The sequence below is a fragment of the Nonomuraea sp. NPDC003754 genome (genome assembly GCF_053605785.1).
In genome coordinates this window covers 164,998-219,347 of sequence record NZ_JBSGJX010000004.1, presented here as the reverse complement: position 1 = coordinate 219,347, position 54,350 = coordinate 164,998, and the positions used below count along the sequence as shown (strand labels likewise).

Here is a 54,350-nt window from a genome sequence, read left to right as displayed (position 1 = left end):
GCCTGACCGTGGGCGAGCGCGTGGTGGTCAAGGGCGCCGACGCGGTACGGCAGGGCCAGCCGCTGTCATGACCCCCGCACTGGAGGCCGTCGACCTCACACGCTCCTACCAGCTCGAAGGCGTCTCCGTGGACGCCCTTCGCGGGGTGAGCCTGCGGATCGACCAGGGCGAGTTCGTGGCGATCGTCGGGCCGTCCGGGTCGGGCAAGTCGACGCTGATGCACCTGCTCGGCTGCCTCGACCGGCCCACGTCGGGCGCGCTGCGGGTGAACGGCACCGAGATGTCCACCCTGTCCGACACCGCGCTCGCCGAGCTGCGCAACAGGACGATCGGGTTCGTCTTCCAGTCGTTCCACCTGCTCGGCCGGACGTCGGCCGTGGACAACGTGGCGCTGCCGCTGGTGTACCGCGGGGTGGGGAAGGCCGAACGGCGGACGCGGGCGCGGCGGGCGCTGGAGGCGGTGGGGCTGGGGCACCGGCTCGACCACCGGCCCTCGCAGATGTCGGGCGGTGAACAGCAGCGGGTGGCGATCGCGCGGGCACTGGTCGGCGAGCCGTCGGTGCTGCTGGCCGACGAGCCGACCGGGAACCTGGACACCCGCAACGGGGACGAGGTGATGGCGATCCTCGACCGGCTGAACGCCGACAGCGGGGTGGCCATCGTGCTCGTCACCCACGAGCCGGACATCGCGGCCCACGCGCGCCGCCAGATCCACGTGCGCGACGGCCGGGTGGAGCTGGACACCGCGCACCGGCCCGCCGCGACCGGCGAGGAGGCAGACACGTGAGGGGCGCGGAGGCGTTCTTCATGGCGCTGGAGGCCCTCAGGGTCAACCGGCTGCGCAGCACGCTCACCATGCTCGGCGTCATCATCGGCGTCCTCGCCGTCGTCGTCCTCGTCGCCATCGGCTCCGGCGCCAAGAACGCCATCGAGCGCGAGATCTCCGGCCTGGGCAGCAACATCATCCTTGTCGTCCCCGGCCAGCTCAGCGTCGGCGCCGTCCCGACCCAGAGCAGGATGAACCTGTCCGACGCCGCCTACGTCCGCCGCGTCGTCGGCGACCCCGGCAAGGTGACCGTCTCCGTCCAGTCCGGCGAGACCGTACGCGTCGGCAGGAAGGATGCCTTCGTCACGATCGTCGGCACGGACGAGAACCTGCCCAACATCTTCCAGCGTCCCCTCGACCGCGGCCGCTACCTGACCGAGACCGACGTCGACACCCGGCGCAGGGTCGCGGTGCTGGGCGCGGAGGTGGCCGACGAGATGTTCGGCGACGTCGACCCCGTGGGCCGCCAGATCACCGTCTCGGGCGCCCGCTTCCGCGTGGTCGGCGTCTACACGACGGTCGGCGCGACCTTCGGGGTGGCCCGCGACAAGGAGGTGCACGTCCCCGTCACCACCGCGCAGCGGCTGATCGGCGCCAGCAGGATCAACGGGATCGCGGTCGGCGCCTCGGGCCCCGACGAGATCGAGCCGCTCCAGCGGAAGGTCGTGGCCGCCCTGGGCGAGCGGTATCCGGGCGAGCGCTTCTCCGCCGTCACCCAGACCCAGCTGCTCGGCACCATCGGCAGCGTCCTCGGCATGCTCACCGGCGTGCTCGCCGCCATCGCGGGCATCTCGCTGCTGGTGGGCGGGGTCGGCGTGTCCAACATCATGCTCGTCAGCGTCCGCGAACGCACCCGGGAGATCGGCCTGCGCAAGGCGCTCGGGGCGCGCCAGCGCGACATCCTCGCCCAGTTCCTCATCGAGGCCGTGCTGCTGACCACCATCGGCGGCCTGGTCGGCATCCTGCTGGGTGTGGGCGGCGCGCTGGCCATCCAGGCGCTCACGCCCGTGCCCGCCGCCATCACCTGGTGGTCGATCGCGCTGGCGTTCGGGGTGTCGGCCGCGGTGGGCGTCTTCTTCGGGGTCGCCCCGGCACGCCGGGCGGGCCGCCTCGACCCGGTCATCGCCCTGCGCGCCGAGTGACCCGCGCGAGGCCCGGTCATCGCCCTGCGCGCCGAGTGACCCGCGCGAGGCCCGGTCATCGCCCTGCGCGCCGAGTCACCCGGGCGAGGCCCGGTCATCGCCCTGCCGCCGAGTGACCCGGGCGAGATCCGAGAGTCGATGGCCGGTCAGGCGTCGCGCTGCTTCAGCCCCCGGGGGTGACCAGCCCGCGCTCGTAGGCGACGATCACCGCCTGCGCCCTGTTGCTGACGTCGATCTTGGCGAACACCGCGGTCACGTGGTTCTTCACGGTGCTCGGCGAGACGGCGAGCCGTTCGGCGATCTCGGCGTTGGACAGGCCTTTCGCGATGAGCACGAGCACCTCCTGCTCCCGCGCGGTGAGCCCGTCGATCTCCGCGCGCGGCCGGCCGCCGCGGACGTAGGTGCGGATCAGCCCGGTCAGCAGGCGCGGCGCGACGGCCGCCGCGCCGCCGTGGACCACCCTGACGGCCTCGACCAGTTCCTCGGGCGAGACGTCCTTCGGCAGGAAGCCGTCGGCTCCGGCCCTGAGCGCCGTCACGACGTTCTCGTCCAGGTCGAAGGTGCTCAGCATGAGGATCTTGGTCTGCGCGAACTCGGCGACGATGGCCGACGTCGCCTCGATGCCGTCCACGCCGGGCATGTGCAGGTCCATGATGACCACGTCGGGGCGCAGCTCGCGGCAGCGCGCCACGGCGGCGGCGCCGTCGCCCGCCTCGCCGACCACGGAGATGTCGGGCTGGGCGTTCAGCATGAGCCGGTATCCGGTCCTGACGAGGGCGTGGTCGTCCACGAGCAGCACGGTGATCACAGCGGAAGCCTCGCACGGACCGCGAAGCCGCCGACCTCGCGGGGCCCGGTGAACAGCTGCCCGCCGCAGAGCGCCACCCGCTCGGCCATGCCCGCCAGCCCGAAGCCGCCGGGGGAGGACGAGGGCCCGGCCGTACCGTCGTCCAGCACCTCGACCTCGACCGCCCGCTCCTCGTAGCTGATCCGTACGGTGGCCCGCGCCCCGCGCGTGTGCTTGCGGGTGTTGGTGAGCGCCTCCTGCACGATCCGGTAGACGGCCAGGTCGATCGCCGCGGGCAGCGGCACGGGCGTGCCGTCCACCGCCAGGCTCGCCGGCAGCCCCGCCGCGCCGGCCTGCTCGACCAGCGCGGGCAGCCCGGCCGCGCCCGCCCCGGTCGCCTCGCCGCCGCCGGGGCCGTCGGCCCGCAGCACGTCGAGCAGGTGCCGCATCTCCGTCAGCGCCTGCCTGGCGGTCTGCTCGGCCGACAGCAGCGCCTCGCGGGCCTCCGGCGGATCCGGGGGCATGACCGCGCGCGCCCCGCCGACCAGCGCGTTGATCACGCTGAGGTGGTGGGCGACGACGTCGTGCAGCTCGCGGGCGATACGGCGGCGCTCCGCGCGGACCGCCTCGTCGGCGCGCTCCCTGGCCGAACGCTCGCGCAGCTCGACACGTGCCCTGACGAGCTGCCCCACGCCCACGGCCACCAGGTAGGAGGCGATGGCCAGGCTCTCCGTGGGAGTCCTCACCGCGAGGGCGATGCCGTAGGCGGTGGCGAGCGCGACAGCGGTGACCAGCGTCCTCCTGCCCTCGGTGTAGCGGCCGAGGCTGTAGAGGGCGATCAGCGCGGTGGTGGCCACCGAGTTGGTGCCGGTGAGGGTGCCGACGACGTCGAGCGCGGCGACGGCGACGGCGACGGGGATCGGGTGGCGGCGCCGGGCGAGAAGAGGGAGAGCGGAGGCCAGGAGCATGGCCCCGCCGGGGACGAGGGGCGGATCGCCGACGAGTCCGGCGACGAGGCCGACCACGGCGATGGTGCCGAGCACGATGACCAGCGTCGCGTCGAACACCTCGGGACGGCCGAAGAACCGCCATATCGCCCGCCCTACGCGCATGGCCTGAACCCTAACCAGTCGCCGCGGTCGCCGCGGGTCTCCGGGCGGCGGGGCCGGAGAGTGGATCATGTGGTGCGGGTTTCGCCCGGGTCACCGGCACTGCGGTAACGTCGGCGCATGAGCGAGTCGGTGCGAGTCGTCTGGGACGACGCCCTCACTGCCTATGATTTCGGCCCGGGTCACCCCCTCGCTCCCATCAGGGTCGAGCTGACCATGGCGCTGGCCCGCGAGCTCGGCGTTCTCGACCGGACCGAGGTCGTCGGCTGCGTACCGGCCACCGACGACGAGCTGGCCCTCGTCCACAAGCGTGACTACATCGAGGCGGTCAAGCGCGTCTCGGCGGACGGCCGTCCTGACCTGGCCGCGGGCCTCGGCACGCCGGACAACCCGTCCTTCGCGGGCGTCCACGAGGCCTCCGCGCTCATCGCGGGCGCCTCGCTGGCCGCCGCCCGCACGGTCTGGGAGGGTACGGCCGAGCACGCCGTCAACATCGCCGGCGGCCTGCACCACGCCATGGCCAACGTGGCCAGCGGCTTCTGCGTCTACAACGACCCCGCCGTGGCGATCGCCTGGCTGCTGGCGCAGGGCGCCTCGAAGGTCGCCTACGTCGACGTCGACGTCCACCACGGCGACGGCGTCCAAGCGCTCTTCTACGACGACCCCCGCGTGCTGACCGTCAGCCTGCACGAGAGCCCCCGCACGCTCTTCCCCGGCACGGGATGGCCGCAGGAGACCGGCGCGGAGGGCACCGCGGTCAACGTGGCGCTGCCCGCGGGGTGCGGCGACGAGGGCTGGTTGCGCGCCTTCCACGCGGTCGTACCGCCGCTGCTGAGGGAGTTCGCGCCCGAGATCCTGGTGACCCAGCACGGCTGCGACAGCCACGCGCTCGACCCGCTGGCCCACCTGATGCTGAGCGTCGACGGCCAGCGCGCCGCCTATGCCGCGCTGCACCGCCTAGCCCACGAGACGGCCGGCGGGCGCTGGATCGTCACCGGAGGCGGCGGTTACGAGCTGGTCCAGGTGGTGCCGCGGGCGTGGACGCACCTCATCGCCGAGGTGTCGGGCCATCCCGTCGACCCCTCGACGAGGACGGGCGCGGCCTGGCAGGCCCTGGTGCGCGAGCGGACGAGGGAGACGCCGCCGCTCACCATGACCGACGGGCGCACCCCGGCGTTCAAGGACCTGTCGGGCGGCTACGACCCGGCCGACGCCGTCGACCGCGCGATCATGGCGACGCGGCAGGCCGTCTTCCCCTACCACGGCCTCGATCCGATGCCCTGACGCCGCGGGCCCAGCACGTTCGTGGGCGTGCCTACGACGCGCCCGGGCGTCCGACGTGGGCGTGTCCGTGAGGCGTCCGGGCGTCCGACGTGAGCGTGCCTACGACGCGCCCGGGTGCCCGAGTCGTCGGAATTTCGCGGCCTGTGCGGTGGTTCAGACCATTCGTGGGCCGTTAGGCTCCGACAGGTGGGAAGGAGAGTCCATTGCTGACCCGCGACGAACTCCGCGAGCACCTGATCAGGACGCGCATCGCCGGAGATGTGGCCACCAGCAGGGAGAACAATCTCGACCACTACCGGTCCGTCGCGAACCGAGACCCTTACTTCCTCTTCGGCCTGACCAGTCTCGAGAACTGGTCCTACCGCGACGTCCTCGCCCAGATGGCCAAGTCGGCGGGTGTCGTCGCCGATCCCGGGCACCGCGAGGGCCAGGACACCATCGATCCCGAGCGCACGATCGACGCGCTCGACCTCATGGCCGACCGCATCGTCGGCGTGCTGGCCAGGCCGGCGCCGCGCGTGCTGTTCGCCACGGGGCATCCGACCGGTCTGCTCGCCATCCACCTGCCGCTGGCCGCGGCCGTGGCGGCCAGGGGCGCGACGCTGCTGAGCCCCGCCGAGGGCTGGACCTACTGGGGCGCCGGCTTCGGCAGGAAGCGCAAGATCCGCTACCTGGGCGACGTGGCGATGCTCGACGACCGGGGCGGCTTCGTGCACACGCACGACTCGGCGCCCATGGAGGCGATGCTGGCCGAGCTCGGCGACGCGCGTCCCGATCTGGTGATCGCCGATCACGGCTGGGCGGGAGCGGCCGGAGAGGCGGGCATCCCGACCGTCGGGTTCGCCGACAGCAACGACCCCGCGCTCTTCCTGGGCGAGGCCGAGGGCAAGATCGACGTGGTCGTCCCACTCGATGACAATGTGCTACCGCGCTATTACGCGCCGTTGACCGATCGGCTCGTCACACGAGTCTCACGAGCCCTTTGAGTCGAATTCGGCCCTCCCTATACCGTCTTTTCGCGCCTGCATTCCAAGAGGCTCGTCGTCCCTTTGCCAACTTTTGAGGGGCGCCGGGCGACTCTTATGTGTACGAACATAGACAGGTAGCACGTCCAGGCGAGGGGCACGGCCCGGCTGCTGGCCAGCAATTTCGCTGGTTTCGCTGACAGGCGGCTCCGATGACTGAGAAAGTAGGGGGTTTGCGCACTCGGAGTCCCGACTTACGCTGACGGCAGTACACGTGCGTGAGCAATGGCACCAGTGGGGATAACCCGGAAACACGTGCGGAAGAGGCGTCCGATGGGTGCAGGCGAAAGACCTCTCAGCGAGGTGAAGTTCCTGACCGTTGCCGAGGTGGCCACGGTCATGCGGGTGTCCAAGATGACGGTGTACCGGTTGGTGCACTCTGGCGAGCTGCCGGCCATCAGGGTCGGGCGCTCGTTCCGAGTTCCCGAGCAGGCGGTCCACGACTACCTCAGGGAGGCGTACATCGAGGCTGGGTAAGCCCGAGAGGTAGCGGTGTGATCGGTGGTCACATCGCGAGTGTTGCCACACGGTCACCCCCAGGGGGCGATCTACCGTGGATCGCCGGTAGTCTGTTGACCGGTGTGCGCTCGCACACCGATTCAGCCTTGCTATCAGTTACCTGGGGGTCCCGTGGGCTCTGTGATCAAAAAGCGCCGCAAGCGGATGGCCAAGAAGAAGCACCGCAAGCTGCTGAAGAAGACGCGCATCCAGCGTCGTAACAAGAAGTAGCCGCAGTCTGTGAGGCGCCGATGACCCACACCGTGCTTGTCACCGGGGTCTCGCGCCACGTCGGCGCCCGAGTGGCGAGCGTTCTCGCGGCGGACCCGGGCATCAGTCGCGTCATCGGAGTGGACACCGTGCCGCCGCCCTCGCTCACCCGAGATGGCGGCATCTCCCTCGGCCGGACGGAGTTCGTCCGGGTGGATCTTCGCAGCCCCGACATCGCTCAGGTGATCGCGGCGGCGGACATCGACATCGTTGTGCACATGAGCCTGGTCAGCGCTCCCTCGGGCAGCGCGGGCCGAGCCTCCATGAAAGAGCACAACGTGATCGGCACCATGCAGTTGCTCGGTGCCTGTCAGCGGTCGTCGACCGTGCGCCGCGTGGTGGTGCGTTCCACCACCGCGGTCTACGGCTCGTCGCCCAAGGATCCGGCGGTGTTCACCGAGGACGTCGTACCTCACGACAGCCCGTCTCATGGCTATGCCAAGGACGCGGCCGAGGTCGAAGGCTATGTCCGGGGCTTCGCGCGCCGCCGTCCCGATGTGACGGTGTCGACGCTGCGTTTCGCGAACTTCATGGGTCCCGGCGTCGACTCGCCGCTGACGCGTTATTTCAGCCAGTCCGTCCTGCCGTCCGTGTTCGGTTTCGACCCCCGGCTGCAGTTCGTCCACGAAGACGACGCGGTCGAGGTGTTGCGGCGGATGGCGCTGGACGACCACCCCGGCACGTACAACGTGACCGGGGAAGGCGTGCTTCTGCTGTCGCAGTGCGCGCGCCGGGCGGGCGCCATCACCCTCCCGCTCCTCTCGCCCGCCTTCCGCCTGCTGGGCGAGGCCGCTCGCGGCGCGGGCCTGGTCGACTTCTCGCCGGAGCAACTGCGGCTGCTGTGTCACGGCAGGGTCGTCGACGGCGCCAAGCTCGCGGCCGAGCTCGGCTGGAAGCCCAAGTTCACCACCGCGGCGGCTTTCGACGACTTCCTGCGGTCGAGGAGAGGTGTCCGGAGTTGAGCGCTTCGCCCGAAGAACGTCGGGTGATTCCCATCACCGATGCGCCCTCCTACGCGGGAGAGGACCACGACGACGCGATCGCCCGCCTGCTGGCCTTCCTGCGCCGCCGGATCGCCGGCGAGTACGAAGTGGACGAGTTCGGCTACGACTCCGAGCTCACCGACAAGGTCCTGCTGGAGCTGATCAGGCCGCTCTACCACCGGTGGTTCCGGGTCGAGACCGTCGGCCTGGACAACATCCCGGCCGACAGCGGCGCGCTGATGGTCGCCAACCACTCGGGCACGCTCCCCGTCGACGCCCTGATGATGCAGGTGGCCGTGCACGACGAGGGCGGGCGGGCGCTGCGACTGCTCGGCGCCGACCTGGTCTACCAGCTTCCGGTGCTCGGCCACCTGTCCCGCAAGACCGGCCACACCCTGGCCTGCCCCGAGGACGCCGACCGCCTGCTGCGCAAGGGTGAGCTCGTCGGCGTGTTCCCCGAGGGCTTCAAGGGCGTCGGCAAGCCGTTCTCCGAGCGATACCAGCTGCAGCGCTTCGGCAGGGGCGGCTTCGTCGCGTCCGCCATCCGCGCCGGCGTGCCGATCGTGCCCACGGCGATCGTCGGGGCGGAGGAGATCTATCCCAAGATCGGCGACCTGCGTTTCCTCGCGCGCCTGCTCGGCCTGCCGTACCTGCCGATCACGCCGCTGTTCCCGTGGTTCGGCCTGTTCGGCCTGATCCCGCTGCCGTCGAAGTGGATGATCGAGTTCGGCGAGCCGATCAGGACCGACACCTTCGAGCCGGCCGCCGCCGACGACCCCATGCTGGTCTTCGAGCTCACCGACCACGTCCGCGAGGTCGTCCAGCAGCTGCTCACGGCCCTGCGCCTGCGCCGCGGTCACGCCTTCTTCTGAGCCCCCCGGTACGGCACGCCGCACCCCTCGCGGGGGGCGCGTGAACCCGGATCGCCCCTGAGGGAGAGATACCGGGGACCGCGTCGATTCCACGAAGGGGGCCGGCCTGTTGACCGCGCCAACTCCTGTCGGGTTCAGGGACGACGAGCTGATCCGTGGCTCCCTGGCCGACCCTGAACAGTTCGCCGAGCTGTTCGACCGCTATGCGGGAATGCTGTACCGCTACGTCTCCCGGCGCCTGGGGCCCGAACCGGCCGATGACCTGGTCGGCGAAACCTTCCTGATCGCCTTCGCCAAGCGCAAGAAATACGACATGTCCTACACGGACGCGCGGCCGTGGCTGTTCGGCATCGTCACCAAGCTGCTCGCGCGCCACCACCGCAAGGAGGCCACCAGGTATCGGGCGCTGCTGCGGGTGCCGGCGGACGAGGTGGTGGAGTCGCCCGTGGAGCGGGTGCTGACGGGCGTGACGGCGCAGGCGGCGCGGCCGCTGCTGGCCGGCGCGCTCGCCGCGCTGCCCGCGAGGGACAGGGACGTCCTGCTGCTGATCGCCTGGGGCGATCTGGCCTACGAGGAGGTGGCGCAGGCGCTGTCCATCCCGGTCGGCACCGTGCGCTCCCGCCTCAACCGAGCGCGCAGGAAGGTCCGCGCCGCGCTCGGCGACACCAACCCGATGCTGGAGGAGGCGTGACCATGGACGACCTGAGGATGCTCCGCGACCTCGGCGACGAGTTGGAGCACGAGCCGCCCGCCACGCTGGCCGGCCGGCGCCGGAGCTTCATGGAGCGCCGCCCCCGCCGAGGGTTCAGGCTGGGCGGCTGGCCGATGCTGGGCCTGGCCGCCGTCGCGACCGCGGCGGCCGTCGCCGTCCCGATGGTGGTGCTCAAGGGCGGCGACCAGCTCACAGCCGGTACGGTGGCCCCGCCCGCGGGCGCGCGCCCGGCCAAGTCCGGCCAAGCGATCAACGTGCTGCTCGTCGGCTCCGACACCCGCGAGGGCGAGGCCAACGCGAAGTACGGCCCGATCCAGTCCAGGACCGGGGTGGGCGCCCGAGCGGACACGATCATCCTGCTGCACCTGTCGGCCGACGGGAGGAGCGCGGACGCGGTCAACCTGCCCCGCGACTCGATGGCGGAGCTGCCCTCCTGCGCGGGCGCGCCGGGCGGGCAGCGGATGCTCAACGCCGCGCTTGACGCCGGTGGCCTGCGGTGCGTGTGGGAGAGCGTCGAGAAGCTGACGAAGGTCAGGATCGACCACGCGGTGGAGGTGGACTTCGCCGGTTTCAAGACGATGGTCGACGCCGTCGGGACGGTGCGCGTGAAGGTGGACACCCCGATCGACGACAGGAAGTCGAAGCTGAAACTGCCCGCGGGGGAGCACGAGCTCAACGCGGAGCAGGCGCTGGGCTACGTCAGGCTCCGCGACTACGCCGACGGCAGCGATCTGTCGCGCATCAAGCGCCAGCACGGTTTCCTGGCCGCGATGGCGGCGGAGGTGCGGAGCGACCCGGCCAAGCTCGTCGCGCTCATCCGGGCCGCGAGCGAGGTGGTGACGACCGACGACGGGCTCGGTGTGAGCCAGATGGCCGACATCGCGAGGGGCGTGTCGGGCGCGAAACTGCACTTCTCCACCGTCCCGGTCGAACCACATCCGCAGGACCGCCACCGACTGCAGTGGAAGCAGCCCGAGGCTGGCCGGCTGTTCCAGGCCATCGCCGACGACCAGACTATTGGACTATCAGTCCAGTAAAAGTTATCGTCTGCGCATGAGAGCGTGGACGATCGCGGCGGGGGTGCTGGCGGGTGTGGCCATCGGGGCGGTCGCGGCCCGCGGGCGGCGCGCCCCTCACCCGGTGACGGCGCGAGGACGGGCCCTCACCGTCACCACCCCTGACGGCGTACGGCTGGCCGTGGAGGTCGACGAGCCCGACGCTCCGGCGTACGCCGTCGTGTTCGCCCACGGCTGGGTGCTCACCAGGCACTCGTGGCACTTCCAGCGGGAGGCGCTGGCCGGACGCGCGATGCTCGTCGGCTACGACCAGCGGGGGCACGGCGACTCCGGCGAGGGACCCGCCGACCGCCGCACGATCGAGCAGCTCGGCGAGGACCTGCACGCCGTCATCGAGGCCGTCGTGCCCCCGGAACTGCCCGTGGTGGTGGTCGGCCACTCGATGGGCGGGATGACGGTGATGGGCCTGGCCGCTTCCCGTCCCGCGCTGTTCGGCTCCCGCATCGTCGGCGCGGCGCTGGTCAGCACGTCGTCCGGCCGGCTCGGCGAGAGCACGTTCGGCCTGCGCGGCCCGCTGGGCAGGCTGGTGCCGCGGGTGACCCCCCTCGTCATGAACGGGCTGCGGGACTCCGTGATCAACCCGATGACGACGCTGCCTGTCACCCGCTTTCTCGCCTTCGGCCCGCGCAGGGAGCACCTGCGCTTCGTCAACCGCATGATCGCCGGTACGCCGGCTTCGGTGATGGCGGGCTTCTTCCACGGCATGCTCGCCCACGACAAGCTGGCGGCGCTGCAGGCGCTGGCCTCGGTGGAGACGCTGGTGCTGGTCGGCGCGCTCGACCGGCTCACACCGCCGGAGCACAGCCGCAGGATCGCCGCGGCGCTGCCGTCGGCCAGGCTGGTGGTGGTGCCGGGAGCGGGGCACATGGTCGGGCTGGAGAACCCCACGGCGGTCAGCCTGGAGCTGGCCGCCCTGCTGGAACGCTGCGCCGCGCGACCGCCGGTTCCCGGGCCGCCCGAAGGCGCGGGTGCCGCCGCCCTGTGAGCCTCCCGCGTGGGGGCGGCGGGTCAGCCGGAGCGGTGCTGGCGGCGCAGCGCGATGCCCGCGGCGATGCCGCCCGCGACCGCGCCCACCCCGGCCGCGATCGGCAGGGCGGTCAGCGTGGCCTTGCGTCCCGTGCGGAAGTCGCGGATCGGCCAGTTGTGCTTCTTGGCGTGCTCGCGCAGCTCCGAGTCGGGGTTGATGGCCACGGCCCGGCCGACCAGCGACAGCATCGGCAGGTCGTTGGCCGAGTCGCTGTAGGCGGTGCAGCGGGTCAGGTCGAGGCCCTCGCGGCGGGCCAGCGCCCGCACCGCCTCGGCCTTGGCGGGGCCGTGCAGCAGGTCGCCGACCAGGCGGCCGGTGTAGACGCCGTCCTGCGACTCGGCCACCGTGCCGAGGGCGCCGGTCAGGCCCAGCCGCTGGGCGATGACCCTGGCCAGCTCGACAGGGGTGGCGGTGACCAGCCAGACGCGCTGCCCGGCGTCGAGGTGCGACTGGGCCAGCGCCCGGGTGCCCGCCCAGATCCGGTCCGACATCGTCTCGTCGTAGATCTCCTCGCCGAGCCGTACGACGTCGTCGACCTTGCTGCCCGCGACGAAGGCCAGCGCGGTCTCGCGAGCCACCGCGATGTGCTCGGGGTTCTCGTTGCCGCGCAGCCGGAAGACCGCCTGGCCGACCGCGAACTTCAGCAGGTCGGACGTGGTGAACATGCCGCGCGTGGCGAGGCCGCGGGCGAAGTGGTAGATCGAGGCTCCGCGCATCATCGTGTTGTCGACGTCGAAGAAGGCCGCGGCCTGCATGTCGGGCTCGGGGGGAACGGTGGCCACCGCGGCGGCTGCCGCCACCTCGCCGGCAATCTCCGCCTCAGCCGCCCGATGCCGTCGTAGTAGCCGCCTCATAGCCCCTCAGCTTAACCGGGAAGTATTGACTAGCCGTTAGGCAGCCGCAGCCCGTCGATGTAGTCGAGGTAATCGTTGGCCTGCTGCTGGTCGACGTCGTTGAGCTGCTCCAGCATCGGGTCGACCTTCTCGTGCTGCTCGGCCACGAAGTCGTCGATCTTCGACTGGTCGCGGGGCACCGCCCGGTCCATCCGCTCGATCGCCGAGCGGGTGCTCTCCTCCATCTCCTGGAGCGTGGCGCCGACGTGCGGGCCGCCGCCGCCCGCGTCGAGCAGCGCCGCCAACTCCTCGGCCCGCTCGCTCGCGGCGTCGAGGGCGCCGCCCGCCTTGTCGGGGTTCAGCTCCATCACCGCGCCCTCCGCGGCCCGTTTGAGCGGGTAGAGCATGTCGCCCGGCACCGCGCGGTAGGTCACGATTGTCGACAGCGTCATCGCCGTCGCGAGGCCGGCCGCCAGCACAGGGGAGAGCCAGCGCAGCGATCCACGACGGCGCGCGGGCGGCGCCGCGGTGGCCGGTCCAGGCGCCAGGGTCTCGGACAGCAGCGTCTCGCGCAGCCTGGCTCTGAACGCGGGGTCGGGCCCGCCTCCCAGGGGGAGGTTCGCGCCGAGGTCGGTCAGCTGTCCGAGGAGGGCATCAGCGTCATGATCGGACAGCCGGCGATGGAATGGCGACCTACCCATGAACGCTCCCTGCCGCCCCCGCATGTCGATCCACTGGTGATACCTGCCTAACGACCTGCCGCGGGGTGAGGTTACGCCAGATCCGGCTTGAGAGCCCTGGCCAGCGATCGGATCGCTCGGAACTGCAGCGCTTTGATCGCTCCACTCTTCTTCCCCATGATCAGTGCGGTCTCCGCCAGTGACAGGCCGTGCAGGAACCTCAGGACCACGCACTCCTGCTGCTCGGGATTGAGCTCCCGTACGGCGCGCAGCACGCGGTCGTTGATGATCGCCGTGACGACGGCGTTCTCAGGGATGTGCTCGCCGTCGACGGGGACGTCGAGCACCTCCGCCGTGGTGACCTCGAGGCGGTAGCGACCGGACTTGAAATGATCGGTGACCAGGTTCCGGGCGATGGTCACGAGCCAGGCGCCGAAGTCACGACCCTGCCAGGTGAAGTCGGTGATTCGGCGAAGCGCGCGCAGGAAGGTCTCGCTGGTGAGATCCTCGGCGAGGGGATGGGAGCCGACTCTGAAGTAGATGTACCGGTAGACGAGGTCGAGATAGCGGTCGTAGAGCGTTCCGAAAGCGTCGTTGTCGCCGGCTTTGGCCCGTAAGACCAGTGCGCGCAGCTCATTGTGATCGGTGTCCGGCACGTCTTCACGTACAGCAAGCTCGCCCGTCCGGGCTCCTCCGAGTGCGGAGGAGGGAAGTAGCCCGGCGAACGACCACGAGTCAGGCATCCGGTATCCCTAGGGGTAAGGGGTGCGGCGTGCTCGAACACTCTAGAAATCAACTGGAAATTCCACAATCCGCACAGGGTGCGTCATGGCTACCAGTAACCGGCGGATACCGTGTGGACCGACCCGCTTCCCTCTTCGGCTACCGGTTGGGAGGTAATGTCCGGCAGCATTGGGGGCACCATGGAACTCCTCGTCGCAGTGATCGCGTTCGCCGGTGCCCTCCTCGCCGGGATCGCCGCGTTCGCCCTGGTACGCCGTTTTCAGGAAGACCGTGACGGCTGGCTGATCGCCTGGACCGTGGCCGCGATCGCCTTGTGCCTCTCGCTCGCCGCCGTCGGGCTCGGCACGCTGCAGACCTTCGGGCCGCTCACCTTCCGGCTCTACCAGCTGTTCGGGGCGCTGCTGGCGCCGCTGTGGCTGGCCATCGGCCTCGTCCAGCTGCTGGCGGAGAAGGGCAGGGCCAGCTTCGCCACCTGGCTGCTGGGCATCGCCGTCACCATCGTCTCCGGCTACATCCTGATCCTCGACCCCGTGATCGAGGAGGCCAAGCTCAAGAACACGGTCCTGCCGTCCGGCAGCCTGCACTGGGGTCTGGTCGCCGGATCGGTCCTGACGGGCGTCCACGCGCTCGTCGTCCTGGTGATGCTCGGCTGCCTGGTGATGGCGGGACTGCGCTGGCGCAAGGGCGACGAGTACGACACCGACAACCTGCACGCCAGCCTGGTCGTCGGGCCCAGCGCCATCGCGCTGGTCGGCGCCGTGCGGTTCAGCGTGCCGGCGGTCTTCACCGTCGCGCTGCTCGTCGTGGCCGCGGCCGGTGTCTGGTACTCCGTGCTGCGCCCGCTGGCGCCGTACGAGGACGAGGAGGAGGGCGAGATCGCCGAGGAGCAGTGGGAGTCCCGTCCCGCCGGCCGCAGGGCCGCGAGGGAGCCCGCCGTGCCGCCGCCGGCCGTCCAGCAACCGGCGGTCCAGCAGCCGGCCGTCCAGCAACCGGCGCAGCCCCGCAGGTCGGGTCTCGGCGATCTGGTCGCCGAGTACCGCGCCGGCGAGCAGGAGGTCGACTACGCCGCCCGCATGGATCCCTTCGCCTCGGGTCCTGCCACCGGCACGTTCATGTCCAACGGCGCCGACGGCCGCTACGGCCAGCTCCCGCCCAGCGGCCCCCAGGGCGGTCACCACGCGGCCACCCCGGCCGGCTCCCACGCGAGCCCGCACACCGGCCCGCACTCCTTGCCGGGCGGCCACGCGAGCCCGCACACCGGCCCGCACTCCATGCCGGGCGGCCATCCGCCGGAGACCGGCATGTTCGGCGTGCCCGAGGGCCTGGCGGCGGCATCACCCGGCTACGGCGGGCACGCCCGCGAGCCCGAGTACAGCATGCCCGCCACCGGCGCCGTCTACCCCGGCGCCGAGATCCCCGGCTTCTCGACCGGCTCCACCACGGTTCCCGCCGGCGGCGGTTCGCGGCCCTCGCCCAGCATCTACGGCCTGCTGACCGTGTTCACGATCATGGACGGCTCCGGCGAGGCCTTCGACCGGCTGGCCGAGCAGACCGTGGAGGCCGTCCGGCGCAGCGAGCCCGACACGCTGGTCTACGCCTGCCACGCGGTCAAGTCGGCCCCGCTGCAGCGCATCGTCTACGAGCTGTACCGCGACGAGGTCGCCTACGCCGACCACCAGCGCCAGCCCCACATGGAGCGCTTCCTGACCGATCGCCAGTCGATGGTGCTGGCCACCAACGTCATCGAGCTCAGTGTCAACGCGGCCAAGGTCGTGCCGCTGCCGACCGCCTTCCAGGTCTGAGGCGGGCCGTCCGCACAGGTCGGCCGCGCAGGTCAGCCGGACAGGTCAGCCGGACAGGGCCGCGCGCAGGCGCTCCTCGGAGACCCGCCAGAAGTCGTGCTGCACCCCGTCGACGAGAGTGACGGGAATCATCTCCCAGTACTTCTCGGTCAGTTCGGGCGAGGAGTTGATGTCGACCTCCTCCCACGGGACGCCCGTGTCCGCCGCCACCCTGGCGATGATCGCGCGGGCGTCGTCGCACAGGTGGCAGCCTGGCTTGCCCAGCAATGTGATGCGGTGCATCCCCTCAGCCTAGCCACGACTTTGTGCGTCGGTTCACAAAGGGATTAATCTGAAAGGCGGCCCGATTACTGATACCGCAGCCCAAGGAGCCTCGGCACGTGATGCGTCAGTCCCAACCGCGTGACCGCGGCATCCCCGAGGCGACGGTGGCCAGACTCCCCCTGTACCTGCGCGCCCTCAACGGGATGGCCGAGCGCGGCATCGCGACGGTGAGCTCGGAGGACCTGGCGGCCGCGGCGGGCGTCAACTCGGCCAAGCTGCGCAAGGACCTGTCACACCTCGGCTCCTACGGCACCCGCGGCGTAGGCTACGACGTGGAGTATCTCGTCTACCAGATCTCGAGGGAGCTCGGTCTCACCCAGGACTGGGCCGTCGCGATCGTCGGAGTCGGTAACCTCGGCCGGGCGCTCGCCAACTACGGGGGCTTCGTCTCCAGGGGTTTCCGCGTCGCCGCGCTGCTCGACGCCGACCCCGAAATCGTGGGCGACGACATAGCGGGGTTGAATGTTGAGCACATCGACGAGCTGGAAGCCGTCATCAAGAGGCGTGGGGTGTCGATAGTCGTGCTGGCCACCCCGGCGGCCGCGGCGCAGGAGTTGTGCGACCGCGTGGTCGCGGCGGGGGTGACCAGCATCCTGAACTTCGCCCCTGTCGTGCTCTCTGTGCCTGACACTGTCGATGTCCGTAAGGTCGACCTGTCGATCGAGCTGCAGATCCTCGCGTTCCATGAGCAACGCAAAGCGGATCGGATGAGTGGGGGGCCGTTGATGGCCGTGGACAGCCAGTGAGCGTTCTTGCGATCGGACTGAGTCACCGGACCGCTCCGGTGTCGCTGCTCGAGCGCGTGTCGGTGTCCGGCGACGCGCTGGTCAAGCTGATGCAGGACGTTCACAGGGAGGTGAACGTCGCCGAGGTCATGGTGATGTCGACCTGCAACAGGGTCGAGGTCTACACCGCGGTGGACAGGTTCCACGCGGCCGTGACCGCCGTCACCACCCTCCTGTCCACGCACTCCGGCGTCCCCGTCGACGAGCTGACCCCGCACCTCTACGTGCACTACGAGGACCGCGCGGTCGAGCACCTGTTCACCGTCGCCGCCGGCCTCGACTCCATGGTCGTCGGCGAGGGCCAGATCCTCGGCCAGACCCGCCAGGCGCTGCGGCTCGCCCAGGAGCAGGGCACCGTCGGCGCGACCCTGAACGAGCTGGCCCAGCAGGCGCTGCGCGTCGGCAAGCGGGCCCACGCCGAGACGGGCATCGACCGCGCGGGCGCCTCGCTCGTCACCGCGGGCCTGTCCTTCGCGGGTGACCTGACCGGCAGGCGCGCCCTGGTCGTCGGCGCCGGCGCGATGAGCGGCCTGGCCGTCGCCACGCTGGCGCGGGTCGGCATCACCGACGTCGTGGTCGCCAACCGCACCTACGACAAGGCCGTACGGCTGGCCGAGTCGGTCGGCGGCAGGGCCGTGCAGCTGTCGGAGGTCTCCTGCGAGATCGGCGACGCCGACCTCGTCATCTCCTGCACGGGCGCGGGACACCACGTCATCACGTCCGACATGGTCGAGGGCCCGGCCTTCCTGCTGGACCTCGCGATGCCGCACGACATCGACCCCGCCGTCCGCGCCGTCGACGGCGTCACCCTGGTCGACCTGGAGACGATCCAGCGGTCCGGTGTCGGCGCCGGCGAGCGCGACGCGGTCGAGGCGGTCCGGCGGCTGGTCGCCCAGGAACTCGAGGCGTTCCTGTCGGCCGAGCGCGCCGCCCGCGTCACCCCGACGGTGGTGGCGCTGCGCAGCAAGGCGGCCGACGTCGTCGAGGCCGAGCTCGGCAGGCTGATGATGCGCCTGCCCCACCTGGACGGCCGGGCCCGCGACGAGGTGGCGCAGACCGTCAGGCGCGTGGTGGACAAGCTGCTCCACGAGCCGACCGTGCGTGTCAAGCAGCTCGCGGCCTCGCCCGCGGGCGATCATTATGCCGAGGCTCTGCGCGAGCTGTTCGATCTCGATCCCACGGTGCCCGAAGCCGTGAGAGGGGTGGACCTGTGAAGCTCGGCACCCGCCGCAGCCTGATGGCGACGACCCAGTCGCAGATGGTCGCCGACCTCTACACGGAGAAGACCGGCCAGGCCATCGAGCTGGTCGGCATCACGACGTTCGGCGACGTGTCCAAGGCCCAGCTGTCGCAGCTCGGCGGCACCGGCGTGTTCGTCAGCGCCCTGCGTGACAAGCTCGTCACGGGCGAGGTCGACTTCGCCGTCCACTCGCTCAAGGACCTGCCGACCAAGCAGGACCCCCGCTTCGTGGTCGCGGCGCTGCCGGTGCGCCATGACGTCCGCGACGCGCTGGTGGGCCGGACGAAGTTCGCCGACCTGGCGCCCGGCGCCAAGGTCGGCACCGGGTCGCCCCGGCGCATCGCGATGCTGCGCGCCCTGCGCGACGACCTCGACTACGTGCCGATCCGCGGCAACGCCGACACGCGCATCGGCAAGGTCACCTCGGGCGAGCTCGACGCGGTCGTTCTGGCCGCCGCGGGCCTGACCCGCATCGGCAGGGTGTCCGAGATCTCCCAGATCTTCGAGGTCGAGGAGATGCTGCCTGCTCCCGGTCAGGGCGCTTTGGCCGTAGAGTGCCTCTCGACCAGGTCTGACCTGGTCGACTTCCTCAGCGTGCTCGACGACCCGCGGACCAGGTCCGCGGTGACGGCCGAACGCGCGGTGCTGTCCGCTCTCGAGGCGGGATGCTCGGCCCCGGTCGGCGCGTTCGCCCTCGACGACGGGCACACGCTGAATTTGACCGCGACGGTCGTCGCCCTCGACGGCCGGGAAGCGGTGCGCAAGTCCGCCGCCGGTTCTCCTTCGGAGGCCATGGAGCTGGGCCGCGATCTCGCGGCCACCATGATCGCTGAGGGGGCCGACAGATTGATGGGGGAGCAGTCCCATTGAGCCCCGATAGTCCGACCGCTGCTTTCGTCGCCTTCGTGGGCGCGGGTCCAGGCGACGCAGGCCTGCTCACGCTCCGTGGCGCCGAACTCCTGGGCAAGGCCGACGCCGTCGTCCTCGACCAGGAGGCCTTCGGCCCTCTTCTCAAGCACTGCAAGGAAGGCGTCGAGGTCGTCCAGGACGACTTCGTCAAGCGCGCCAAGGCAGGGCAGCTCGTCGTACGGCTGTGCGAGGGCGATCCGATGCTGTTCTCCTCGATCACCGAGGAGGTCGCGGCGTGTGCCGCGGCCGAGGTGGACTTCGAGATCGTGCCCGGTGTCCCGCCCGCCACGGCCGTGCTCGCCTACGCGGGCATCCCGCCCGCCTCCGACGTCCCCGAGTTCAGGATCGTCGACGCCGCGCAGGAGCAGGACTGGGCCGCCCACGCCGCGTGCGCGGGCACGCTGGTCGTCTACAACGGGATCGAGCAGGCCGTCGCGATCGGCAAGGCGCTGATCGCCAACGGCAAGCCCGACTCCACGCCCGTCGCGGTGAGCAGCGCCGGCACCACGACCGAGCAGTTCACCGTCGCCACCACGCTGGGCCGGCTGCAGCCCGACCTCAAGCACGCCGGGTTCGCCGAGCCCGCGCTCATCGTGGTCGGCGAGGCGGTCGGCCTGCGCGACAGGCTGTCGTGGTTCGAGACCAAGCCGCTGTTCGGCTGGCGCGTGCTGGTGCCGCGCACCAAGGAGCAGGCCGCGGGCCTGTCGGAGCAGCTGCGTTCCTACGGCGCGGTGCCGGAGGAGGTGCCGACCATCTCGGTCGAGCCGCCGCGCACCCCGCAGCAGATGGACCGCGCGATCAAGGGCCTGGTCACCGGCCGCTACGAGTGGGTCGCCTTCACCAGCGCCAACGCCGTCAAGGCGGTGCGGGAGAAGTTCGAGGAGTACGGCCTGGACGCCCGCGCCTTCGCCGGGCTCAAGGTCGCCGCCGTGGGCGAGGCCACCTCGCGCGCTCTGGTCGACTTCGGCGTCAAGCCCGACCTGCTGCCCTCGGGCGAGCAGTCCTCCGAGGGTCTGGTCGCCGAGTGGCCGCCGTACGACTCGATGCTCGACCCGATCAACAGGGTCCTGCTCCCGCGCGCCGACATCTCCACCGACACGCTGGTGGCCGGGCTGACGGAGCTGGGCTGGGAGTGCGACGACGTCACGGCCTACCGCACCGTCCGCGCCGCGCCGCCGCCCGCGCCGATCCGCGAGGCGATCAAGGGCGGCGGGTTCGACGCCGTCCTGTTCACCTCGTCCTCGACGGTGCGCAACCTGGTCGGCATCGCCGGCAAGCCGCACAACGTCACGGTGATCGCGGTCATCGGCCCGCAGACCGCCAAGACGGCCGAGGAGTTCGGGCTGCGCGTCGACGTGATGGCCGACAAGCCGTCGGCTTCGGCCCTGGCCGCCGCGCTGGCCGAGTACGGTCGTAAGCAGAGGCAGGCGGCGCTGGAGGCGGGCGACGTCCCGCGCAGGCCGTCGCAGAACCGCAGGGGAGCGCGCAGGCGCGCCAAGTAACCCCGTCCCCGGGGGCACGTGTGAGGAGAGTCATGACCGCCGAGTTCCCCGCCGCCCGACCGCGGCGGCTGCGCCGTACCCCCGCGCTGCGGAGGATGGTGTCCGGCACGCGGCTGCATCCGGCCGATCTGATCCTTCCGCTGTTCGTCAAGGAGGGCATCACCGAGCCGCAGCCCGTCGGCTCGATGCCGGGCGTGGTCCAGCACACCCGCGAGTCGCTGCGCAAGGCCGTCCACGAGGCGGCCGAGGTGGGCCTCGGCGGGGTGATGCTGTTCGGGGTCCCCGCGGTCAAGGACTCCTACGGCACGGCCGCCGACGACCCCGACGGCATCACCCAGCAGGCGCTGCGTGACGTGGTGTCCGAGGTGGGCGACGCGCTGGTGGTCATGGCCGACACCTGCCTCGACGAGGTCACCGACCACGGCCACTGCGGCATCCTGACGCCCGAGGGCGAGGTCGACAACGACGCCACGCTCGACCGCTACGTCTCCATGGCCGTCGCCCAGGCACGCGCCGGCTCCCAGATGATCTCGCCGAGCGGCATGATGGACGGCCAGGTCGGCGCGATCAGGTCCGGGCTCGACGCGGCGGGCTTCGCCCAGGTGCCGATCATGGCCTACTCGGCCAAGTACGCCTCCGCCTTCTACGGCCCCTTCCGCGAGGCCGTCGAGATGCCGAAGAACTTCGGCGACCGCAAGGCCTACCAGCAGGACCCGGCCGGGCCCGTCGGGGAGGGCCTGCGCGAGGTCCGCCTCGACGTCGCCGAGGGCGCCGACATCGTCATGGTCAAGCCCGCCCTCCCCTACCTCGACATCCTGCGCGAGGTGCGCGACACGGTCGAGGTGCCGGTGGCCGCCTACCAGGTCAGCGGCGAGTACGCGATGGTGGAGGCGGCGGCGGCCAACGGCTGGATCGACCGCGACCGCGCGATCACGGAGTCGCTGGTCGCGATCCGACGCGCCGGGGCCGACCTGATCCTCACGTACTGGGCGACGGAAGTGGCGCGACGCATCTGAGCAGAGGGGTTTCCCGTCGGGTCATGGGACCTATGCGTTAGAGTGCGAGGACAAGTGCTGGTGTGTCCCTTGTGAAGCCGTCTCGAGTGCCCGGGGACCTCTCTCAGGCACGGACTCGAACGGGGAGACACCATGGTGGGGGTACCACTCGCTCGGCGTACCAAAAAGCGGACGCGCCCGACCCGGGTCGAATCGGTCCTGCAGTACGCGGCCCTCGGCTGGGCGAGCGTGCCGGGCGCCCATCCGCTGCGCCGGGGGGCCCGCGCCTGTTCGTGCGACCGGATCGGCTGTCCGGATCCCGGTGCCCATCCGCTCTCGCCCGCCTGGTCCTTGCAGGCCACGACGGACACGACGCAGCTGACCCGCTGGTGGCAGCGCGAGCCCGAGGCCAACGTGATCCTGCCCACCGGCCGCGTGTTCGACGTCTTCGACGTACCGCTCACGGCGGGCCTCACCGCGCTGTCCCGCATGGACGCCGCCGACTTCCACTCCGGCCCGGTCGCCTCTCACGGCGACCGGGTGCTCTTTTATGTGGCCACCCGCGGCAATCCCGAGGACGAGGACGAGTGGTGGACGTGCAGCCTCGACGTCGCGCCCACCTCGATCGACGAGACGCCCGGCCTGCGGTGGCACTGCCGCGACAGCTACGTCCTGGCCCCGCCCTCCACCATGGCCGGCGGCCAGCCCGTGTCCTGGCTGCGGCCTCCCGACGGGCGTCCCCTTCCCGACCCGCTCCGCGTGCTCGACTGGCTCGTCTGATCCCGGGCCGCCCGCCCGAAGCCGTCCTCCGGGGGTCTCACACGATGAGGAGGACGAAGATGCCGCAGACGATGATGTTGATCAGCCAGCCGTGGGTGTCCATCCAGCTCCGCACCTTGGGCATGACGGCCGTGGCCCGGTGCCGGAACAGCAGGTAGGCCAGCAGCGGCAGCGCCGCGATCAGGAGCGTCACCAGCAGGAACGGCACCGCCGCGCGCAGCGGGGCGTGGTTCTGCTGCAGGTTCACGCCGACGGTGAGCATCGCCACGATGTCGGTCGGCATCAACAGCACGAGCAGCAGCGCGGTGGTGAACGCCTTGCGCGGACCGGTCTCCAGCAGCTTGTCGAGCCATTTGGGCGGCTTGGAGGTCGCCCGTCCCAGGTAGCTCTTGAGCGCGATGGCGACCAGGAGGGCGACCAGGACGATCTGGATGATCCAGCCCAGCGATCCCTTGTCGTGGGGGTCGCCCAGCGGGATCGCGCCGTCGAGCAGGGCGGCGAGCCAGCGGGTCAGCATCACTCCGACGGTCGCGGCGAGCGCGATGCCGACCAGGTAGGCGAGGGAGACCCGCACCGCGTACCGGTGCATGACCAGGACGATCGCCGTCATGATCTGCGGACCCGCCATCATGGTGACGGCCAGGGGCAGGATTTGCAGGTTCATGGGCGTCTTCCGTCGTAGCGTTGCTGGCCGTCCGGTCGGCATGGCCGGAGAGCCGGCCCCTCCCGGCTCCGGCGCACGCTCATCACCACTCCGTCACTCCCCGTGCGTACCTGAGATACCCCGCCTCCTTTGCGTCTTCCCCCAAATGCCCATAAAGCGGACTTGACTCCGTGTCCGTGCCACCAGGTGAGGGCCACGCAAGGGGGGAGGGTCCCTGACCGTAGGCTGGGACGCGTGAGCCGTACACAGAACTCAGAGGACCTCTTCGAGCGAGCCCGCGCCATCGTGCCCGGGGGCGTCAACTCCCCGGTGAGAGCGTTCGGCGCCGTCGGCGGCACGCCCCGTTTCATGGCCTCAGGCCAGGGCCCCTACATCACCGACGTCGACGGCAACCGCTACGTCGACCTGGTCTGCTCGTGGGGCCCGATGATCCTCGGCCACCGCCACCCCGCCGTCGTCGAGGCCGTCTCCGGCGCGCTCCAGCACGGCCTGTCGTACGGCACCGCCACCCCCGGCGAGGTCGAGCTGGCCGAGGAGATCGTCTCCAGGGTCGCTCCCGTGGAGAAGGTGCGCCTGGTCAGCTCGGGCACCGAGGCGACCATGAGCGCCGTACGGCTGGCCCGCGGCTTCACCGGGCGTTCCAAGGTCGTCAAGTTCGCCGGCTGCTACCACGGCCACGTCGACGCGCTGCTCGCCTCGGCCGGTTCGGGCGTGGTCACCTTCGGCCTGCCCGACACGCCTGGTGTCACGGGCGCGGCGGCGGCCGACACGATCGTCCTGCCGTACAACGACCTGGCGGCGGTCGAGGAGGCCTTCCGCACGGGCGAGATCGCCTGCGTGATCACCGAGGCGTGCCCGGCCAACATGGGCGTGGTGCCGCCGCTGCCCGGTTTCAACCGGCGGCTCAAGGAGCTGTGCGCGGCCAACGGCGCCCTGCTCATCCTCGACGAGGTGCTGACGGGCTTCAGGGTGTCCAGGGCCGGCTGGTACGGTCTCGACCCCGTCGACGCCGATCTCGTGACGTTCGGCAAGGTCATGGGTGGCGGTCTGCCCGCGGCGGCGTTCGGCGGCCGGGCGGACGTCATGGCCAACCTGGCGCCCGAGGGCCCCGTCTACCAGGCGGGCACGCTGTCGGGCAACCCGCTGGCGTGCGCGGCCGGCCTGGCCACGCTGCGCGGCCTCGACGACGACGCCTACGCCAGGGTGGACGCCGCCGCCGCGGCGGTCTCGCTCGCGGCGACGAAGGCGCTGGAGGCGGCGGGCGTCCCGCACCGGCTGCAGAGCGCGGGCAGCCTCTTCTCGATCTTCTTCACCGATCGGGAGGTGACGGACTTCGCCGCGGCCCAGACGCAGAACACCAAGGCGTACACGGCGTTCTTCCACTCGATGCTCGACCAGGGCGTCTACCTGCCGCCGTCGGCGTACGAGGCGTGGTTCCTGTCGGCGGCGCACGACGAGGAGGCGCTGGGGCTGATCGTCGAGGCGCTGCCCGCGGCGGCGCAGGCGGCGGCCCAGGCGGGCTGACCGCCGCCCTCAGGGGCGGCCCGCGGTGACGGGTTCGGGGAGGGACCGGTCCGGCCGGCGCGCCGCGCGCGGCCGGGTGCCCGCGTAGAGCGCGCCGGACACGATGAGCACCCCGGCCGCCAGCTTGAGCCACGAGATGCTCTCCCCCGTCACCAGCGCCGCCGACGACAGCCCGAAGACGGGGACGAGCAGCGTGTACGGCGCGACCGTCGAGGCGTCGTAGCGCCGCAGCAGCCAGCCCCACAGCCCGAACCCGCCGAGGGTCGAGACGAAGGCCACGTAGGCCAGCGACGCCACGCCCTCCCACGCGAAGGTCAGCCGCGGCACGCCCTCCACGGCCAGTGACAGCAGCAGCAGCGGCGGCGCCGACAGCGCGCTGACCCACACCATGAAGCGCAGCGGGTCCGGCGGCGCGGCCTTGCGCTGGATGACGGTGCCCAGGCCCCAGGCGGCCGCGGCTCCCACGCACATCAGGAACGCGCCGACCGGCCCTCCGGAGCCGAAGTCGACGGCCACGACGGCCAGCCCGGCGAAGGCGACGGCGAGACCCGTGATCCGGCGCGCGCCTGGCCGCTCGCCGAGCAGGACCGCCGCGAAGACCACGACGAACAGCGCCTGTGTCTGCAGCACCAGCGAGGACAGTCCCGGTGGCATCCCCGCCCGCATGCCGACGAGCAGCAGGCCGAACTGCCCGATACCGACCGAGGCCGCCACGCCGGCGATCCACCGCCAGCCCACGGTGGGCCGGCCCACCAGCAGCATCGCCGGAAAGGCCGCGAGGGTGAACCGGAGCGCCGCGTAGAGCAGGGGCGGGAAGTGCCGCAGACCGACCTCCATGACGACGAAGTTGAACCCCCACACGGCGGCGAGGCCGACAGCGAGCAATACATGCCGCAAACGCATGCACCCATGCTCACAAGGGACGACTCTTGAGCACAAGCGACATCTTCTACGGTGAAAGGTTTAGAATGGCTACATGCTCGACCTCAACCGGCTGAAGGCGCTGCACGCCGTCCACGTCTACGGGTCGGTGGGCGCCGCCGCCGACGCCCTGATGGTGACGCCGTCCGCCGTCTCGCAGCAGCTGGCCAAGCTGGAGCGGGAGACGGGCGCGACCCTGCTCGAACGCAACGGCAGAGGGGTGAAGCTCACCGACGCCGCGGGCCTGCTGGCCGAGCACGCCGAGCGCATCCTGGCCCTGGTCGAGACCGCCGAGGCCGACTTCGAGGCGCTGCGCGGCGCGGTCGTCGGCAAGCTGGCCGTGAGCGCGTTCCCGACAGCGGCCAGAGGGCTGATGCCGCGCGCGCTGTCCCTGCTCAAGCAGCGCCATCCCGACCTGGCGGTGTACCTGACCGAGCGCGAGCCCGAGCGGCAGATCAGGGAGGTCGCCAGGGGCGAGCTCGACCTCGTGGTCGCGCAGGACTGGATGAACCGGCCGCTGGCCATCCCCGAGGGGCTGTCGCGGGCGACGCTGCTCGACGACATCGCCGACGTCGCCATGCCCGCCGCCCACCCGCTGGCCGCCGGCAAGGAGGTGGAGCTGGCCCAGCTGTGCGGAGAGCGGTGGATCAGCACCGCGCCCGGCACGATCTGCCACGACTGGCTGGTGTTCACGCTGCGCAGCGCCGAGCTGGAGCCGGAGATCACCTGCATGGCCGACGAGTACCCGACCCAGCTCGCGCTGGTCGAGGCGGGCCTCGGCTGCGCGATCGTGCCCCGGCTCGGCAGGGTCCACATCCCCGCGGGAGTGCGGATGGTGCCCATCAGGCCCAGGCAGACCCGCCGCATCTACGCGCTGTGGCGCACCGACGCGGCCCGGCGGCCCGCCATCCGCGCCGCCGTCGACGCGCTCATGCACGCCAGCAGGGAGCTGGAGACCGGCTGGATCAGCTGATCGCGATCGCGACCATCCCGCCGAGGATGACGCCCGCGGCGACCAGCCTGCGGCCGAGGTCCCCCTCGGCCAGCAGCCGCCCGCCCATGACCACCGCGATCAGCACGCTCACCTCCCGCATCGGCGCGACCACGCTGACCGGCGCCAGCTGGAAGGCGAACAACGCCAGCAGGTACGACAGCGGCACCAGCGCGGCCGCCCCCAGCACCTTCGGCCAGTGCTGCCGCCACACCTGCGCGACCAGCCGCCACCGCCCGCCGACGACGACGAGCGGCGTGATCGCCAGCATCCTGAACATCTCGCCGAGATAGATCAGCACCATCGGGACGACCGCGAACTCCTTGACCATCTGGGCGTCCCACACCGTGTAGGCGGCGATGAACGTGCCCGTCATCAGCCCGAACAGCAGCCCCTTGACGTCGCCCGCGCCGCCCCCGCTGAGCAGGAACACCCCCACGCCCACCAGCAGGATGCCCGCGATGCCGAGATGGGTCGGGTGCTCGCCGAGGAACACCACCGCCACGGCGCTTGCCAGCATCGGCCCCGTGCCCCTGGCCACCGGGTAGACCACCGACAGGTCGCCGTGCCGGTAGCCGCGCTGGAGCAGCACGAAGTAGGCCAGGTGCAGCGCCGTGCTGACACAGATCAGCGGCACCACCCGCCACGACGGCACGGCGCCGGAGACCAGGGCGGCGGGCGTCCACAACACGGTCGAGGCGGCGGCGACCAGCCACAGGAAGACCACGGAGTCGGCCTTGGCCGCCTGCTTGCTCAACAGGTTCCATCCGGCGTGGGAGACGGCGGCGACCAGGACAAGGGCGAGTGCGAGGGGGTTCACACCTCCACTGTCGCAGCCGGATCGACGGGAACGGATAGGGTGGGGCCACCATGGCTGAGACGACCGTCGTTCACCTGCTGCGACACGGCGAGGTGCACAACCCCGAAGGCATCCTGTACGGCAGGCTGCCCGGCTACCGCCTCTCGGAGACCGGCCGCCTGATGGCCGAGACGGTCGCCAAGGCCGTGGCCGACCGCGACATCGTCCGCATCTACAGCTCCCCGCTCCAACGGGCGCGCGAGACCGCCGCCCCGCTGGCCGAGAAGCTGGGGATCGAGGTCACCGTCGACGACCGGCTGATCGAGGCCGGCAACGTGCTCGAAGGCCGCAAGATCGCCCGCCTGATGAGAAGCCCCGGCAACTACCGCCACTTCTGGCATCCCGGCCGGCCCTCGTGGGGCGAGCCGTACGTCGAGGTCGTGGCACGGATGCGCGGCATGGTCGAAAGCGCGCGCGCCGAGGCGCGCGGTCACGAGGCGGTGCTGGTCAGCCACCAGCTGCCGATCTGGATGATCAGGACGGCGGCCGAGGGCCGCCGGCTGTGGCACGACCCGCGCCGCCGCCAGTGCGCCCTGGCCAGCCTCACGACCTTCACCTTCGAGGGAGACAGGCTCGTCAGCGTCGGCTACAGCGAGCCCGCCGCCGCGCTCGTCAAGAGCGGCCCCAGCGTCCCGGGCGCCTGACCGCGCCGGTAGAGTGGCAAGCTCTACCGGCTGTAGTACAAGGAGATCACTCTCCCGTGCGCGCGAAACCCCACGCCCTCGCCTTCCTGGCCCTGCTCGCCGTCGCCGGCTGCGCGGGGAGTCCGGGCGGCCAGCCGCAGGCGGGCGACACCAGGTTCGTCGCGGGCGACGGCAAGGTGACCGTGTTCCCCGCGGCCGACCGCAAGCAGGCGCCCGCGGTCGAGGGCACGACCCTCGACGGCGGCAAGGTCTCGCTCGCGGCCTACAAGGGCAAGGTCGTGGTGCTCAACTTCTGGGCATCGTGGTGCGGCCCGTGCCGGGCCGAGGCGCCGGTGCTCAAGGACATCTACGCCAAGACCAAGGCCGGCGGCGTGGAATTCGTCGGCATCGACTTCAAGGACCGCCAGGCCGACGCGCTGGCCTTCGAGCGCACCGAGCAGCCCGGCTACCCCAGCATCTTCGACCAGCCCGGCAAGGTGGCGCTGGCGTTCCAGGGCACCGTGCCGCCCGCCGCGATCCCCTCCACGCTCGTCATCGACGAGCAGGGCCGGGTGGCGGCCAGGGCGCTCGGCGCGGTCAAGTACAACGACCTGCTCAAGGCCGTGACCCAGGTGCGCGATGAGTGACGTCGTCGCCTCGGGCTCGCTGCTGCTCGCCATACCGATCGCGGTGCTGGCCGGGCTGGTGTCGTTCCTGTCGCCGTGCGTGCTTCCGCTGGTGCCGGGCTACCTGTCGTACGTGACGGGCATGAGCGCCGAGCCCAGGCGCGGCCGGCTGGTGCTCGGCACGGCGCTGTTCGTGACCGGCTTCGCGGCGGTGTTCGTCGCGGGCGGCGCGCTGTTCGGCGGCCTCGGCTCGGCCCTGTACGGCAGCGCCGACGTCATCACGCGCGTCGTCGGCGTGCTGACGATCGTGCTCGGCCTGGCCTTCCTCGGCGTCATCCCCGGGCTCATGCGCGACGTGCGCATCCACCGGGTGCCCAGCGCGGGGCTCGCGGGCGCGCCGCTGCTCGGCGTGGTGTTCGGCCTCGGCTGGACGCCGTGCATCGGCCCCACGCTCGCCGTCGTCCTCTCCCTCGGCTACACCGAGGGCAGCGCCGCGCGGGGCGCCTTCCTCGCCGTGGCGTACGCGCTCGGGCTCGGCCTGCCGTTCGTGGTCGCCGCCCTGGCCTACAGCAGGGCGCTGCGCACCTTCAGCGCCATCCGCAAGCACTCGCGCCTCATCACCAGGATCGGCGGCGGCATGCTCGTCACGGTCGGCCTCCTGCTCGTCACCGGGCTGTGGGGGCAGATCATCGCGGGCATGCAGACGTGGATCGGCGGATTCGAGCCGGTGATCTGATGGCGATCGACGAACTGCGGACGCAGGCGCCCCGACCGGCCAAGCTCGGCCCGGTCGGCTGGCTGCGCTGGTTCTGGCGCACGCTCACCTCGATGAAGACCGCGCTGATCCTGCTGTTCCTGTTCGCGCTGGCCTCCATCCCCGGCTCGCTGGTGCCGCAGCGCTCGGTCGAGCCCGACAAGGTCGCGCTGATCTACCAGAACGACCCGGCCCTCGCCGAGTGGTACGACCGCCTCCACTTGTTCGACGTCTTCACCGCCCCCTGGTTCGCGGCCATCTACCTGCTGCTGTTCACCTCGCTGATCGGCTGCGTCATCCCGCGCACCACGACCTACCTGAAGGAGTTGCGCCGCAAGCCGCCGACGGCCCCGAAGAACCTGTCGCGCCTGCCGCACCACGCCGTGGTCGAGGGCCCGCTCGAGGCCGAGGAGGCGGCCCGGAGGCTGCGCAAGCTGCGTTTCAGGGTGGCCACGGGCCCCGGCTGGGTGTCGGCGGAGAAGGGCTACCTGCGCGAGACCGGCAACCTGCTCTTCCACGTGGCCCTGCTCGGGCTGCTGGTCGCCGTGGGCATCGGCTCCCTGTACGGCTACCGCGGCAACGTCCTGGTCGTCGAGGGCGACGGGTTCGCCAACACCGTGGCCGCCTACGACCGCTACATGCCGGGCAACCGCGTCTCGGCCGAGTCGCTGGAGCCGTTCTCCTTCACGCTGAAGGACTTCCAGGCCTCCTACCAGGTCGCCGGCGCCAAGCGCGGGCAGGAGCTCGACTACACCGCCAGGCTGTCGGTGCAGGACTCGCCGGCCGCGCCCGCGCGCGACTACGACCTCAAGGTCAACGAGCCGCTCGACGTCAACGGCACGCTCACCTACCTGATCGGCCACGGCTACGCGCCCGTCTTCAAGGTGACCGACGGCAAGGGGCAGGTGGCCTTCGAGGGGCCGGTGCCGTGCCTCATCGAGCAGAAGGCGACGCTGACCTCCGGCTGCGTGATCAAGGTGCCCGACGCCCAGCCCACCCAGCTCGGCTTCCTGCTCACCTTCCTGCCGACCAGCGTGCAGCTGGGCGACGGCAGCCACGTCTCGGCCTTCCCCGGCGCAGCCAGGCCTGAGGTGAAGATCCTCGGCGCGTTCTCGGGCGACCTGGGCGTGCGCTCGGGCAAGCCGCAGTCGGTGTACGAACTGGCCCCGCCCGAGGTCATGAAGAAGCTGACCCCCCTCGTCATGGGGTCGAAGGCGCCGCCGCCGCTCGCCGTCGGCGCGTCCTTCGACCTGCCGGGCGGCGTGGGGAAGATCGAGTTCACCGGCGTGAAGGAGTGGATGACGCTCCAGATCGCGCACGACCCGGGACGCATGCCCGCGCTGCTGGCCTCCGCGCTCGCGACCGTCGCCCTGGTCCTGTCGCTGATGATCCGCCGCCGCCGCGTCTTCGTCCGGATCAAGGACGGCGCCGCGGACGTGGGCGGGCTGACGCGCACGGAAGGGTCGGCCGCGGGATTCGCCGACGAGTTCGCCGACATCGTCAAGGTCCTATCCGCAGGAGAGAAGGATGTCCGCTGACCAACTGGCAGGACTGAGCGACGACCTGGTCCTCGCCACCGTGCTGCTCTACCTGGCCTCGATGATCGGGTTCGCGCTCGAGCTCGCCTTCGGCAGGGCCCGCACCAACACGGGCGCCACCTCGATCACCCTCACCGAGGACGGCGTCACCGAGGACGCGCCCGCCGTCGCCGCGAAGGCGACGGTCGCGGTGGGGACGGCCGGCGGTGGCGGCGTGGCCGAGGCCGCGGGCGGCGGCGCCGTCGTCGTCAGCCCGCCCGAGCCACCGTCGTGGGCGCCCAAGGCGGGCATGGTCGCGATCGTCCTCGGCTGGCTCGGCTGGGCCGCCAACCTGGGCTCCCTCGTCACCCGCGGCCTGGCCGTCGACCGGTGGCCGTGGGGCAACATGTACGAGTTCGTGGTCGCCATCTGCTTCGCCGCGGTGACCGCCTTCCTCGTGACCCAGCTGCGCGGCAACGTCCGCTTCCTCGGCGCGTTCGTCATGGTGACATCGGCGCTGGGGCTCGGCTTCGCGGTCATCTGGCTGCACGTGCAGGCGGGGCCCGTCGTCCCCGCGCTCGACTCCTACTGGATCGCCATCCACGTCTCCGCCGCGGTCATCGCCAGCGGGCTGTTCATCGTGGCAGGCGTCTCCGGCATCCTCTACCTCATCCGCAAGGACGGCTTCTCCCGCCTGCCCACGCGCGACGACCTGGAGCGGGTCGCCCACCAGGCGATCGTGCTGTCCTTCCCGATCTGGACCTTCGCCGTCATCGCCGGCGCGCTGTGGGCCGACAAGGCGTGGGGCCGCTACTGGGGCTGGGACCCCAAGGAGGTCTGGGCGTTCATCACCTGGATCGCCTACGCGGCATACCTGCACGCCCGCGCGACCGCGGGCTGGCGGGGACGCGCCGTCACGATCGTGCAGCTGGTGGCCTTCGTGTGCCTGCTGTTCAACCTGGTCGGCGTCAACATCTTCCTCGGCGGCCTGCACAGCTACGCCGACGTCGGCAACTGACGCCCTTCCTTGCGGGCAGGCGGTGGTCCACCGTTCCGGGGGTCACCGCCTGCCGTCCGTGCCGTGCACTCCGGCGGGTCCTCGGTGACCCGCCGTCTCCTTCGGAACGGTCAGTCGTCGTCGCGCAGGCGGCGGTCGAGGTCGCGCAGGAAGTCGGGGTCGTCGTCGGGGCCGCGGGGCGCCTCACCCCTGTCCGTGGCGGAACGGCCGGGCAACTGGAACGGGCGTGACCGCGTCGGACGGCCGAGCAGCAACCAGAACACGCTGCCGACCAGCGGGACGAGGACCACGATGAGCACCCACAGGATCTTCGGCAGGTTCCTGGACTCCTCGTCGGGAGTCGTGATGACGTCGAACAACGAGTAGAGCCAGAAGGCCAGCATCGCCAGTCCGATTAGCACGCCAGGCATGCCCGTACTGTAGGCCATGGATCGCGTGATCGTGTCCGCGCGCTCTCCCATATCGGGTGACTCGGGAAGATCCCCGTCGTACCGTGGTACCTGTTTCTCCGGCGGTCTTTCCCGGCAGTCCGACCCAGGAGGCGCCACCGGGCATCGCCCGGCGACTGCACGTCTCGATGTTCCCGCGCGGGGCCGGCGCGGGAGAGTTGGCACCGCGGCGCGCCGCTGCGGAGCGAGGGCACGGAGCCATGGCTCCGACGTCGTGAAGAGGTGCGATGGCCTTGTCTGACGATCGGCGGACCGGCGACAGGGGCCGCCATCGACGGGGCAGCCGGTGGTGGCGGCGGGGTTCGTACCTGTCGTCGCGGCGTTCGGACGGTCCCCGCGAGTCGTTCTGGGGCGGTGACAGGGCGGAGCGCCCCCTGGAGGAGCCCGACAGCCGTCCCGAGCGCCGCCGTCCGTCCTGGTGGCCCGCCGAGCGCGGCACGGGATCCCCTGAGCGTGGCACGGGGCTCTCCGGGCGTGACACGGGGTCCCCTGAGCGTGGCGCGGCGGCCTCGGCGGGTTCTCCCGCGTACGGCAGGCCGGCCGACAGCCCCCGCGCGGGCGACGGGCGGGCAGGAGCGCACCCCTACGCCGGACGGCTGGAGAAGGAACGCGACGACGGCTACCGGGCCGACTTCAGGGGCGAGCGGTACGCCGCCTCCGTGCTCGACCGGCCCCAGTACACCTGGCAGGACTTCGAGCTCGTCGACGACCGCCCCAGGGCCCAGCCCAACCGGCCCGACCTGCCGCCCCAGGGAGACGGGCTGGCCCACTGCGGGCGGCTCGAAGCCATCCTGCACCGCCAGTGGGACGCCAGGCAGGGCCCTCCCTCGGCCGACGCCGTCCGGGCGGTCGAGAGCCTCGCCAGGCTGCCCGAGCGGCTGAAGGACCTGCTCGCCGAGAAGCTGGAGGGCATCTACGTCGGCGCGGGCGGCGTCCCGGACCTCGACGACATGGGATACCTGCGGGGAGCGCCGCTGCCGTCGGGACGGGCGACGTGGGACATCTGCGCCGGCGCGTACGGCGACCGCAAGATCGTCGTGGGGGACCGGCCCTCACCCACACCCGACGTGATGATGCACGAGGTCGGCCACGCGATCGACGACGTCGACGCTCCGTACGACGATTGGGTGTCGGACTCGCCGGAGTTCGTGGCACTCTACGAGCAGGCCGAACCTCTCCTGGCCTCGTCCTTCCACCGGCAGGGCGGCGGGCTCGGACGCAAGGAGTTCTTCGCGGACGCCTTCGCGGCGATCGCCTCGCGTCAGCGTCCGGCCCTGGTCGACATGCTCGGCGGCGACACGCGGACGGCGCTCGACGTCATGTTGTTCTTCAACCGGCGCTACGGAATCTAGGTGATCGACCATGTACGTGATCCGGCTCGCTGACGGAACCCTGCGCGTGCCGGAGAGCCTGACCAGCGAGGACGGCCGTCTCATCGGCAACGCCTACGTCGAGGTGGCGCCCGGCGACCCCGACTACGAACGATGGCTGGCCGAGTCGCTGACCGAGGAGGAACTGGCCGAGCGGCGCCGGCGGTGGGAGGAGGAGAACGACGACCTGGAGCGCGCGTTCCTCGCCTTCAAGTCCGAGCAGGAGGACGTCTGACGGCGGGGGAGCGCATCACGACTCGACCCTTGGACCGTGCGACATGACGGCGGCCGGACGCGCTGGAGCGGCTTGGAGGACCGGTCTCGGCCCGCCGCGCTCGCGGCCCTGCTCGCCGTACGGCTGAGCGCCCTGTCGGGTGACCCTGCGTGTTCCGGGTTGCACGCGCAGGATCACCGTTGACGGACGTCAGACGCGCGGGGACTCGCCTGCGGGCCGGTCGGCCGTAAGGGCGTCCTCGCCACGAAGAAGGGCGTGTACTTCCGACTCGCGGAAGCGACGGTGCCCTCCGGGGGTCCGGATGCTACTGATGCGGCCTGCCGCGGCCCAGCGCGTCACCGTCTTCGGGTCTACCCGGAAGAGGGCGGCGACCTCTCCCGGCGTCAGCAGACGCTCGCTGCTACTCTCCACCAATCTCTCCCCCTCGCATCCCGCTTCCTGCCAGCGGGCGGACAGGTACCCAGTGTGTCGAGCGAAGCCTGATTTATCCGTGCTTTTGACAAAGATCACGGGTTGTTATAGGCCAACTGCCCGATTGTTATATGATAGAGCCTCTTTGGGGCTCTCGTGGGTGTTTCTTTACGAAAGCGCCTAACTGTGAACACTAGCAGCGCTCGCGCCTGGTGCGTAGAGCGACCAGCCGCAGGGGCCGAGTAACCTCGGAGCTGTGCGTCCCGTTCTCGTTTACACCGCGTCGCGGATCGGCCTGTTTGTCGTGACCCTGGGTGTGCTGTACCTGTTGAACGTGCGGAACCCGCTGATGCTGATCGCCGTGGCGTTCGTCATCAGCGGGATTGCCAGCTACGTCCTGCTCTCCAAGCAGCGTGACGCCATGAGCGCACGCATCAGCGACAAGGTCGACCGGCCGAAGCCGGAGGCCGACTAGGGCAGGGGGAACATGCCAATCCGGGCATGGTACTCCCGTCCGAGTCGCGTCGTGTCGCTACCAACGAGTAGTCCGTCCTTGTGCGCCAGAAATGCCTTGACTCCGATCCCGCGCTCCCGGCCAGGATTCCAGCTGAGCGCCTTTCCTGAGACGGGGTGAATGGCCGCGATCCCCTCGCGCGGCACCGCCCCCGGTCCGGCCGAGTCGTGCCCCCGCGGATTGTTCATCCAGCGCTGGTGGCCCCCCACGTAGACGGCGGCGCCCGTCACGGCCACCGAATAGAGCGAATCGCCCCCGGTGTGGTTGACCCAGGTGGGCTTGACCCGGTCGCCCCTGGCGTAGGTCTCGAACCTGGACGCGCTGTCGCAGAGCTTGCGCGCGCCGCCGTAGCCGCCGGTCGTGACGACGACGAAGTAGCTGCCGTCGGGGGCGGCGTCGAGCCCCCTGACGTAGGACGGGAAGACGTCCCTGCAGGCCGGCGCGTAGGCGTCGGTGCGCCAGTCGGCCACCTTCGCCCGCGCCGCGCCGACGTCGATGACGCCCAGCTGGGGCCTGGGCAGGCCGTTCAGAGTGGTGAAGCTGCCGTCGACGATCAGCCGGTCGCGGGTCAGGGCCAGCGCGTGCACCTTGACCTGGGGCGTGCGCGCGGCGCCCGGTGTGATGGCGAACGTGGGGTCGGCCGCGCCCGTCGTGGCGTCGAGCCTGGCCAGGGCCACGCGCGGGCGGGTGAAGTCGCCGCCGGCGTACAGCTTCGAGCCGCTCCTGGCCAGCGTCGTGACCTGGCCGCCCCTCACCTGCGGATCGAAGTCCTCCACGGCCGAGCCGTCGGACACGCTGAGCCTGAGGAGGCCGGAGCCGCCGACGTACACGGTGTCGTCCTCGCCGGGGGCCAGCGCGTAGACGGGGTCGTCCAGCGACGGGGCGAACTCGGGCAGGATCGCGCCCGTGCGCACGTTGTAGGCGAAGAGATTGTCACGTTCCACGACGAAGGTCCGGCTCGAGTCGCTCACCTCGGAGAAGGCGCCGCCGACGATGACCGTGTCGCCGACCAGGGTGATGGCATTGACGATGCCGTCGAGGACGTGAGGCGTGGTGTCGACCGGATTGGTGGCCACCACGCGGGTGTGTGCGACCGGGGTGACGGCGACGAGCGCCGCGAGGGCGGTTCGGACAAGCATTCGCCAAGTCTTAGCACACTCTGGGTAATCGAGGTGCTACTTCCGGTTTATCGTCGCTCAAGCCCTAGGCTTGACCCCATGACCCGCGCTCAGTTGGACAAGCAGCCGCATGAGGTCGCCGCGATGTTCGATCGCACGGCCAGGCGATACGACCTCGTCAACGACGTCATCTCGCTCGGCCAGGTGCGAGCGTGGCGCAAGGCCGTCGCCCAGGCCGTCGACGCGGGCCCCGGTGAGATCGTCCTCGACCTCGGAGCCGGTACGGGCACCTCCACCGACGCCTTCACCACGCTCGGCGCCCGCGCCATCGCCTCCGACTTCTCCCTCGGCATGCTCTCCACCGGTGTCCGGCGCCGGGGCGGCAACGCGCTCACCGGCGAGGGCGTGCCGTTCATCGCGGGCGACGCGCTGAACCTGCCGTTCGCCGACGACGTCTTCGACGCGGTGACGATCTCGGTGGCGCTGCGCAACGTGCACAACACCGAACAGGCGCTGCGCGAGATGCTCCGCGTCACCAAGCCGGGCGGCCGGCTGGTGATCCTCGAGTTCTCCCACGTGACGGTCAAGTCGTTCGACGTGGTCTACCGCGAGTACCTGATGAAGCTCCTGCCCAAGGTGGCCAGGGTCTTCGGCTCGAACGACGACTCCTACGACTACCTCGCCGAGTCGATCAGGGACTGGCACGACCAGCCGGCTCTGGCCACGATCATCCAGCGGGCCGGCTGGGAGCGGGTCGCCTGGCGCAACCTCAACCTCGGCATCGTCGCCATGCACCGGGGTCACAAGCCCCAGGGCTGAACCACTTCCATGGTCACCAGGCCGCCGTTGGCCGGGTGCCGGTAGAAGACGACCGCCTGGGCCAGGCAGGCGGTCCTGATCTCGGCCGCGTAGTCCTCCAGCAACTCGAGACTGAGCCCCGAGCGCAGGCCGAGGAGGAGCAGCACGCTCGCGCCTTGATCCTCAGCGGGAGCACGGTGCCCCGTCCGCGCTCTTCCTGCGGCCAGCGTGTGGTCAGCGATTCTTGACGTCGATTCACCTCATGCCGGCCGCACCAGCGGGCTACAGTGAAGTCTCCCTACGGGAAATGAGCGCAATTCCCGTAAGGGGATGTTGGGGGAGATGCGCGGCATGTGAGAATTCGGCTCTTCCATCCGCAGTTGGCACTTCGATGCGCTCGCGAGGAGAGATCAGTGGCACGGGAACCGAGCCCCGCCGTCAGCCGACGCCGTCTTGTGGCAGAGCTGCGTCGACTCCGGGGGGATGGCCAGGTAACGGACGCCGAGGCGGCGCGTATCCAGAGGATCCAGGGTGTGGGGGGCGCCCGAAAGGAAGATGTGGCTTGGCTGGCTGATTTCTATCGGGTGACGCCCGCACTTCGATCGGTGCTGCTCGAGCTCGCGGAGGAGTCTGAGAAAAAGGGTTGGTGGGAGGTGTTCGGTGCCTCCCTCAGTGAGTCGTACACCAGCTACATCGGCTTGGAGGCTGGAGCCGAGTCGATGCTCACATGGCAGAACGTGATGGTGCCCGGTCTGCTGCAAACGGCGGACTACGCTCGCGGAGTGTTCGGCTCCGGGCATCCGCTCGTCACGGTCACGCCGACCGATGTCGAGAGCGCGGTGCAGGCGAGGATGCGGCGGCAGCGGCTACTCGACGGTCCATCCCCGCTAGTCGTGAACGCTCTGATTGACGAGTCGGTCCTGCGTCGCAGATTTGGCTCTCCCGAGGTGATGCGTGATCAGCTGCGCCACATCATCGAGGTGGCGCAGCTGCCTCATGTCTCCGTACGGATCGTGCCGCTAGACGGATGGTCTGGCTCTCTGGCGTACGCCTTCGTCCTCCTCAGGTTTCCGTCTCGCGAGGGGCTGGATGGCATGCACGAGGATGTGGTCTATTGCGAGCACGCCACAGGCGCCGCGTTCGGGGAGCACCCAGATGAGACCAGCCAAGCTGAACGGCACTTTCGTCGCATGTCCGCGGAAGCGGCTCTTTCTGAGGAGGACTCCCTCACGATGATCGGGGAGCTGTGCCGGTGACTCCGCACCGGGGCGAGGTGTTGGCTTTCGCTCCCGGTGAGCGACGCGCTCTCAGCGCCAGTGCTTAGCGGCGCTGAGTTCGACGACAACGGCTGCGTAACGCCCTGCCCCTGCTCCAGCGCGCGATCCGCGCCTTGGCCCTCGACACAGGCCTATGGGCCGACCCGTTCTGGGGCATCGATACTACCCTGGTCGAGTGGCCGCTCCCGCCCCACCACGCAACGCTCGCGGCTGCTGCGGCCTTCCTATCGCAACCGCAAACCCCGCCCAGACGAGCAGCTACTCAAACCCATCCGCCAGCTCATCGAATCGGTCGATGACCCGCTGAAGGTCAACTCGATTTCAAACTCGGCGGCCGACGCAGCCCTGCCGCGGTCGGCGCGCACATCGCCCAACGCATCTTAGCGTTGACTGCGGGCAATCTTGCACAACCGCGCCACCGACCAGCCCATTACCGGATCACTGATCACCTATGGCCACCAACCAGACCGAGGTTGGTGGCCGACTCACCCTGCGTGTTTCCTAATGAGTTTCAGCGAATCGTCTTCCGACAAGGCGGCCGCCGACACTTGGTGAAAGACTCGTTCGTACGCGAGGGTCTTCTGTTCGTTCTCTTCGAGAATCGCGCTATAGGCGTTCTCGGCGTAGACAAGGTCGTCGTGTAGCCGGTCGAGGCCCTCACGCTGGGGAAACTTCAGCAAGACGAAACTGTGATAGGCCGACGAGCGCTCGAGCGGCACCACCCGAATGGTGATGTTCGGCAGCTCGGCGGCCTGCAACAGGTGCCTGAGCTGGTTACGCATGACTTCGGGTGTGCCGAATCTGCGCAACAGAACCGACTCCTCGAACAGAGCGATGAGATTCAACGGATCGGGTGACTCTAGAACGCGCTGTCGGCGCTCTCGTATCTTGACCAGACGGTCGACTTGTACCGGCGACTGCACACTCCACCCGTCGCCGAAGCCGATGAGGGCCTGGGCGTATTCGGGGGTTTGGAGCAGCCCGGGAATGACGACGTTCTGCCACGTGAGCATCGTCTCCGCGCCGGCTTCGAGGCCGATGAAGGTGGCGTAGGACTCGGGCAACCACTCACTGTGCGCCTCCCACCAGCCCTTGCCTTCCGCCTCTTCCGCGAGCTCGAGGAGGGCCTCACGGACGGTGGGCTGTACTTGGTAGAAGTCCGCGAGCCTGGCGACATCCTCACGGTGGGCGGCTACCTGGGCCTTCTCCATGCGGGACACCTTGGATGAAGATCCGTCCAGGACCTGGGCGACCTGGGCGCCCGTCACCTGGGCAGCCTCACGGAGTCGACGCAGCTCTGCCGCGAGACGGCGTCGGCTGACGTTGGGGCTAGACTCCCGCGCCACTTGGCTCTCCTCACAAAGGTGTCGAAAGTCAACCCACCGCACGGAGGGTTCAGTCCCTCTGCAGCGGGCATCTCTGCAATAATTGCAGCGGGCATTGCACTGCAATTCCCGCTGCCCATCCTGGTTCCTACGCTACGCTCTCTCACAAGTGAGGATATGCCCATGGGGCCAACGATGACCTCTTAAGAGCTCGTGTGGCGCAAGAGCAGGTTCAGTAACTTCGGTGGCACCGGGTGAGCGACGGGCGACAGGGCGATGGCCTCGTTCACGTAGCGCCAGGCGGTCGTGGCGCCGATGTCGAATCCCGCGGCGATTTCGGCGAAGGTCTCGCCCTTGCGCAGGTAGACCAGGTGACGCCGCAGCACTCCGGCCAGGTAGCTCAAAGTCTGGGATGACAACGACAGCGCGGCACGGTAGAACAGCACTCAGGCCCCTGGTGGTGATGGTTGCTCTTGGTCGACAACCCTTCTACCAGGGGTTTCCTACTTCCTGATCAAGAGTGGCCATCCCTCAATCCAGCTGTGACCTGCGCCGTCACGGTGAAATGGGCTCAGTGGGCCGGCTGGCGAGTGCGTCGGTTCGGGTGCTCCGCTGACGGTGGCGTGATGCTGTGGGACTCCAAGTACCCCGCCGGTGCGGTGCTGGCCTTCACGCCCGGTGAATGGCGAGCCTCCCTGGCCGGGGTGCGCAACGCCGAGTTCGACGTCTGACGCGCTGCCGGTGACCCGGTCAAGGCCCTCTGTCGTTGGTGACCGTGCCAGCCGACATCAGGCAAGCGCAGGAGCCAGCCGCGACACCGCGAGGAACGAGCCGGCCAGCGGCGAAGCGGGCGCGACAGTGAACGCCACCGACGCCGACGTCATCGTCGTCGGCGCGGGTCCCGCGGGTTCGGCGGCGGCGTTCTATCTCGCCCAGGCCGGGCTCGACGTCCTGCTACTCGAGAAGACGCGCTTCCCCCGCGAGAAGGTCTGCGGCGATGGTCTGACCCCGCGCGCGGTCAAGCAGCTGATGAACATGGGCGTCGACATCGACGCCCCCGGCTGGGTCAGGAACAAGGGCCTGCGCGTCGTGGGTGGCGGCGGCCGTTACGACTCGACTGGCCGCAGCTCGGCAGCTCGGCAGCTTGGCAGCTTGGCGATCTGCAACATGTGCCTAAGCTGGTTGCGCATGACTTCAGGTGTGCCGAACCTGCGCATCAGAACCGACTCCTCCAGTAGGGCCGTGAGATGCAACGGATTGGGCGACTCCAGAATCCTCTGTCCCAGCGCGCGCACCTTGACCAGGCGGTCTAGTTGCGTCTGCGGTTGCGCGCTCCATGCCTCGTTGAAGCTTATGGGGGCTTGGGCGTATTCGGTGATCTGGAGCAGCCCAGGGAAAACGACGTTCTGGTGCGAGAGCATCGTCTCCGCTCCGGCTTCAAGGCCGGTGAAGGTGGCGTCAGACTCAGGCATCCACTCGCTGAGTGCTTCCCGCCAGCCCCTGTCCTCTGCTTCTGCTGCGAGATCGAGCAGGGCCTTACGGACGGCAGGTTGCACCTGGTAGAAGTCCGCGAGTCTGGCAACGTCCTCACGGTGCGCGGCTACTTGGGACACCTTGGATGATGATCCGTTTAGGACCTGAGCGGCCTGGGTGCCCGTCACCTGGGCGCCTTACGTAGTCGACGCAGTTCCGCTGCGAGACGGCGTCGGCTGACGGTGGGGGTGGGTTGCCGCGCCACTTGGCTCTCCTCACAAGGGCGTCGAAGTTTTACCCACCGCGTGGATGGGTTCAACGTCGCTACGGCGGGCATCTCTGCGATAATTCCAGCGGGAATTGCATCGCGATTCCCCCCGGGATGCCATCTAGTCCCTGGCGTCATGCTTCCAACAGTGAGGATAGGCCCATGGGGTCAACGAGCTCCGAAGAAGTCGTGTGGCGTAAGAGCAGCTTCAGCAATATCAGCGGCGAGTGTGTGGAGGTCGCACGGTTGGGGCAGACAGTGCTCCTCCGGGACTCTAGGCAGCCGGAGGGTGCCGTCCTAACATTCAGTCTCGATGAGTGGAGGGACTTCCTCGCGAACGTGGCACACGGTGAGCTCTCGTGCACTGACACAATCTAGTCGCCCTCGTGGCTTTAAGGGTGTGATGCCCTCGGCTGATGGCCACGATTTTCTATTCTGCCTGCCTTGTTTCTACGATCGCAGCGTCGATCGGCGACTTTGGCCTTCAATCTCATACAGGATGGCGTGAGAGTCACGCCTCGCGCTCGGCTGCGTTGTGCAACCCTAGCGCCTACTTTTCTTGGATGAGATGTGAACAAATCGACATTTAGGACGAGCTCGCCCACTCTCGATCGTGACGCCATCTGGCGTAAAAGCACGTTTAGTCACGCAGCTGGAGAGTGCGTCGAGTTCGCTCGCTCCGCTGACGGCGGAGTGATGCTCCGGGACTCCAAGAACGAGTCAGGCAGCGTGCTGGCCTTCACTCCGGGTGAGTGGCGGGCCTTCGTCGCGGGTGTTCGCAACGCCGAGTTCGACGTCTGAACCGAACCCGTCGATGATCAAGGCTCTCTGCCATGCGTGCGTATGAGGGATCGATGCAACACCTCGCTGGTGAGAGGTTGTATTGGACTTCGAGGTCCGCAAGATCAGGTCTCCGCAGGGGCCGGTGAAGCTGTCCGCGGAACGGGCTGCATACTTCGAGCTCATGCGGGAGGGCTTCAGTAACGATCAGGCCTGCCGGTCTTCGGGATCAACCCGAACACCGGCAGGCGGTGGCGTATCGGACGCAATGCGTCCGGGAAGAACGAGGCGGCTCCACCCGTTCACGCGGTGGAGCCGCCGCGCGTGCCAGGCCGGTATGGACCGCACCGCTGAGACCGTCCGGGATACCCTGACCGTGACCATGGCCACCCTGCCTACCGAACTCAAACGCTCCCTCACCTGGGATCAAGGCTCGGAGATGGCCCTGCACCACCAGTTCGCGATGGCCGCCGATCTGCCTGTCTACTTCTGCGATCCCCACTCACCCTGGCAACGCGGCTCCAACGAAAACGCCAACGGCCTCCGCCAGTACTTTCCCAAGGGCACCGACCTGTCGATCCACAGCCCCGAACACCTCGCCGCCATCGCCGCCCGACTGAACTGCCTGCCACGCAAAACGCTCGACTGGGAAACCCCAGCCGAGCGCCTCGCTAAGCTCCTGGCAACCGCCAGTTGACCACCGGTGTTGCGACGACTCCTTGAATCCGTCATGGACAGGGGCCTTCTTCATGGGCAAGCGTGCACCCCCGGCTGCCACCTGGATCCGGAAAAGCGCTAGACTGCGTGCCGACAAAGTTTGTGAAGAGCTTCACAAAGGAACGAAGGCCACCACTCAGAGGCCAACCAGCGTGTAGGACAGGACAGGTCCGTGACCGTGCCAGCCGACATCAGGCAAGCGCAGGAGCCAGCCGCGACACCGCGAGGAACGAGCCGGCCAGCGGCGAAGCGGGCGCGACAGTGAACGCCACCGACGCCGACGTCATCGTCGTCGGCGCGGGTCCCGCGGGTTCGGCGACGGCGTTCTATCTCGCCCAGGCCGGGCTCGACGTCCTGCTACTCGAGAAGACGCGCTTTCCCCGCGAGAAGGTCTGCGGCGACGGTCTGACCCCGCGCGCGGTCAAGCAGCTGATGAACATGGGCGTCGACATCGACGCCCCCGGCTGGGTCAGGAACAAGGGCCTGCGCGTCGTGGGTGGCGGCGGCCGTTACGACCTCGACTGGCCGCAGCTCGACAGCTTCCCCGACTTCGGCCTGGTGCGCACCAGGCAGGACTTCGACCAGATCGTCGCGGCCAACGCGGTGAAGGGCGGCGTCCGCCTGATGGAGGGCGTGAACGTCACGGGCCCGATCCTCGACGACCGCAGCGGTCACATCGTCGGCGTCACGACGAAGGACGGCGTCTCCTACCGCAGCCGCGTGGTGGTCGCCGCCGACGGCAACTCCACCCGGCTCGCCCTGGCGATGGGGCTGTACAAGCGGGAAGACCGTCCGATGGGCGTCGCCGTACGGACCTACTTCGAGTCGCCGCGCCACGATGACGACTACCTGGAGATCTGGTTGGAGCTCTGGGACGAGGAGACGCTGCTGCCCGGCTACGGCTGGGTGTTCGGCGTGGGCGACGGCACCTCGAACGTCGGCCTCGGCCTGCTCAACACCAGCGAGGCGTTCAAGAACATCGACTACCGCGACCTGCTCAAGCGCTGGACGCGGAACATGCCCGCCGAGTGGGGCTTCACCGAGGCGAACATGACGACCCCGATCAGGGGGGCGGCGCTGCCGATGGCCTTCAACCGGCAGCCGCACTACACCAGGGGCCTGGTGCTCGTGGGCGACTCGGGCGGGGCGATCAACCCGTTCAACGGCGAGGGCATCGCGTACGCGATGGAGACCGGTGAGATCGCGGCCGAGGTCATCGTCAAGGCGTTGCGCGGCACCACGCCCGCGCAGCAGGAGCGGATCCTGCGCGCCTACCCGAAGGTGCTCAAGGACGCATACGGCGGATATTTCACGCTAGGCAGGTGGTTTGTCGAAGCTATCGGGAAGCCTGGCGTGATGAGCTTCGGCACACGACATGGTCTGCACCATCCCAGGCTGATGCGCTTCGCACTCAAACTCCTTGGTAATCTCACCGACCGGCGAGGCGATGCGTCAGACCGGATCATCAACGCTCTCGCGAAGGTCGCCCCACCAGCATGAACGTTTCATCCGCCCGGCACACACACAGATCAGACTGCGCGCCCGCGCGCGTGGAGATGGGAGAGGAGGCGTAGCGATGGATCTTTACGTGCCCGTCCTGGTGCTCGCCGTTCTCGCGGGAGGGTTCGCGCTCTTCTCGGTCGCGATCGCCCCGTTCACCGGTCCCAAGCGCTGGAACCGCGCCAAGCTTGACGCCTATGAATGCGGCATCGAGCCGACGCCCCAGCCCGTCGGTGGCGGACGCTTCCCGCTGAAATACATGATCACCGCGATGCTCTTCATCGTGTTCGACATCGAGATCATCTTCCTCTACCCGTGGGCCGTGTCGTTCGACATGCTCGGCGTCTTCGGGCTGGTCGAGATGGTGCTGTTCATCGTCACCGTGCTGGTGGCCTACGCCTACGTGTGGCGCCGCAAGGGTCTGGACTGGGACTGAAAATGGGACTTGAAGAGAAACTCCCCAGCGGGTTCATCCTCAGCACGGTCGAGGCGGCCGCCGGATGGGCCAGGAAGAACTCGGTGTGGCCGGCCACGTTCGGTCTCGCCTGTTGCGCGATCGAACTGATGGCAACCGGTGCATCGCACTACGACCTGGCGCGCTTCGGCATGGAGCGCGCTTCGGCGTCTCCCCGGCAGGCCGACCTGATGATCGTCGCGGGCCGCGTGTCGCAGAAGATGGCGCCGGTCCTCCGGCAGATCTACGACCAGATGGCCGAGCCCAAGTGGGTCATCGCCATGGGCGTGTGCGCCTCCAGCGGCGGCATGTTCAACAACTACGCCATCGTGCAGGGCGTCGACCACGTCGTCCCCGTCGACATCTACCTGCCCGGCTGCCCGCCGCGGCCGGAGATGCTCATCGACGCGATCGTGAAGCTGCACGACAAGATCCAGAACATGAAGTTCGGCGCGCACCGCGCCAAGCAGATCGACGAGCTCGAACTGCGGGCGCTCCGTACGCTGCCGCTGATCGACCAGGAGGCCGCCAAGTGAGCGAGAACCTCCCCGAGGTGCCCGCCAACCTGCCCGAGGAGCCGGTGGCTCGCCACGGCATGTTCGGCGCCACCGGCACCGGTGACACCTCCGGCTACGGCGGCCTCGTCGTACGGCGGGCCCCCCGCCTGTCGACCTCCCGCCCCTACGGCGGTTACTTCGACGAGCTCGTCGACAAGCTCGAGTCGGTCGTCGACGACGCCATCGAGCGGGTCGTCGTCGACCGCGGCGAGCTGACCCTCCACGTCAAGCGCGAGAAGCTGGTCGAGGTGTGCCTGCGCCTGCGCGACGAGCCCGAGCTGCGCTTCGAGCTCAGCCTGGGCGTGAGCGGCGTCCACTACCCCCACCTCGTGGGCGAGGAGCTGCACGCGGTCATCCACCTGTGCTCCATCACCCACAACAGGCGTGTCCGCGTCGAGGCGAGCGCGCCGGACTCCGACCCGCACATCCCCTCGACGGTCAGCGTCTACCCGACGCACAACTGGCACGAGCGCGAGACCTACGACTTCTTCGGGATCGTCTTCGACGGCCACCCCGCGCTGACCCGGATCATGATGCCGGACGACTGGGACGGTCACCCGCAGCGGAAGGACTACCCGCTGGGCGGCATCCCCGTCGAGTACCGCGGCGCCGAGATCCCCTCGCCGGACAACAGGAGGTCGTACGCGTGAGCGAGCACAGCGAGCGGAGCGAGCGGAGCGTCGACGAGCGAAGCGAGGACTACGCGTGAGTACTGGTTATGACGAGGCGACCGAGGGCAAGGTCTACTCGGTCAACGGTGCCGACTGGGACGACGTCGTCGGCGCGGTGCGCGACTCCGAAGAGGAGCGCCTGGTCGTCAACATGGGCCCGCAGCACCCGTCCACGCACGGCGTGCTCAGGCTCATCCTGACCCTCGACGGTGAGACGGTCACCGAGGCCCGTACCGGCATCGGCTACCTGCACACCGGCATCGAGAAGAACATGGAGTTCCGGACGTGGACCCAGGGGACCACGTTCGTCACCCGCATGGACTATCTCGCCCCGCTGTTCAACGAGACGGCGTACTGCCTGGCCGTGGAGAAGCTCCTCGGCATCGAGGACCGCATCCCCGAGCGGGCGCAGGCCATCCGCGTGATGATGATGGAGCTCAACCGCATCTCCTCGCACCTGGTCGCGATGGGCACGTTCGGCATGGAGCTGGGCGCGACCACGCCGTTCCTCTTCGGCTACCGCGACCGCGAGATGGTCATGGACCTGTTCGAGTACATCACGGGTCTGCGCATGAACATGGCCTACGTCAGGCCGGGCGGCGTGAGCGTCGACCTGCCCGCGGGCACCGTCGACAAGGTCGGCGAGTTCCTGAAGGAGATGCCCAAGCGCATCAAGGACATCCGCAAGCTGCTCGACGAGAACCCGGTCTACACCCGCCGCACCAAGGACGTGGCCTACCTCGACCTGACCGGCTGCATGGCGCTCGGCGTCACCGGCCCGATGCTCAGGGCCGCCGGCCTGCCGTGGGACCTGCGCAAGTCGCAGCCGTACTGCGGGTACGAGACCTACGAGTTCGAGGTCGCCACCGAGCAGAGCTGCGACGTCTTCGGCCGCTACCTGGTCCGCATGACGGAGATGGAGGAGTCGCTCAAGATCATTGAGCAGGCTCTCGACCGCATAGCGGGACCGCTGAAGAACAAGCCGGTCATGATCGAGGACAAGAAGATCGGCTGGCCGGCCCAGCTGGCGCTCGGCCCCGACGGCTTCGGCAACTCGCCCGACCACATCGCGCACATCATGGGCAGCTCCATGGAGGCGCTGATCCACCACTTCAAGCTGGTCACCGAGGGCTTCAGGGTCCCGGCGGGCCAGGCCTACGCCTCGGTGGAGTCCCCCCGCGGCGAGCTCGGCGCGCACGTGGTCAGCGACGGCGGCACCCGGCCGTACCGCGTCCACTTCCGCGAGCCGTCCTTCACGAACCTGCAGGCCGTACCGGCAACCTGCGAGGGTGGCCAGGTCGCTGACGTGATCGCGGCCGTGGCATCCATCGACCCGGTCATGGGAGGTGTTGACCGGTGAGTTACTCGCCGGAAGTCCGGGAGCGTCTCGAGAGGGACGCCAAGGAGATCATCGGGCGTTATCCGAAGTCGCGCTCGGCGCTGCTGCCGCTGCTCCACCTGGTGCAGTCGGAGGACGGTTACGTCTCCGACGACGGCCAGGAGTTCTGCGCGGAGATGCTCGGCCTGAGCAAGGCCGAGGTCGTGGGTGTGGCGACGTTCTACACGATGTACAAGCGCAAGCCGATGGGCGACTACCACGTCGGCGTGTGCATCAACTCGCTGTGCGCCGTCATGGGCGGCGACCAGATCTGGGAGGAGCTGTCGGAGCACGTCGGCGTCGGCCACGACGAGACGACCGCCGACGGCAAGGTCTCGCTGGAGCGCCTCGAGTGCAACGCGGCCTGCGACTTCGCCCCGGTGATGATGGTCAACTGGGAGTTCTTCGACAACCAGACGCCCGAGTCGGCCAAGCAGCTCGTCGACGACCTGCGCGACGGCAAGAGCGTCTCGCCGACGCGCGGCCCGAAGCGCCTGTGCACCTTCAAGGAGGCCTCGCGGGTGCTCTCCGGGCTGCCCGACGACCTGGCCGGTGACGGCCCGTCGGCGGCCGGCCCCTCGCTGGAGGGCCTGAAGGTCGCCAAGGCCAACGGATGGAAGGCTCCCGAGGCATGAGCACGACACTCACCCCGGTCCTGACCGCCAACTGGGACCAGCCCAACTCCTTCACGCTGCAGGGCTACGGCCCCTACGACGCGGCGAAGAAGGCGCTCGGCATGGACCCCGACGCGGTCATCCAGGCCGTCAAGGACTCCGGTCTGCGCGGCCGCGGCGGCGCCGGCTTCCCCACCGGCATGAAGTGGGGCTTCATCCCGCAGGGCGACGGCAAGCCGCACTACCTCGTCGTCAACGCCGACGAGTCGGAGCCGGGCACCTGCAAGGACATCCCGCTGATGATGGCCAACCCGCACTCGCTGGTCGAGGGCGTCGTCATCACCTCCTACGCCATCCGCGCCAACCACGCCTTCATCTACGTGCGCGGTGAGGTGCTGCACGTGATCCGCAGGCTGCACGCGGCCGTGCGCGAGGCGTACGAGAAGGGCTACCTCGGCAAGGACATCTTCGGCTCGGGCTACGACCTGGAGCTGGTTGTGCACAGCGGCGCCGGCGCCTACATCTGCGGCGAGGAGACGGCACTGCTCGACTCGCTCGAGGGTTACCGGGGTCAACCGCGTCTCAAGCCTCCGTTCCCTGCCGTGGCGGGCCTGTACGCTTCGCCCACTGTTGTGAACAACGTGGAGTCTGTGGCCAGTGTTCCCAGCATCATCGCGAACGGCGCCGACTGGTTCGCCGCGATGGGTACCGAGAAGTCCAAGGGCTTCGGCATCTTCTCGCTGAGCGGCCACGTCACCCGTCCGGGCCAGTACGAGGCGCCGCTCGGCATCACGCTGCGCGAGCTGCTCGACATGGCGGGCGGCATCCGCGAGGGGCACCAGATCAAGTTCTGGACCCCGGGCGGCTCCTCCACGCCGATCTTCACCGACGAGCACCTCGACGTCCCCCTCGACTTCGAGGCGGTCGGCGCCAAGGGCTCGATGCTCGGCACCCGCGCGCTGCAGATCTTCGACGAGACCACCTGCGTGGTCCGCACCGTGCTGCGCTGGACCGAGTTCTACGCCCACGAGTCGTGCGGCAAGTGCACGCCGTGCCGCGAGGGCACCTACTGGCTCAAGCAGGTGCTCAGGCGCCTGGAGGCCGGCCAGGGCACCGAGGACGACCTCGCGCTGATCACCGACATCGCCGACAACATCCTGGGCCGTTCCTTCTGCGCCCTGGGCGACGGCGCGACCAGCCCGATCCACTCGTCGGTGAAGTACTTCCGCGACGAGTACCTCAAGCACTTCGAGGTCGGCGGCTGCCCGTTCGACCACAAGAAGTCCACCGTGTGGGGTGACAAGTGACCACTACCGCAGTCGAGACCTCAGTCGTCACCCTCACGATCGACGGCTTCCAGGTCACCGTGCCCAAGGGCACGCTCATCATCAGGGCCGCCGAACTGCTGGGCATCCAGATCCCCAGGTTCTGCGACCACCCGCTGCTCGACCCGGCGGCCAACTGCCGCCAGTGCCTGGTCGACATTCCCGACGCGGGCAACGGCCGCGGCTTCCCCAAGCCGCAGCCGTCGTGCGCGATCGAGGTCGCCGAGGGCATGGTCGTGCAGACCCAGCTCACCTCGCCGGTCGCCGAGAAGGCGCAGCGCGGCGCGATGGAGCTGCTGCTCATGAACCACCCGCTGGACTGCCCGGTCTGCGACAAGGGCGGCGAGTGCCCCCTGCAGAACCAGGCGATGTCCAACGGCCAGGGCGAGTCGCGCTTCCACGAGCACAAGCGCACCTTCCCCAAGCCGCTGCCGCTGTCGGCGCAGGTGCTGCTCGACAGGGAGCGCTGCGTGCAGTGCAAGCGCTGCATCCGCTTCTCCGACGAGATCGCGGGCGACCCGCTCATCGAGTTCTTCGAGCGTGGCGCCAAGGAGCAGGTGGGCGTCGCCGACGGCAAGCCGTTCGACTCCTACTTCTCCGGCAACACCATCCAGATCTGCCCGGTCGGCGCGCTGACCAGCGGTGCCTACCGCTTCCGCGCCAGGCCGTTCGACCTGGTCTCCTCGCCGAGCGCCTGCGAGCACTGCGCCTCCGGGTGCGCGCTGCGCACCGACCACCGCCGCGGCAAGGTCACCCGCCGTCTGGCCGGCCTGGACATGCAGGTCAACGAGGAGTGGAACTGCGACAAGGGCCGCTTCGCCTTCACCTACGCGACGCAGCCCGACCGGCTCAGGACCCCGCTGGTCCGTAACGAGGAGGGCCTGCTGGTTCCCGCCTCGTGGCCGGAGGCCCTCGCGGTGGCCGCCGCGGGTCTGGCCAAGGCGCGCGGCAAGGCGGGCGTGCTGGTCGGCGGTCGCGTGACCGTCGAGGACGCCTACGCCTACGCCAAGTTCGCCCGCGTCGCGCTCGGCACCAACGACGTCGACTTCCGGGCCAGGCCGCACAGCGCGGAGGAGGCGCAGTTCCTCGCGCACGCGGTCGCCGGCAAGGGCATCGAGATCTCCTACACCGACCTGGAGCAGGCGCCCGCCGTCCTGCTGGTCGGGTTCGAGCCCGACGAGGAGTCGCCGATCGTCTTCCTGCGCCTGCGCAAGGCCTGGCGCAAGAAGGGCCTGAAGGTCACCTCGATCGCGCCGTTCGCGACCGAGGGCCTGGCCAAGATGGGCGGCACGCTCATCAGGACGCTGCCGGGCGGCGAGGCCGACGCGCTCGACGAGCTCGGCTCCGTGGCCGAGGGCACGATCATCCTGGCCGGCGAGCGGCTGGCCACCGTCCCCGGCGCGCTGTCGGCCCTGGTACGGCTCAGCGCCGCCTCCGGCGCCAGGCTGGCCTGGATCCCGCGCAGGGCCGGGGAGCGCGGCGCGATCGAGGCGGGCGCGCTGCCGAACCTGCTCCCGATCGGCCGCCCGGTCGAGGACGAGAGCGCCAGGGCCGAGGTGGCCAGGGCGTGGAACGTCACCTCCCTCCCCGCCACGCCGGGCCGCGGCACCGACGCGATCCTGGCCGCCGCGCTGAACGAGGAGGTCGACGCGCTGCTCGTCGCCGGCGTCGACCCTCGCGACCTGGCCGACGCCGAGGCGGCGCTGGCCGCCCTGGAGAACACGCCGTTCATCGTCAGCCTCGAGGTGCGCGCCAGCGCGGTCACCGACCGGGCCGACGTGGTCCTGCCGGTCGCCGCCGTCGCCGAGAAGGCCGGCACGTTCGTGAACTGGGAGGGCCGCGGCCGCTCGTTCGAGCGGGCGCTGAAGGTCCCCGGCATCATGAGCGACCTCAACGTGCTGTCGGCCATCGCCGACCACATGGACGTGCACCTGGGCCTGCCCGACGCCGCCGCCGCCCGCAAGGAGCTCAGCGGCCTCGGCGCCTGGCGCGGCACCAGGGTCGGCGCGCCGAACGCCGCCGCGACGGCCCAGCCGGCGCCCCAGGCGGGCGAGGCCGTGCTGGCCACCTGGCACCAGCTGCTCGACGCCGGCCGCCTCCAGGACGGCGAGCCGTACCTGGCGGGCACCGCCCGCCCGGTCGAGGCGCTGCTCTCGGAGAGCACCGCGGCCGAGATCGGCGTGGCCGACGGCGGCAAGATCGTAGTGGGTGAGACGGTGTCCCTGCCGGTGCGCGTCGTGGACCTGCCCGACCGGGTGGTCTGGGTGCCGACGAACTCCCCGGGCTGCTCGGTCAGGCGCGACCTGGGCGCGCTGGCCGGCGACATCGTCAAGATCGGGAGCGCCTCATGAGCGTGACAGTCCTCGCGACGGATCCGACCCTCGCCGACTTCGGCAAGGATCCGCTCTGGATCACCATCATCAAGGCGGTCGGCGTCTTCGCCTTCCTGATGGTGGGCATCCTGTTCGGCGTCTGGTACGAGCGCAAGCTGATCTCCCGCATGCAGAACCGCTACGGCCCCAACCGGGCCGGCAAGTTCGGTCTGCTCCAGTCGGTCGCCGACGGCGTGAAGATGGGCCTGAAGGAAGACATCTTCCCCAACACGGTGGACAAGGTGCTCTACCTGCTGGCTCCGGTCATCATGGTGGTCCCGGCCTTCCTGGCCTTCTCCATCGTGCCGTTCGGGCCGATCGTGAACATGTTCGGCGTCCAGACGCCGCTGCAGCTGGTCGACCTGCCGGTCGCGGTGCTGTTCATGCTGGCGATGGGCGCGGTGTCGGTCTACGGCGTGGTGCTGGCGGGCTGGTCGTCCCGCTCGCCGTACGCGCTGCTCGGTGGTCTGCGGTCGGCGGCCCAGGTGGTCTCCTACGAGATCGCGATGGGCCTGTCGTTCGTGGCGGTGTTCCTGTTCGCCGGCACGCTGTCGACCTCGGAGATCGTCGCGGCGCAGGCGTCGGGCGGCACGCTGCAGCTGTTCGGGCTCGAGATCCCGATGCCCTCGTGGTACGTGATCCTGCTGCTGCCCTCCTTCCTGATCTACGTGGTGTGCGCCTTCGGTGAGGCCGCGCGTATCCCGTTCGACCTGCCCGAGGGCGAGGGCGAGCTGGTGGGCGGCTTCCAGACCGAGTACTCCTCGTCGCTGAAGTTCGCCCTGATCATGATGGGCGAGTACCTGCACACCTTCACCGCCTCGGCGATGGCGATCACGCTGTTCCTCGGCGGATGGCGGGCGCCGTGGCCGATCTCGCTGTGGGACGACGCGAACACCGGCTACTGGCCGTTCCTGTGGTTCTTCATCAAGTTCGTCCTGGTCTTCTCGTTCGTCGTGTGGGTCCGCGCCTCGCTGCCCCGCGTCCGTTACGACCAGCTGATGGCGCTGGGCTGGAAGGTGCTGATCCCGCTCAACCTGGCGTGGATCATGCTCGTGGCCACCGTCAAGCTGCTCAGGACCCCCGGCGTCGACCTGACCTTCGTGTACGTCATCGGGGCGATCGTGGTTGTCGGAGCCTTCGCCATCTGGTTCCGCTTCGACACCGTGAACCAGCGCCGCAAGGAGGCGGAGAAGGCCAAGGTGGCGGCTGAGTTCGAGCAGCTCGCCAACGAGCCGACCGCCGGCGGCTTCCCTGTGCCGCCGCTTGACCTGCCGCACTACCACGGGGTGGGGCGCAAGGAGGTTCCCAGTGGGAGCAACTGATTGGCTGAACCCCGTGAAGGGGTTCGGCGTGACCTTTCACACGATGTTCAAGAAGCCGGTCACGACGAACTACCCGGAGGTGAAGAAGCCGACGGCTCCTCGCTTCCACGGTCGTCACCAGCTGAACCGCTGGCCCGACGGGCTGGAGAAGTGCGTCGGCTGCGAGCTGTGCGCCTGGGCGTGTCCCGCCGACGCGATCTACGTCGAGGGCGGCGACAACACCGAGGAGGAGCGCTACTCGCCGGGTGAGCGTTACGGGCGCACCTACCAGATCAACTATCTGCGGTGCATCCTGTGCGGCCTGTGCATCGAGGCGTGCCCGACCAGGGCGCTGACGATGACCAACGAGTACGAGCTCGCCGACTCCGACCGGGAGAGCCTCATCTACACCAAGGAGATGCTGCTCGCTCCGCTCACCGCGGGCATGGAGCAGCCTCCGCACCCCATGCGGCTCGGCGAGACCGAAGAGGACTACTACCGCTTGGGGCGCGAGAATGGGTGAGACCATCACGTTCTGGGTGCTGGCCGTCGTCTCCGTCGGCGCCGCGCTCGGAATGATCTTCAGCCGCAAGGCGGTCTACTCGGCGCTCCTGCTGGGCGGTGTGATGCTCTGCCTCGCGGTGCTCTACGCCGTGCAGGAGGCGCCCTTCCTGGCCGCGGTGCAGATCATCGTCTACACCGGCGCGATCATGATGCTCTTCCTGTTCGTGCTCATGCTGGTGGGCGTCGACTCGGCCGACTCCCTGGTGGAGACGCTCAAGGGACAGCGCTTCTGGGCGGGCGTCGCCGGTGTCGGCTTCGCCGTCCTGGTGATCCTCGCGATCGGGAACGCGCTGTTCGTCCCCGAGCCCGCGGGTCTGGCCGCCGCCACGGAGCAGGCGGGCGGCAACGTACCGGCGCTGGCCAGGCTGGTGTTCACCCGCCACGTCTTCGCCTTCGAGATCACCTCCGCGCTGCTCATCACCGCCGCGCTCGGCGCGATGGTGCTGGCGCACCGCGAGAGGGCCGAGCCGAAGCCGTCGCAGAAGGACCTGGCGCGCGCCAGGTTCGCCACCGGCGACCCGTCGCCGCTGCCCGCGCCCGGCACCTACGCCAGGAACAACGCCATCGACATGCCCGCGCTGCTGCCCGACGGCTCGGTCGCCGAACTGTCGGTCAACCGGCACATCGCGCGCTGGGACGTCGAGCACGACCATCTGCCCGACGACCCCAAGCTCGCCCAGGCCATCAAGCACGCGGTCGAGGAGGAACCCGTGACAGAGGATTCTGCGACGGACTCCGAGCACCTGGGTGAGGTGACCAAGTGACCACCGAGTACCTGGTCCTCTCCGCACTGCTCTTCGCGATCGGCGCGCTCGGCGTGCTGATCAGGCGCAACGCGATCGTGGTCTTCATGTGCGTCGAGCTCATGCTCAACGCCTGCAACCTCGCGTTCGTCACCTTCGCCCGCATGCACGGCAACCTGGACGGCCAGATCATCGCCTTCTTCGTGATGGTCGTGGCCGCGGCCGAGGTCGTGATCGGTCTGGCGATCATCGTGACGATCTTCCGAACCCGCAGGTCGGCGTCCGTGGACGATGCCAACCTGCTGAAGTACTAAGAGGTGACAGTGGAACCGGCAGAGATCATCCCGCACTCCGGTGGAGTGATCGGGGCCTCATGGCTGATGATCGCACTGCCCCTCTTGGGCGCGGCGATCCTGTTGCTCGGCGGCCGCCGT

General features: G+C 69.7%; 63 protein-coding genes and 2 pseudogenes (2 of these 65 only partly in view). 49 read left to right on the top strand and 16 right to left on the bottom strand.

Annotated features, from left to right (window positions below; genetic code table 11):
- The 3 genes in view from ACWEVS_RS07445 to ACWEVS_RS07435 are tightly spaced (each overlapping or abutting the next) and all read left to right on the top strand, a layout consistent with a single transcriptional unit that may run on beyond the window.
- Positions 1-71, top strand: partial view of an efflux RND transporter periplasmic adaptor subunit gene (locus ACWEVS_RS07445; protein ID WP_449915286.1) — the 3' portion only. 1,261 nt of this gene lie to the left of the window's left edge; only the last 71 of its 1,332 coding nucleotides appear in the window; the start codon falls outside the window, past its left edge; it ends in the stop codon at positions 69-71.
- Positions 68-787: an ABC transporter ATP-binding protein gene (locus ACWEVS_RS07440; protein WP_452550412.1), complete on the top strand. Its 720-nt coding sequence runs from the start codon at positions 68-70 to the stop codon at positions 785-787. Before ACWEVS_RS07445 ends, ACWEVS_RS07440 begins: the two co-directional genes overlap by 4 nt.
- Positions 784-1,968 (top strand): ABC transporter permease, encoded by a 1,185-nt coding sequence (locus ACWEVS_RS07435; RefSeq protein ID WP_449915283.1) that lies wholly within the window; start codon positions 784-786, stop codon positions 1,966-1,968. Before ACWEVS_RS07440 ends, ACWEVS_RS07435 begins: the two co-directional genes overlap by 4 nt.
- A gap of 163 nt (positions 1,969-2,131) precedes the next feature.
- Here the strand turns inward: ACWEVS_RS07435 and ACWEVS_RS07430 are convergent, their stop codons facing one another.
- Positions 2,132-2,776: a response regulator gene (locus tag ACWEVS_RS07430; protein ID WP_449915281.1), complete on the bottom strand. Its 645-nt coding sequence runs from the start codon at positions 2,774-2,776 to the stop codon at positions 2,132-2,134.
- Positions 2,773-3,867, bottom strand: coding sequence for a sensor histidine kinase (locus tag ACWEVS_RS07425; RefSeq protein WP_452550410.1), 1,095 nt, complete (start codon positions 3,865-3,867; stop codon positions 2,773-2,775). The genes ACWEVS_RS07430 and ACWEVS_RS07425 overlap by 4 nt, the downstream gene beginning before the upstream one ends.
- Before the next feature lie 117 nt (positions 3,868-3,984).
- On the opposite strand from ACWEVS_RS07425, the gene ACWEVS_RS07420 reads away from it, so the two are divergent.
- From ACWEVS_RS07420 to ACWEVS_RS07380, 9 genes are all read left to right on the top strand, one after another.
- Positions 3,985-5,148 (top strand): acetoin utilization protein AcuC, encoded by a 1,164-nt coding sequence (locus ACWEVS_RS07420; protein ID WP_449915276.1) that lies wholly within the window; start codon positions 3,985-3,987, stop codon positions 5,146-5,148.
- Between the two features lie 203 nt (positions 5,149-5,351).
- Positions 5,352-6,134, top strand: coding sequence for a phosphatase (locus tag ACWEVS_RS07415; RefSeq protein ID WP_354907822.1), 783 nt, complete (start codon positions 5,352-5,354; stop codon positions 6,132-6,134).
- A 312-nt stretch (positions 6,135-6,446) separates the two neighbouring features.
- The gene (locus ACWEVS_RS07410; RefSeq protein ID WP_026214222.1) at positions 6,447-6,650 is read left to right on the top strand and encodes a helix-turn-helix domain-containing protein; all 204 of its coding nucleotides are present in this window, start codon (positions 6,447-6,449) and stop codon (positions 6,648-6,650) included.
- 153 nt (positions 6,651-6,803) lie between these two features.
- Positions 6,804-6,902: a 30S ribosomal protein bS22 gene (locus ACWEVS_RS07405; protein WP_018654693.1), complete on the top strand. Its 99-nt coding sequence runs from the start codon at positions 6,804-6,806 to the stop codon at positions 6,900-6,902.
- Positions 6,903-6,922: 20 nt separating this feature from the next.
- A complete protein-coding gene (locus tag ACWEVS_RS07400) occupies positions 6,923-7,903 on the top strand; it encodes an NAD-dependent epimerase/dehydratase family protein (protein ID WP_449915275.1) in 981 nt (326 codons plus the stop codon).
- A gap of 23 nt (positions 7,904-7,926) precedes the next feature.
- Positions 7,927-8,796 (top strand): lysophospholipid acyltransferase family protein, encoded by an 870-nt coding sequence (locus ACWEVS_RS07395; protein ID WP_354907818.1) that lies wholly within the window; start codon positions 7,927-7,929, stop codon positions 8,794-8,796.
- A gap of 109 nt (positions 8,797-8,905) precedes the next feature.
- Positions 8,906-9,487 (top strand): RNA polymerase sigma factor, encoded by a 582-nt coding sequence (locus tag ACWEVS_RS07390; RefSeq protein ID WP_452416336.1) that lies wholly within the window; start codon positions 8,906-8,908, stop codon positions 9,485-9,487.
- Between the two features lie 2 nt (positions 9,488-9,489).
- Positions 9,490-10,545, top strand: coding sequence for an LCP family protein (locus ACWEVS_RS07385; RefSeq protein WP_452550408.1), 1,056 nt, complete (start codon positions 9,490-9,492; stop codon positions 10,543-10,545).
- Between the two features lie 16 nt (positions 10,546-10,561).
- Entirely contained in the window at positions 10,562-11,569 is a 1,008-nt protein-coding gene (locus ACWEVS_RS07380) for an alpha/beta fold hydrolase (RefSeq protein ID WP_452550406.1), read from the top strand.
- Positions 11,570-11,592: 23 nt separating this feature from the next.
- Here the strand turns inward: ACWEVS_RS07380 and ACWEVS_RS07375 are convergent, their stop codons facing one another.
- From ACWEVS_RS07375 to ACWEVS_RS07365, 3 genes are all read right to left on the bottom strand, one after another.
- The gene (locus tag ACWEVS_RS07375; protein ID WP_354907813.1) at positions 11,593-12,465 is read right to left on the bottom strand and encodes an HAD family hydrolase; all 873 of its coding nucleotides are present in this window, start codon (positions 12,463-12,465) and stop codon (positions 11,593-11,595) included.
- Positions 12,466-12,494: 29 nt separating this feature from the next.
- Positions 12,495-13,145, bottom strand: coding sequence for a DUF5667 domain-containing protein (locus ACWEVS_RS07370; RefSeq protein WP_449915268.1), 651 nt, complete (start codon positions 13,143-13,145; stop codon positions 12,495-12,497).
- Positions 13,146-13,216: 71 nt separating this feature from the next.
- Entirely contained in the window at positions 13,217-13,867 is a 651-nt protein-coding gene (locus ACWEVS_RS07365) for a sigma-70 family RNA polymerase sigma factor (protein ID WP_449915266.1), read from the bottom strand.
- A gap of 180 nt (positions 13,868-14,047) precedes the next feature.
- Here ACWEVS_RS07365 and ACWEVS_RS07360 point away from each other — a divergent pair, with 180 nt between their 5' ends.
- Positions 14,048-15,670, top strand: coding sequence for an antibiotic biosynthesis monooxygenase (locus tag ACWEVS_RS07360; protein WP_452550405.1), 1,623 nt, complete (start codon positions 14,048-14,050; stop codon positions 15,668-15,670).
- A gap of 45 nt (positions 15,671-15,715) precedes the next feature.
- Here ACWEVS_RS07360 and ACWEVS_RS07355 read toward each other — a convergent pair whose 3' ends face one another.
- Complete coding sequence (locus tag ACWEVS_RS07355; RefSeq protein WP_449915263.1) at positions 15,716-15,952, bottom strand: glutaredoxin family protein; 237 nt, start codon at positions 15,950-15,952, stop codon at positions 15,716-15,718.
- Positions 15,953-16,053: 101 nt separating this feature from the next.
- On the opposite strand from ACWEVS_RS07355, the gene ACWEVS_RS07350 reads away from it, so the two are divergent.
- The 6 genes from ACWEVS_RS07350 (at position 16,054) to ACWEVS_RS07325 (ending at position 22,205) form a co-directional block, all read left to right on the top strand.
- Positions 16,054-16,740 (top strand): redox-sensing transcriptional repressor Rex, encoded by a 687-nt coding sequence (locus ACWEVS_RS07350; protein ID WP_354907807.1) that lies wholly within the window; start codon positions 16,054-16,056, stop codon positions 16,738-16,740.
- Entirely contained in the window at positions 16,737-17,993 is a 1,257-nt protein-coding gene (locus tag ACWEVS_RS07345) for a glutamyl-tRNA reductase (RefSeq protein WP_452550404.1), read from the top strand. The genes ACWEVS_RS07350 and ACWEVS_RS07345 overlap by 4 nt, the downstream gene beginning before the upstream one ends.
- Positions 17,994-18,016: 23 nt before the next feature.
- Positions 18,017-18,889: a hydroxymethylbilane synthase gene (gene hemC, locus ACWEVS_RS07340; protein ID WP_449916172.1), complete on the top strand. Its 873-nt coding sequence runs from the start codon at positions 18,017-18,019 to the stop codon at positions 18,887-18,889.
- Positions 18,886-20,430, top strand: coding sequence for a uroporphyrinogen-III synthase (locus tag ACWEVS_RS07335; RefSeq protein WP_452550402.1), 1,545 nt, complete (start codon positions 18,886-18,888; stop codon positions 20,428-20,430). The genes hemC and ACWEVS_RS07335 overlap by 4 nt, the downstream gene beginning before the upstream one ends.
- Before the next feature lie 32 nt (positions 20,431-20,462).
- Positions 20,463-21,446 carry a porphobilinogen synthase gene (gene hemB / locus ACWEVS_RS07330; RefSeq protein ID WP_452550400.1) on the top strand — a complete coding sequence of 328 codons (984 nt, stop codon included), beginning with the start codon at positions 20,463-20,465 and terminating at the stop codon, positions 21,444-21,446.
- A 132-nt stretch (positions 21,447-21,578) separates the two neighbouring features.
- Entirely contained in the window at positions 21,579-22,205 is a 627-nt protein-coding gene (locus tag ACWEVS_RS07325; RefSeq protein ID WP_449915257.1) for a bifunctional DNA primase/polymerase, read from the top strand.
- A gap of 37 nt (positions 22,206-22,242) precedes the next feature.
- Here the strand turns inward: ACWEVS_RS07325 and ACWEVS_RS07320 are convergent, their stop codons facing one another.
- Positions 22,243-22,869, bottom strand: coding sequence for a GAP family protein (locus tag ACWEVS_RS07320; protein ID WP_354907800.1), 627 nt, complete (start codon positions 22,867-22,869; stop codon positions 22,243-22,245).
- Positions 22,870-23,103: 234 nt separating this feature from the next.
- On the opposite strand from ACWEVS_RS07320, the gene hemL reads away from it, so the two are divergent.
- Positions 23,104-24,393: a glutamate-1-semialdehyde 2,1-aminomutase gene (gene hemL, locus ACWEVS_RS07315; protein ID WP_452550398.1), complete on the top strand. Its 1,290-nt coding sequence runs from the start codon at positions 23,104-23,106 to the stop codon at positions 24,391-24,393.
- Positions 24,394-24,402: 9 nt separating this feature from the next.
- On the opposite strand, the gene ACWEVS_RS07310 is transcribed toward hemL, so the two are convergent.
- Entirely contained in the window at positions 24,403-25,296 is an 894-nt protein-coding gene (locus ACWEVS_RS07310; protein WP_452550396.1) for an EamA family transporter, read from the bottom strand.
- A 73-nt stretch (positions 25,297-25,369) separates the two neighbouring features.
- Here ACWEVS_RS07310 and ACWEVS_RS07305 point away from each other — a divergent pair, with 73 nt between their 5' ends.
- Complete coding sequence (locus ACWEVS_RS07305; protein WP_452416342.1) at positions 25,370-26,287, top strand: LysR family transcriptional regulator; 918 nt, start codon at positions 25,370-25,372, stop codon at positions 26,285-26,287.
- Here ACWEVS_RS07305 and ACWEVS_RS07300 read toward each other — a convergent pair.
- Complete coding sequence (locus tag ACWEVS_RS07300) at positions 26,280-27,125, bottom strand: EamA family transporter (protein ID WP_449915250.1); 846 nt, start codon at positions 27,123-27,125, stop codon at positions 26,280-26,282. The genes ACWEVS_RS07305 and ACWEVS_RS07300 overlap by 8 nt on opposite strands.
- Positions 27,126-27,175: 50 nt before the next feature.
- On the opposite strand from ACWEVS_RS07300, the gene ACWEVS_RS07295 reads away from it, so the two are divergent.
- The 5 genes from ACWEVS_RS07295 to ccsA are packed head-to-tail and all read left to right on the top strand — an operon-like array spanning position 27,176 to position 31,702.
- Positions 27,176-27,808, top strand: coding sequence for a histidine phosphatase family protein (locus ACWEVS_RS07295; RefSeq protein WP_449915249.1), 633 nt, complete (start codon positions 27,176-27,178; stop codon positions 27,806-27,808).
- Positions 27,809-27,864: 56 nt separating this feature from the next.
- Positions 27,865-28,434, top strand: coding sequence for a TlpA family protein disulfide reductase (locus ACWEVS_RS07290; protein WP_452550395.1), 570 nt, complete (start codon positions 27,865-27,867; stop codon positions 28,432-28,434).
- Complete coding sequence (locus ACWEVS_RS07285; protein ID WP_452550394.1) at positions 28,427-29,149, top strand: cytochrome c biogenesis CcdA family protein; 723 nt, start codon at positions 28,427-28,429, stop codon at positions 29,147-29,149. The genes ACWEVS_RS07290 and ACWEVS_RS07285 overlap by 8 nt, the downstream gene beginning before the upstream one ends.
- Positions 29,149-30,705 carry a cytochrome c biogenesis protein ResB gene (resB, locus tag ACWEVS_RS07280; protein ID WP_452550393.1) on the top strand — a complete coding sequence of 519 codons (1,557 nt, stop codon included), beginning with the start codon at positions 29,149-29,151 and terminating at the stop codon, positions 30,703-30,705. The genes ACWEVS_RS07285 and resB overlap by 1 nt, the downstream gene beginning before the upstream one ends.
- The gene (ccsA, locus tag ACWEVS_RS07275) at positions 30,695-31,702 is read left to right on the top strand and encodes a cytochrome c biogenesis protein CcsA (protein WP_449915242.1); all 1,008 of its coding nucleotides are present in this window, start codon (positions 30,695-30,697) and stop codon (positions 31,700-31,702) included. The genes resB and ccsA overlap by 11 nt, the downstream gene beginning before the upstream one ends.
- 110 nt (positions 31,703-31,812) lie before the next feature.
- Here ccsA and ACWEVS_RS07270 read toward each other — a convergent pair whose 3' ends face one another.
- Positions 31,813-32,112 (bottom strand): PLDc N-terminal domain-containing protein, encoded by a 300-nt coding sequence (locus tag ACWEVS_RS07270; protein ID WP_449915240.1) that lies wholly within the window; start codon positions 32,110-32,112, stop codon positions 31,813-31,815.
- A gap of 266 nt (positions 32,113-32,378) precedes the next feature.
- Here ACWEVS_RS07270 and ACWEVS_RS07265 point away from each other — a divergent pair, with 266 nt between their 5' ends.
- Together ACWEVS_RS07265 and ACWEVS_RS07260 are read left to right on the top strand one after the other, a co-directional pair.
- Positions 32,379-33,503: a hypothetical protein gene (locus tag ACWEVS_RS07265; RefSeq protein ID WP_452550391.1), complete on the top strand. Its 1,125-nt coding sequence runs from the start codon at positions 32,379-32,381 to the stop codon at positions 33,501-33,503.
- 10 nt (positions 33,504-33,513) lie between these two features.
- Positions 33,514-33,756: a hypothetical protein gene (locus tag ACWEVS_RS07260; protein WP_354907784.1), complete on the top strand. Its 243-nt coding sequence runs from the start codon at positions 33,514-33,516 to the stop codon at positions 33,754-33,756.
- A gap of 189 nt (positions 33,757-33,945) precedes the next feature.
- On the opposite strand, the gene ACWEVS_RS07255 is transcribed toward ACWEVS_RS07260, so the two are convergent.
- Entirely contained in the window at positions 33,946-34,167 is a 222-nt protein-coding gene (locus ACWEVS_RS07255; protein ID WP_354907783.1) for a BldC family transcriptional regulator, read from the bottom strand.
- A gap of 256 nt (positions 34,168-34,423) precedes the next feature.
- Between ACWEVS_RS07255 and ACWEVS_RS07250 the strand changes: the two genes are divergently transcribed.
- Positions 34,424-34,642 carry a DUF4229 domain-containing protein gene (locus ACWEVS_RS07250; protein ID WP_354907782.1) on the top strand — a complete coding sequence of 73 codons (219 nt, stop codon included), beginning with the start codon at positions 34,424-34,426 and terminating at the stop codon, positions 34,640-34,642.
- Here the strand turns inward: ACWEVS_RS07250 and ACWEVS_RS07245 are convergent.
- Positions 34,639-35,820 carry a hypothetical protein gene (locus ACWEVS_RS07245; protein WP_449915235.1) on the bottom strand — a complete coding sequence of 394 codons (1,182 nt, stop codon included), beginning with the start codon at positions 35,818-35,820 and terminating at the stop codon, positions 34,639-34,641. The genes ACWEVS_RS07250 and ACWEVS_RS07245 overlap by 4 nt on opposite strands.
- A gap of 78 nt (positions 35,821-35,898) precedes the next feature.
- Between ACWEVS_RS07245 and ACWEVS_RS07240 the strand changes: the two genes are divergently transcribed.
- A complete protein-coding gene (locus ACWEVS_RS07240) occupies positions 35,899-36,618 on the top strand; it encodes a demethylmenaquinone methyltransferase (protein WP_354907778.1) in 720 nt (239 codons plus the stop codon).
- Here ACWEVS_RS07240 and ACWEVS_RS07235 read toward each other — a convergent pair.
- Positions 36,600-36,764 (bottom strand): hypothetical protein, encoded by a 165-nt coding sequence (locus ACWEVS_RS07235; protein WP_452550390.1) that lies wholly within the window; start codon positions 36,762-36,764, stop codon positions 36,600-36,602. The genes ACWEVS_RS07240 and ACWEVS_RS07235 overlap by 19 nt on opposite strands.
- Before the next feature lie 390 nt (positions 36,765-37,154).
- Between ACWEVS_RS07235 and ACWEVS_RS07230 the strand changes: the two genes are divergently transcribed.
- Both ACWEVS_RS07230 and ACWEVS_RS07225 read left to right on the top strand, forming a co-directional pair.
- Positions 37,155-37,853, top strand: coding sequence for a DUF5753 domain-containing protein (locus tag ACWEVS_RS07230; RefSeq protein WP_452550388.1), 699 nt, complete (start codon positions 37,155-37,157; stop codon positions 37,851-37,853).
- Between the two features lie 86 nt (positions 37,854-37,939).
- Positions 37,940-38,333 (top strand): annotated as a pseudogene (locus ACWEVS_RS07225) (hypothetical protein); the annotation flags it as partial.
- A gap of 26 nt (positions 38,334-38,359) precedes the next feature.
- Here the strand turns inward: ACWEVS_RS07225 and ACWEVS_RS07220 are convergent.
- Positions 38,360-39,220 (bottom strand): DUF5753 domain-containing protein, encoded by an 861-nt coding sequence (locus tag ACWEVS_RS07220; protein WP_452550386.1) that lies wholly within the window; start codon positions 39,218-39,220, stop codon positions 38,360-38,362.
- A gap of 204 nt (positions 39,221-39,424) precedes the next feature.
- Positions 39,425-39,645, bottom strand: a pseudogene (locus tag ACWEVS_RS07215) (transposase family protein); the annotation flags it as partial.
- A gap of 180 nt (positions 39,646-39,825) precedes the next feature.
- Between ACWEVS_RS07215 and ACWEVS_RS07210 the strand changes: the two are divergent.
- Positions 39,826-39,930, top strand: coding sequence for a DUF397 domain-containing protein (locus ACWEVS_RS07210; protein WP_452550384.1), 105 nt, complete (start codon positions 39,826-39,828; stop codon positions 39,928-39,930).
- 375 nt (positions 39,931-40,305) lie between these two features.
- Here the strand turns inward: ACWEVS_RS07210 and ACWEVS_RS07205 are convergent, their stop codons facing one another.
- Entirely contained in the window at positions 40,306-40,671 is a 366-nt protein-coding gene (locus ACWEVS_RS07205; RefSeq protein WP_452550496.1) for a DUF5753 domain-containing protein, read from the bottom strand.
- Positions 40,672-41,054: 383 nt separating this feature from the next.
- Here ACWEVS_RS07205 and ACWEVS_RS07200 point away from each other — a divergent pair, with 383 nt between their 5' ends.
- The 16 genes from ACWEVS_RS07200 to nuoL form a co-directional block, all read left to right on the top strand.
- A complete protein-coding gene (locus ACWEVS_RS07200) occupies positions 41,055-41,318 on the top strand; it encodes a DUF397 domain-containing protein (RefSeq protein WP_452550382.1) in 264 nt (87 codons plus the stop codon).
- A 192-nt stretch (positions 41,319-41,510) separates the two neighbouring features.
- Positions 41,511-41,741: a DUF397 domain-containing protein gene (locus tag ACWEVS_RS07195; protein WP_452550381.1), complete on the top strand. Its 231-nt coding sequence runs from the start codon at positions 41,511-41,513 to the stop codon at positions 41,739-41,741.
- 163 nt (positions 41,742-41,904) lie between these two features.
- Complete coding sequence (locus tag ACWEVS_RS07190; RefSeq protein ID WP_452550494.1) at positions 41,905-42,417, top strand: IS30 family transposase; 513 nt, start codon at positions 41,905-41,907, stop codon at positions 42,415-42,417.
- 281 nt (positions 42,418-42,698) lie between these two features.
- Complete coding sequence (locus ACWEVS_RS07185) at positions 42,699-43,937, top strand: geranylgeranyl reductase family protein (RefSeq protein ID WP_452416351.1); 1,239 nt, start codon at positions 42,699-42,701, stop codon at positions 43,935-43,937.
- A 76-nt stretch (positions 43,938-44,013) separates the two neighbouring features.
- Complete coding sequence (locus ACWEVS_RS07180) at positions 44,014-44,373, top strand: NADH-quinone oxidoreductase subunit A (protein WP_354907769.1); 360 nt, start codon at positions 44,014-44,016, stop codon at positions 44,371-44,373.
- A 2-nt stretch (positions 44,374-44,375) separates the two neighbouring features.
- Complete coding sequence (locus ACWEVS_RS07175; RefSeq protein ID WP_354907767.1) at positions 44,376-44,927, top strand: NuoB/complex I 20 kDa subunit family protein; 552 nt, start codon at positions 44,376-44,378, stop codon at positions 44,925-44,927.
- Positions 44,924-45,598: an NADH-quinone oxidoreductase subunit C gene (locus tag ACWEVS_RS07170; protein WP_354907766.1), complete on the top strand. Its 675-nt coding sequence runs from the start codon at positions 44,924-44,926 to the stop codon at positions 45,596-45,598. The genes ACWEVS_RS07175 and ACWEVS_RS07170 overlap by 4 nt, the downstream gene beginning before the upstream one ends.
- Before the next feature lie 55 nt (positions 45,599-45,653).
- Positions 45,654-46,979, top strand: coding sequence for an NADH-quinone oxidoreductase subunit D (locus tag ACWEVS_RS07165; protein ID WP_449915221.1), 1,326 nt, complete (start codon positions 45,654-45,656; stop codon positions 46,977-46,979).
- On the top strand, positions 46,976-47,632 hold the full coding sequence (gene nuoE / locus ACWEVS_RS07160) for an NADH-quinone oxidoreductase subunit NuoE (RefSeq protein WP_354907763.1): 657 nt from the start codon (positions 46,976-46,978) through the stop codon (positions 47,630-47,632). Before ACWEVS_RS07165 ends, nuoE begins: the two co-directional genes overlap by 4 nt.
- Positions 47,629-48,918: an NADH-quinone oxidoreductase subunit NuoF gene (gene nuoF, locus ACWEVS_RS07155; protein ID WP_452416353.1), complete on the top strand. Its 1,290-nt coding sequence runs from the start codon at positions 47,629-47,631 to the stop codon at positions 48,916-48,918. The genes nuoE and nuoF overlap by 4 nt, the downstream gene beginning before the upstream one ends.
- Positions 48,915-51,287 carry an NADH-quinone oxidoreductase subunit G gene (locus ACWEVS_RS07150; RefSeq protein ID WP_449915216.1) on the top strand — a complete coding sequence of 791 codons (2,373 nt, stop codon included), beginning with the start codon at positions 48,915-48,917 and terminating at the stop codon, positions 51,285-51,287. Before nuoF ends, ACWEVS_RS07150 begins: the two co-directional genes overlap by 4 nt.
- On the top strand, positions 51,284-52,630 hold the full coding sequence (gene nuoH, locus ACWEVS_RS07145; protein WP_449915214.1) for an NADH-quinone oxidoreductase subunit NuoH: 1,347 nt from the start codon (positions 51,284-51,286) through the stop codon (positions 52,628-52,630). The genes ACWEVS_RS07150 and nuoH overlap by 4 nt, the downstream gene beginning before the upstream one ends.
- On the top strand, positions 52,617-53,132 hold the full coding sequence (gene nuoI / locus ACWEVS_RS07140; protein WP_354907757.1) for an NADH-quinone oxidoreductase subunit NuoI: 516 nt from the start codon (positions 52,617-52,619) through the stop codon (positions 53,130-53,132). Before nuoH ends, nuoI begins: the two co-directional genes overlap by 14 nt.
- Positions 53,125-53,937, top strand: coding sequence for an NADH-quinone oxidoreductase subunit J (locus ACWEVS_RS07135; protein WP_449915211.1), 813 nt, complete (start codon positions 53,125-53,127; stop codon positions 53,935-53,937). Before nuoI ends, ACWEVS_RS07135 begins: the two co-directional genes overlap by 8 nt.
- Positions 53,934-54,230 (top strand): NADH-quinone oxidoreductase subunit NuoK, encoded by a 297-nt coding sequence (nuoK, locus tag ACWEVS_RS07130; protein ID WP_183652029.1) that lies wholly within the window; start codon positions 53,934-53,936, stop codon positions 54,228-54,230. Before ACWEVS_RS07135 ends, nuoK begins: the two co-directional genes overlap by 4 nt.
- Positions 54,231-54,296: 66 nt before the next feature.
- Positions 54,297-54,350 carry the start of an NADH-quinone oxidoreductase subunit L gene (nuoL, locus tag ACWEVS_RS07125; RefSeq protein WP_354907953.1) on the top strand. The gene runs 1,773 nt beyond the window's last position, so the window shows 54 of its 1,827 coding nt (coding positions 1-54); its start codon is at positions 54,297-54,299; the stop codon falls past the right edge of the window.

Bases quoted from the DNA above. Each gene is read 5' to 3' on its own strand.
- ACWEVS_RS07210 (WP_452550384.1), top strand. From the start codon at position 39,826: ATGCTGTGGGACTCCAAGTACCCCGCCGGTGCGGTGCTGGCCTTCACG.
- ACWEVS_RS07240 (WP_354907778.1), top strand. From the start codon at position 35,899: ATGACCCGCGCTCAGTTGGACAAGCAGCCGCATGAGGTCGCCGCGATG.
- ACWEVS_RS07205 (WP_452550496.1), bottom strand. From the start codon at position 40,671: ATGCCTGAGTCTGACGCCACCTTCACCGGCCTTGAAGCCGGAGCGGAG.
- ACWEVS_RS07360 (WP_452550405.1), top strand. From the start codon at position 14,048: ATGGAACTCCTCGTCGCAGTGATCGCGTTCGCCGGTGCCCTCCTCGCC.
- ACWEVS_RS07410 (WP_026214222.1), top strand. From the start codon at position 6,447: ATGGGTGCAGGCGAAAGACCTCTCAGCGAGGTGAAGTTCCTGACCGTT.
- ACWEVS_RS07245 (WP_449915235.1), bottom strand. From the start codon at position 35,820: ATGCTTGTCCGAACCGCCCTCGCGGCGCTCGTCGCCGTCACCCCGGTC.
- ACWEVS_RS07135 (WP_449915211.1), top strand. From the start codon at position 53,125: ATGGGTGAGACCATCACGTTCTGGGTGCTGGCCGTCGTCTCCGTCGGC.
- ACWEVS_RS07200 (WP_452550382.1), top strand. From the start codon at position 41,055: ATGCCATCTAGTCCCTGGCGTCATGCTTCCAACAGTGAGGATAGGCCC.
- ACWEVS_RS07385 (WP_452550408.1), top strand. From the start codon at position 9,490: ATGGACGACCTGAGGATGCTCCGCGACCTCGGCGACGAGTTGGAGCAC.
- hemC (WP_449916172.1), top strand. From the start codon at position 18,017: ATGGCGACGACCCAGTCGCAGATGGTCGCCGACCTCTACACGGAGAAG.
- ccsA (WP_449915242.1), top strand. From the start codon at position 30,695: ATGTCCGCTGACCAACTGGCAGGACTGAGCGACGACCTGGTCCTCGCC.
- ACWEVS_RS07370 (WP_449915268.1), bottom strand. From the start codon at position 13,145: ATGGGTAGGTCGCCATTCCATCGCCGGCTGTCCGATCATGACGCTGAT.
- ACWEVS_RS07380 (WP_452550406.1), top strand. From the start codon at position 10,562: ATGAGAGCGTGGACGATCGCGGCGGGGGTGCTGGCGGGTGTGGCCATC.
- ACWEVS_RS07265 (WP_452550391.1), top strand. From the start codon at position 32,379: ATGGCCTTGTCTGACGATCGGCGGACCGGCGACAGGGGCCGCCATCGA.
- ACWEVS_RS07285 (WP_452550394.1), top strand. From the start codon at position 28,427: ATGAGTGACGTCGTCGCCTCGGGCTCGCTGCTGCTCGCCATACCGATC.
- ACWEVS_RS07325 (WP_449915257.1), top strand. From the start codon at position 21,579: ATGGTGGGGGTACCACTCGCTCGGCGTACCAAAAAGCGGACGCGCCCG.
- ACWEVS_RS07190 (WP_452550494.1), top strand. From the start codon at position 41,905: ATGCGGGAGGGCTTCAGTAACGATCAGGCCTGCCGGTCTTCGGGATCA.
- ACWEVS_RS07310 (WP_452550396.1), bottom strand. From the start codon at position 25,296: ATGCGTTTGCGGCATGTATTGCTCGCTGTCGGCCTCGCCGCCGTGTGG.
- ACWEVS_RS07425 (WP_452550410.1), bottom strand. From the start codon at position 3,867: ATGCGCGTAGGGCGGGCGATATGGCGGTTCTTCGGCCGTCCCGAGGTG.
- ACWEVS_RS07175 (WP_354907767.1), top strand. From the start codon at position 44,376: ATGGGACTTGAAGAGAAACTCCCCAGCGGGTTCATCCTCAGCACGGTC.
- ACWEVS_RS07320 (WP_354907800.1), bottom strand. From the start codon at position 22,869: ATGAACCTGCAAATCCTGCCCCTGGCCGTCACCATGATGGCGGGTCCG.
- ACWEVS_RS07400 (WP_449915275.1), top strand. From the start codon at position 6,923: ATGACCCACACCGTGCTTGTCACCGGGGTCTCGCGCCACGTCGGCGCC.
- ACWEVS_RS07270 (WP_449915240.1), bottom strand. From the start codon at position 32,112: ATGCCTGGCGTGCTAATCGGACTGGCGATGCTGGCCTTCTGGCTCTAC.
- ACWEVS_RS07420 (WP_449915276.1), top strand. From the start codon at position 3,985: ATGAGCGAGTCGGTGCGAGTCGTCTGGGACGACGCCCTCACTGCCTAT.
- nuoH (WP_449915214.1), top strand. From the start codon at position 51,284: ATGAGCGTGACAGTCCTCGCGACGGATCCGACCCTCGCCGACTTCGGC.
- ACWEVS_RS07355 (WP_449915263.1), bottom strand. From the start codon at position 15,952: ATGCACCGCATCACATTGCTGGGCAAGCCAGGCTGCCACCTGTGCGAC.
- resB (WP_452550393.1), top strand. From the start codon at position 29,149: ATGGCGATCGACGAACTGCGGACGCAGGCGCCCCGACCGGCCAAGCTC.
- ACWEVS_RS07180 (WP_354907769.1), top strand. From the start codon at position 44,014: ATGGATCTTTACGTGCCCGTCCTGGTGCTCGCCGTTCTCGCGGGAGGG.
- ACWEVS_RS07440 (WP_452550412.1), top strand. From the start codon at position 68: ATGACCCCCGCACTGGAGGCCGTCGACCTCACACGCTCCTACCAGCTC.
- nuoF (WP_452416353.1), top strand. From the start codon at position 47,629: ATGAGCACGACACTCACCCCGGTCCTGACCGCCAACTGGGACCAGCCC.
- ACWEVS_RS07350 (WP_354907807.1), top strand. From the start codon at position 16,054: ATGCGTCAGTCCCAACCGCGTGACCGCGGCATCCCCGAGGCGACGGTG.
- ACWEVS_RS07365 (WP_449915266.1), bottom strand. From the start codon at position 13,867: ATGCCTGACTCGTGGTCGTTCGCCGGGCTACTTCCCTCCTCCGCACTC.
- ACWEVS_RS07305 (WP_452416342.1), top strand. From the start codon at position 25,370: ATGCTCGACCTCAACCGGCTGAAGGCGCTGCACGCCGTCCACGTCTAC.
- ACWEVS_RS07375 (WP_354907813.1), bottom strand. From the start codon at position 12,465: ATGAGGCGGCTACTACGACGGCATCGGGCGGCTGAGGCGGAGATTGCC.
- hemB (WP_452550400.1), top strand. From the start codon at position 20,463: ATGACCGCCGAGTTCCCCGCCGCCCGACCGCGGCGGCTGCGCCGTACC.
- ACWEVS_RS07260 (WP_354907784.1), top strand. From the start codon at position 33,514: ATGTACGTGATCCGGCTCGCTGACGGAACCCTGCGCGTGCCGGAGAGC.
- ACWEVS_RS07295 (WP_449915249.1), top strand. From the start codon at position 27,176: ATGGCTGAGACGACCGTCGTTCACCTGCTGCGACACGGCGAGGTGCAC.